Raw genomic sequence first — 56,750 nt, forward strand, 5'->3', positions numbered from 1 at the left:
AACCAGACATTCCATGACCCTCCGAATCATGGTCACCCATTGATTCAGAACTTTAGGAAATACGCAACTGTAATGCTAGGGTCAAAACCTAACCAACATCTTGATAATGAGATCATTGTGTGATTCCAATGGCCTATAGCCACGAGGAACACGATGTCTCAGCTTTTCTGGTTGTCGGACGAACAGTGGGCGCAGCTCGAACCGCACCTGCCCAAGAACCAGCCGGGTGCCCGGCGTGTGGATGACCGGCGGGTGATTTCGGGGATCATCCACGTGCTGCGGACCGGGTGTCGATGGTGCGACTGCCCGGCGGCGTATGGACCGTCGACAACCATCTACAACCGCTTCAACCGTTGGTCCCGCCGTCGTTTCTGGACGAGCCTGGTAGAGGCTTTGGCCGCGTCCGGAGCCGTCACGAAATCAATGGCGATCGACTCAACCTACGTGAAGGCTCACCGCTCTGCACATGGGGGAAGCCATATGACGGAAGGGCGGGGGCGAACGTTCAGGCGATCGGCAAGTCACGGGGCGGACAAACAACCAAAATCCACATCCTGACGGATACTCTCGGGCGACCTCATACGCTCGTGCTCACGGCCGGAAACGCATCCGATATGACTGGAGCAGATCTGTTGCTGCCCAGGATGCCCAGAGTCCGTTACCTCATCGCGGACAAAGGTTATGACGCAGACAGGCTCCGGAAGGCCTTGCGGCATCGCGGTACGGTTCCGGTGATCCCAGGGCGGACGAACCGAAAACGGAAGGTGGCCTATGACCGGAAGCGCTATGGTAATCGCCATCTCGTTGAGAACGCTTTCTGCCGCCTCAAGGATTTCAGGCGTGCCGCGACCCGCTACGACAAGCTTGCAGCCAATTTCCTCTCAGCCGTGGCTCTTGCAGCCGTCATCGCGTTCTGGATGTGATTGAATCTGGAGCCTAATCGATTAACAGATTGGATCGCTGCCTCGATGCTCGCTGCGTCATGAGGATTGAATTCGACAGTCCCCAAATCACCGTTTAGCTCATTCACAGCGCGGCGGGCTTCGGAGAGTTTCCTTTGTAGTTTATCAATCCCAACAATTTTGGTCATAAGAGTTCCTCTTGGCCCACTGCCGTAGAAGCGCAGCTAACGACTGCCCAGACATTGTCTGGACGTATTCGGTCCTGTGAGGCTCAAGAACCACGAGCGAAGCGTATTCGACATACAGGATGATGGGAGCCCTGCCGACTACGGGTAGGCCACACATCACTATGTGGGCGTGAAAGTTGTAGCGTCAACTATGGGTGATGTGGCCCAGGGGCATGATGGATGTCCTTACTTCGGCTTCCAGATCGCCTTGCCCGACCCCGGCAGCCCCAGCCGTGACCACATCTGGTCGACACGATCGACGACGTCCTGGTCCATGCGCAGCTCGGTGCCCCATTCGCGTTTGGTCTCAGGGGGCCATTTGTTGGTGGCGTCCAGGCCGATCTTCGATCCCAGGCCTGATTCGGGGCTGGCGAAATCGAGATAGTCGATCGGGGTGCCCTCGATCAGGGTGATGTCGCGGGCCGGGTCCATGCGGGTCGACAGGGCCCACATCACATCCTTCCAGTCGCGGGCGTTGATGTCGTCATCGACCACGATCACCCATTTGGTGTACATGAACTGACGCAGATATGACCACACCCCCATCATCACCCGCTTGGCATGGCCCGGATAGGCCTTGCGCATCGAGACCACGGCGATGCGATAGGAACAGCCCTCGGGCGGCAGCCAGAAATCGGTGATCTCGGGGAATTGCTGGCGGATCAGCGGGATGAAGACCTCGTTCAGGGCCTCGCCCAGCACGGATGGCTCGTCCGGTGGCCGGCCGGTGAAGGTCGACAGATAGATCGGCTTGCGGCGCATGGTGACGGCGGTCACCCGGAACACCGGGAACGGCTCGACATTGTTGTAATAGCCGGTGTGGTCGCCGTAAGGCCCCTCGTCGCCATACTCGTCCAGGCTGACCTCGCCCTCGATCACGATCTCGGCCGTGGCCGGCACCTTCAGCGGCTGGCTGACCGCATCGACCAGTTCTACCTTGCGGCCGCGCAGCAGCCCGGCGAACTGATATTCCGACAGCGTATCGGGCACCGGCGTCACGGCCGCCAGAATGGTGCCAGGGTCGGCGCCGATCACCGCGCAGGCCGGCAGCGGCTCGCGCTTGCTCTGCCCCCAGCGGCGATGATGCTGAGCGCCGCCGCGATGGCGCAGCCAGCGCATCAGCGTGCGATCGCGGCCCAGCACCTGCATCCGATAGATGCCAAGGTTATAGCCGTCGGTCTTGTCGCTGCCCGGCCCCTTCGTCACCACCAGCGGCCAGGTGATCAGCGGCGCCGGCTCCCCCGGCCAGCAGGTCTGCACCGGCAGGCGGGTCAGGTCGATATCGTCGCCGCGCCACACCACCTCCTGCACCGGCGCCCGCGACACGGTTTTCGGCCGCATCGCCATCACCGTCTTCATCAGCGGCAGCATGTCCAGCGCCTCACGCCAGCCGCCGGGCGGCTCGGGCTGGCGCAGGAAGGCCAGGGTCTCGCCCACGCCGCGCAACTGGTGCGGCTCGCGATCCATGCCCCAGGCCACCCGTTCCACTGTGCCGAACAGATTGACCAGCACCGGCATTTCCGCCACCCGGCCATCGGGCATCAGCGGCTGTTCGAACAGCACCGCCGGGCCGCCCTCGGCCAGCAGCCGGGTCTGAATCTCGGTCATCTCCAGCACGGTCGACACCGGCTCGCGCACCCGGACCAGACGGCCGGTGCTCTCAAGACGGGCGATGAAGTCGCGCAGGCTGTCATAGGGCATGGGCTGCGGGCTCGCTCGGGGTTGGATGGTGCTGGATGGGATGGCACTGTGCCGCACGGGCCGGCCGGGCCATCATGATCGCGGTCAGGTATCGGATACAGACATGGCGGAGACGGGCATGAAGACAAGGATCAAGGCAGTCTGGTCGCAACTGGACCTGATCGACCGGCAGTTGGTCAAGGTGGCGGCGGCGGTGCTGGTCATCCTGATCCTGCGCAACCATCTGCCGCCGACCATCGATATGGCGCCGGCCGGCTGGCTGCTGGCGCTGGCCCTGTTGCTGGCGCGGCCGGCGGCCAATCTCATCCGCCGAGGCCGCCGGGGAGCAGGCCCCCGCCAAGGGCATGACGGGCCAGAATGATCGTGGCCAGCAGCACCAGCCCCAGATCGCGGTTGGATTTGAACAGCCTGAGGCACATGGCCGGGTCGTCGATGTCGAGGCGGCGGACCTGCCACAGCAGATGCGAGCCGGTGAAGGCCATCGCCAGCACCCAGCCGACGCCGAAGCCGGCGCTGAGCCCGGCCGCCACCGTGAATAGCCAGAAGATGGCATAGAACACCGCCACCGCCGGCTTCGTGCGGCGGCCCAGGGCGAGGGCGGTGGATTTCACCCCCACCATCAGGTCGTCCTCGCGGTCCTGATGGGCATAGATGGTGTCATAGCCCAGCGTCCAAAAGATGCCGCCGGCATAGAGCAGCAGGCCGGGCAGCATGGTGGGCAGATCGTGGGCACCGCTGGCGGCCGCCCAGCCGACCAGAGCCGCCCAGTTGAAGGTGAGCCCCAGCCAGGCCTGCGGCCAATAGGTGATCCGCTTCATGAACGGATAGGGCACGATCAGCAGGACCGAGGCGAGGCCGATCACGATCGCCGGCACCGGCAGCATCAGCAGCACGACCAGCCCGATCAGCCCCTGCGGCACCAGGAACAGCAGCGCCTGACGCGGCGTCACCTGGCCGCTTGGGATCGGCCGGCCGCGGGTCCGCTCCACCCGGGCATCGTAATGCCGGTCGGCCAGATCGTTGATCGTGCAGCCGAAACCGCGCATGGCGATGGCGCCCACAAGGAACAGCACCATCAGCCCGATATCCGGCAGGCCGCCGGCCGGTGCCGCCAGCGCGATCGCCCACAGCCCCGGCAGCAGCAGCAGCCACCAGCCGATCGGCCGGTCCCAGCGGGCCAGCAGGGCGTAAGGCTTTACAGAACCGGGCAATATGCGCAGCAGCCCGCGATCGGCATGAATGTCGGTGTGGCCGGCCTCTGCCCTGGCTGCCGGTTCGGCCATGGCGCGCACTCCCTGGATGATCGGATCTGCCGTCGACCGGTGTAGCCCGGCGGATGCGATCTGCCAAGCGCTGCGTTGAAGCAGCCATGCGCGGCCGGCGCTTCAATCGGGGCTGCAAGGGCGGTATAGCTGGTGCGCTCATCAGACGGCTGCGGCCGTTCCCCGCGGGAGGGTTTATGGCCGACGCGCCCCGACTGTATATCGATGCCGACCGCTTCGCCGCACCCACGGCCGGGGCGCGGATCGTGCTGGACGACGATCAGGCGCATTACCTGCGCGCGGTGATGCGGCGCGAGGACGGTGCGGCGCTGGCGGTGTTCAATGGCCGGGATGGCGAATGGGCCGCACGGTTGGTGGCGATCGGCAAGCGCGGTGCCGCGGTCGATCTGGACCACCAGACCCGGGCACCGGCGCCGGAGCGGCGGCTGGAGCTGATCATGGCGCCGGTCAAGCGCGGCCCGGTGGAACTGGCGGTGGAAAAGGCGACCGAGCTGGGCGTCACCGCGATCCGTTTCGCCATCACCCGGCGAACGGTCGTCGACCGGCTGCGCCTGGACCGGCTGACGGCGATCGCGCGGGAAGCGGCCGAACAATGCGAACGCCTGAGCCTGCCGCTGATCGTCGAGGCGGCGCCGCTGGATGCCGTGCTGGATCGCGTGCAGAGTGAGGCATCGGCGGCAGCCGACGGGCCGCTGCCGGTGCTGTTCGGCGACGAGACCGGCGGGGGCGTGGCGCTCGCCATGGCCGCGGCCGGGCTTGCTGGCGCGCCGGTCGGCCTGCTTGTCGGCCCCGAGGGCGGCTTCGACCCGGCCGAGCTTGATCGGCTGCGGGCGCGGCCCCATGTGACCGCGATCGGTCTGGGGCCACGTGTGCTCCGGGCCGAGACCGCCGCGATCGCGGGGCTGGCCGTGCTTCAGGCGCTGGCACCCGAAGGTGGCGGTCCGCGATGCAGGCAGGCCGTGCCCTGATCGCGCGGCCCTGGCCGAACGATACCGACGTCTTGCAGACCTGAACCACCCGTTGCCCCGCCGGCCGGTCATCACGATCAGCGTGGCGGGCGCTCTCGCCCTCCGGCGACCCGCTGAGGTCGCCGGCCCGCTATCCGGAGGCCGCCCGTCCCATGCACACACTCATTCTGCCGCTTCTCGACGACATCATCGCCGCCCGCGCCGACAAGGTGACGGCGTGGTTCGATGCCCGGTTCGACGAGACCCCGGCACTGCCCTACAGCTCGGTCGATCTGCGCCATTCCGGCGTGAAGCTGGCACCGGTCGACACCAATCTGTTCTCGGCCGGGTTCAACAACATCTCGCGCGCGGCGCGCGGTCGCGCCGCCGACCGGTTCCGCACCCATCTGGCGCGCATCGCCCCTGAGGGCGGCCGACTGCTGCTGGTGCCCGAGAACCACACCCGCAACCTGCATTACCTGGAAAATGTCCGGGTGCTGGCCGAGATCATCGAGACCGCCGGCTGGGAGGTGCGTCTTGGCAGCCTGATGTATGATCTCGACGAGGCGATGGTGCTGGAAACCGCCACCGGCGCCGATATCCGGGTGGAACCGCTGCGCCGCGAGGGTGGGCGGATCGGCACCCTCGACGGCTTCGTGCCCGATGTGGTGCTGATGAACAACGACATGACCGCCGGTGCGCCCTCGATCCTCGTCGGGCTGGACCAGCCGGTGATCCCGCCTTTGGAGCTTGGCTGGTATCGCCGCCGCAAGAGCGGCCATTTCGCAGCTTATGGTCAGGTCGCCGACGCCTTCGCCGAGGAATTCGACATCGATCCCTGGCTGATCCAGGCGCTGTGGCACCAGTGCGGCCAGATCAATTTCCGCGAGAAGGCCGGGCTTGGCTGTGTGGCGCGCGGCGTCGACAAGGTCGTGCACCTGACCCGCGAGAAATATCGCCAGTATGGTATCGAGAGCGACCCCTATGTCTTCGTCAAGGCCGACAGCGGCACCTATGGCATGGGCGTGATGACCGCCAAGTCGGGCGAGGACATTCTTGAGATGAACAAGAAGACCCGCCACAAGATGAACGTCATCAAGGAAGGCGCGCTGAACACCGAGGTGATCGTTCAGGAAGGCGTGCCCACGGTCGACCTGATCGACGGCGAAAGCGCCGAGCCGGTGATCTATCTGGTCGATGGCCGCGCGGTCGGCGGCTTCTATCGGGTCAACAAGGGCCGTGGCGAGTATGACAGCCTGAACGCCATGGGCGCCTATTTTACCCAGATGTGCGACGAGGTGGAACCCCGCATCGAGCCCGCCAGTGGCGCCAATGACGCGCCATGCCCGTTCCGCGTCTTCGGCGTGGTCGGCGGTCTGGCGGCGCTGGCGGCGGCGCGTGAGCAGGTGATCTGACGGATTGAAGCGGGGGTCTGGTGCCCCCGCCCATATCCGCTCTGTCAGACCTGCCCGCTCTGTCAGATCTGATCCGGGCGTTCGGGAAAGGTGCCAAGGCTGAGGCGCGCATTCAGGCGCTGCGCCGCCGGTGCCGCGGCGAACCACGCTTCCGACCCGGCCAGGGCCTGCGCGATCCGGCCGGGACTGGCGCGCAGATGGCCGGCGATTTCGGCCGCCCGATACAATCCCGCCTGTGATGGCGCCGGCATCGGCCGTTTCTGGAGTGCCTGACGACTGATCGCCAGCCGTGCGGCCACCTCGGCCAGACTGACCAGATCGGGCTTCACCTCGCGCAGCCGGCTGCCGGTCGGCAGCGCCGGCAGAATCTGCGCCACGGTGGCCGCGATCACCGCCTCGCCGTCGCGGCCCCGACGGCGGAAGGCGAAGCCGATCATGCCGGGTGCGCCAAGACCCGCCACCGCATCATCGCAGCCGGCCTCGAAGACGGCATCAAGGATGTCGGCCTCAGGGGCGGCATCGGCCGGCAGCGAGAAGACCAGATCAAATTCGAAGACGGTGTCATCGGTCATGGCTCATGGCTCCGAGATCAAACAACCTTTGGCTTTTCGGATCAATTGACGGGCGTGATCCGCCGGCTGCCTTGGTGTACTCCACACCGACATCCTGCAGAATACGCCACCACGACAATCATTCGCCATATTGGCCGGGCACATCACATAGCCCCAGGCGTGAGCACTTCGCCCTTTTGCTGTATGGATCTGCCAACCTGATGCTTCAAGGACGCATAGAGCTGCTTCAATGTCCTTAATCGGGGTGATGTGGTCTGTTTGACATATGACGCCCATTTAAAAAGTTGTCAATAGACAACTTTCGTTGGATCCCGCCGGCCTGCCGCCAGGCATGCTTACGGGGCGATATATCATGCGCGGGTCATCGCGTAAGACGCTGGAATATCGTATGCTGCATCCATCATAACGCTCGGCGCCGGCTGCCGCGGATGTCCTCTAAAATGAAACACATATCCATTACATGTTTCATTGAAACAGATGTTGCGCCCCCATTTTCAACGGCCTAGCATCATCCCGGCACCTGTTCCCCGCCGCTCTCCTGCTCCGGATGATGACCCATGTCGGACCGACCCTCGCCCGTATCCGAAGCCCCGCTGCGCCGCAACCGCGCGACCTCTCATGTCCTGCACCGCCATACCGGCGATGTCCTGCCGGTGGCGGTGGGCGGCGAGGGGTGCTGGCTGATCGATGCCGAGGGGCGGCGATATCTGGATGCCTCCGGCGGTGCCGCGGTGTCGTGTCTGGGGCATGGCAACCGGCGGGTGCGCGACGCGATCATGGCCCAGCTCGACAAGGTTGCCTTCGCCCATACCGGCTTCTTCACCAACGAGCCGATGGAACGGCTGGCCGAGATGCTGGTCGAGGGCGCGCCAGAGGGCATCGGCCGGGCCTGTTTCGTCTCGGGCGGGTCCGAGGCGATCGAGAGCGCGCTGAAGATCGCCCGGCAATATGCGGTCGAGCGCGGCGATCTGGCACGCACACGGGTGATCGCGCGGCGCCAGAGCTATCATGGCAACACCCTCGGCGCCCTGTCGGCGACCGGCAATACCGGCCGGCGGCGGCCCTTCCTGCCCTGGGTGATCGATGATGTGGTGCATGTCTCACCCTGCTATGCCTGGCGGCATCGCGCGGCAGACGAAACCGACATCGCCTATGGTCAGCGGTTGGCGGCGGAATTCGAGCACCAGTTGCGGGTGCTGGGCCCTGAGACGGTGCTGGCCTTCGTGGCCGAGCCGGTGGTGGGGGCGACCCTTGGCGCGGTGCCGGCGGTCGAGGGGTATTTCAAGGCGATCCGTCAGATCTGCGACCGCCATGGCGTGCTGCTGATTCTGGACGAGGTGATGTGCGGCATGGGCCGTACCGGCTATCTGTATGCCTGTGAGGCCGATGGCGTGGCGCCCGACATGATCGCCATGGCCAAGGGTCTGGGGGCGGGTTATCAGCCGATCGGCGCGGTGCTGGTGTCGGATGCGATCGCCGATGTGGTGCTGCATGGCCGGCTGGGGCTGATGACCGGTCACACCTATATGGGCCATCCGGTTGCATGCGCCGCATCGCTGGCGGTGCAGGAGGTGATCCGCGACGACGGGTTGGTGGCGCGTGTGCGTGGCCTGGACGCGACGTTCGAGGGCTTGTTGCGCGACGGTCTGGGCGCGCGGCCCGAGGTCGGCGATATCCGTGGCCGCGGTTTCTTCCGCGGCATCGAACTGGTGGCCGACCGGGCGAGCAAGCGGCCGTTTCCCGCCACGGCCGGGCTGGCGAAGCGGATCAAGGCGGCGGCCTTCGATCTGGGCCTGATCTGCTATCCGGGCAATGGCACCGCCGATGGCATCGATGGCGATCATATCCTGCTGGCGCCGCCCTTCATCGCCACCGAGGACGAACTGGCCCTGGCGGTGGAGCGGCTGGGCCAGGCGATCGACCGGGCGATGGCCGATGCCGGCCTGCGCGCCGCATGACGGCCCCCGACGCCCCGGACCCTGAAGCCCGCGATCCCGACACTGTGCTGGCGCGGATCGCCGGTGCGCTGGATGATCTGAGCCCGCAACTGCGCCGGGCTGCCCGCCATCTGCTCGACCATCCCGACCGGGTGGCCGTGGTGTCGATGCGCCGGCTGGCCGACGAGGCCGGGGTGGTGCCGGCCAGCTTCGTGCGGCTGGCCGAGCGGCTGGGCTTTGCCGGTTTCACCGATCTGGCGGCGGTGTTCCGGGCGCGGCTGGTGGCGGCCGGCGCCGGCGGCTATGCCGATCGCGCGCGGCGCCTGCACCGGATTGCCGCCCCCGGAGAGCCGGCGGCGCTGATCGCCGGATATCTGGCCGCCGACCGCGCCAATCTTGATCGCACCCTGAGCGATGACAGGGTGCCGGCGCTGGCGGCCGCGGCAACCGCCCTGGCCGGTGCCCGCCGGGTGGTGGTGGTGGGGCAGCGCAAATGCCATGTGCTGGGCTTCTATCTGGCCTATGCGCTGGATCTGGTGCGGCCGGGGGTGGTGCTGGCCGGCGACGCGGCCGGCCTGCTGCCGGATGCGCTGCGCGGGCTGGGCGCCGGCGACGTGCTGGTGGCGGTGACCATCGCCCGCTATGCCCGCAGCACCCGCGACGCCGCGGTGTTCGCCGCCGGGGCCGGCGCCACGGTGATCGCCATCACCGACAGCCCCGATGCGCCGGTGGCGGCCTATGCCGGCCATGTGCTGACCATGGCCCATGACGGGCCGGGCGTGTTCCGCTCGTTGACCGGCGGGCTGGCGCTGTCTCAGGCCCTGGTCGGGCTGGTGGCGGTGGCGGGCGGCACGGCGGCCGATGATCGCGTGGCGGCGGCCGAAGCCCATCTCGATGGATTCCGCACATTTGTCGATGGCGGCGCGCAATGGCCGGTCGGCCGGCGGCGTATGCGGCGCAATGATCGTTCAACCGCAGGGCCTGCTGGAAATCAAGGGCAGACAAGCCCTGAATGATGATGGATGATCGGTCGACAGCACTGCCCCGGCTGTCGCCGGTGGCCGATCATCGCGCCCACTCCCGAATTGAAGAGGCAAGCCCAGGGATGACCGACGCACCCGCCGTGCCCCCGGCTGCGGAGCCGTCCAGCCCATCGACGCCGGCAGAGCCGGCGGCCGAACCGGTGTTGCTGGCCGTGGCGCCCAACGGTGCCCGGCGCGGCCATGGCGATCATCCACGTCTGCCGGTGGGGCCGGCCGAACTGGCGGATGTGGCGGTCCGGGCCGCCGATGCCGGTGCCGCGATGATCCATCTGCATGTGCGTGACGACAATGGCCGCCACAGCCTTAACCCCGACCGGTATCGTGCGGCGGTTGCGGCGGTCGAGGATGCGGTGGGTGACCGGCTGCTGATCCAGGCGACCAGCGAGGCGGCAGGCATCTATCGGGCGCCGGACCAGATTGCGGCGATGCGGGCGCTGATGCCGGGCTTCTGTTCGCTGGCTTTGCGGGAGTTCCTGCCGCCGATCGACAAGGGAGCCGCCGACCCTGTGGCTGAAGCCGCCTTGCAGGGATTGCTTGAGGATCTGGGCGCGGCCGGCTGTGGCTGGCAATGGATTCTGTACGACGCGGCCGATGTCTATCGTCTGGCGCGACTGCGCGACCGGGGTGTGCTGCCGGCGATGGGCGGGGCGCTGGCCCTGGCGGGCGGCGCCGCACCAGTGCTGTATGTTCTGGGACGCTATGCCCCCGGCGGTGGCCGGGTGGGCGAACTGGTCGGCTATCTGGCCGCCCAGTCGGATACCGGCTTCGATGACCCGTGGATGGTGTGCGCCTTCGGTGCCGCCGAGCTTGCGGCAACCGGCGCCGCGGTGGCACTGGGCGGACATGCCCGGCTGGGGTTCGAGAACAACATGAACCTGAAGAATGGCCGGACGGCGCCCGACAATGCGGCGCTGATCACCCAGGCTGTGGCGGTGGCCGATGCCCTGGGCCGGCCGCTGGCCGATGCCGCGGCGGCACGCCGCATCTTCGGCCTGGCCTGAACCGGGCCAGCCTGAATCTGGTCTGGCCTGAATCCGGCCATGGCCGGATCGCACCTTGCCCATCGTCATCGGGTCGGGCTGCGTGTATCAGGGGATAACAGTGACTTATGAAAGGGAGAGCGATGTTTGTTCGTAAATCAGCCCTCGCGGCCAGTGTTCTTGCCGGTGGCATGGCGTTGGGCGGCGGCCAGGCCCTGGCTGCCACCGACATCCTGATCGGCGGCGGCGCCGTTACCGGTGTCTATTATCAGGTGGCGTTGCAGGCCTGCGCGATCATCAACAAGCAGGCGGCCGACAAGCTGAACTGCGTCGGCCGCCCGGCGCTGGGTTCGGTGTTCAACGTCAATGCCGTCAGCCGTGGCCTGCTCGATTTCGGCGTGGCCCAGTCCGACGCCAATTACAACGCCTGGAACGGCGCCGCCGACTGGGACGGCAAGAAGGTCGAGAACCTGCGCAGCGTGTTCTCGGTGCATCCCGAAACCGTGCTGCTGGTGACCCGCAAGGACACCGGCATCAAGTCGGTCGACGACCTGAAGGGCAAGTCGGTCAATATCGGCAACCCCGGCTCGGGTCAGCGCGGTAACGCCATGGACGTGCTGGAGATGTATGGCCTGGACCCTGAGAAGGATCTGAACGCCCAGGGCTTGCAGCAGGGCGAGGCCTCGCGCGCGCTGGTCGACCAGAAGGTCGATGCCTTCTTCTACACCGTCGGCAATCCGTCGGCGGCGATCGAGGATCCGGCGAATTCGACCCAGATCGATCTGGTCGACATCAACTCGGATGCGATCAAGAAGTTCGTCGAGGAGCGGCCCTATTACGTGATGACCACCATCCCCGCCGGCACCTATCGCGGTGTCGACGAGCCGACCGAGACCTATGCGGTCAAGGCGACGATGGTGACCAGCTCGGATGTGTCGGAAGAGACGGTCTACAACTTCGTGAAGACCTTCTTCGACAATTTCGATGCCTTCAAGGCGTCGAACGCGGCGTTCAAGGATCTTGATCCCAAGTCGATGCTCGACGGTCTGACCGCGCCGCTGCATCCTGGTGCCGAGACGTACTTCAAGGAAAAGGGCTGGATGTAATCGCCAGCCCGGCAGGCGTGCGGCCCGGTGGGGGACCGGGCCGCACGCCTGCCATTCGTTCTGAACCACGGACTTGATGACCAAGGGCGAGAGGGGGGGCCGATGGCCACATCCGGAGCGGGAGGGCGCAAGACGCCCGCAGGCGGCATGTCAGGGGCAGGCCCGGCACAGGATCCGGATCTCGACGTCGGCGACACCGCCGCGGCAGAGGCGCTGGTCGCCCAGGTCGAGGCCGGTGCCCGCCACCCGGACAGCCGGATGATGCGCTGGCTGATCGTGGCGGTCTGCCTGGGCTGGTCGGCGTTCCAGTTGTACATCGCCTATGTGCCCTTCGACCAGTTCCTGGCCCGGGTGTTTCACCTGACCTTCGCCCTGGTGCTGACCTTCCTGTGCTACCCCGCCTATCGCGATCCCCATGGCCGGCTGGCGAAGCTTCTGGAGCCCCTGTCCGGCGGCCCCGGCTCCGCCACCCGCAAGGTGCCGTTCTATGATCTGGTGCTGCTGGCGGCCTCGATGGTGGCCGTGCTGTACCTGTGGTGGGATTACCAGAACATCGTGATGCGCGCCGGTCTGCCGCTGGAACGCGATGTCTGGTTCGGTATCGCCGCGATCGTGCTGCTGTTGGAAGCGGCGCGGCGCACATTGGGGCCGGCGCTGGCGATCCTTGCCATCGTCTTCCTGATCTATTGCGTCGTCGGGCCCTGGATGCCGGGCATCATCCGCCATCAGGGCGTGCCGCTCGATTTCCTGATGACCGACATGTATCTCAGCGACACCGGCATCTTCGGGGTGCCGATCGGGGTGTCGGTCAGCTTCGTGTTCCTGTTCGTGCTGTTCGGTGCCCTGCTCGACCGGGCCGGGGCCGGCAAGTACTTCATCGACGTGGCGTTCTCGCTGCTGGGCCATCTGCGCGGCGGTCCCGCCAAGGCCGCCGTGGTGGCATCGGGCCTGACCGGACTGGTCTCGGGTTCGTCGATCGCCAACACCGTCACCACCGGCACCTTCACCATTCCGCTGATGAAGAAGGTGGGGCTGCCGGCCTACAAGGCCGGCGCGGTCGAAGTCGCGGCCTCGACCAACGGCCAGCTGATGCCGCCGGTGATGGGGGCCGCCGCCTTCATCATGGCCGAAATCCTGGGCATTCCCTATCTGGACGTGGTGCGTGCGGCCCTGATCCCGGCGGTGATCTCGTATCTGGCGCTGGTCTATGTGGTGCATCTGGAAGCCTGCAAGCTGGACCTGAAGCCGGTACCGAAATCGGAGCTGCCGCGCTTCCGCCAGACCTTCGTCGCCGGTATCCACTTTCTGGTGCCGGTGGTGGTGCTGGTCTATTACCTGGTGGTGCTGCAGCGCTCGGCGACCCTGTCGGTGCTGCTGGCGATCGAGGCAATGGCGGTGATCATGCTGATCCAGCGGCCGATCATCGCCTGGCTGACCCGCGACCGCGACCAGCCGGTGGGGCCGCAACTGCGCGACGGCTTTATCCAGGGCCTGGACGACATCTTCCAGGGCCTGGTGATGGGCGCGCGCAACATGGTGTCGGTGGGCGTGGCCACGGCCGCGGCCGGCATCATCGTCGGTGCCGTCACCATCACCGGCCTTGTCGGCCGGTTCGTGACGCTGATCGACGTGATCAGCTTCGGCAATATCTATCTGATGCTGGTGCTGACGGCGATCACCTCGATCATCCTGGGCATGGGGCTGCCGACCACCGCCAACTACATCATCATGGCCACGCTGACCGCGCCGGTGATCGTGCAGCTGGGCGGCGATGCCGGGCTGGTGTTCCCGCTGATTGCGGCGCATCTGTTCGTGTTCTATTTCGGCATCCTGGCCGACGACACGCCCCCGGTGGGGTTGGCTGCCTATGCGGCGGCGGCGATCGCCAAGGCCGATCCGATCAAGACCGGCATTCAGGGCTTCACCTATGATATGCGGACCGCGATCCTGCCGTTCATCTTCCTGTTCAACACCGATCTGCTGATGGTGTCGGGGGTGGATGACGCGGGCCGGGCGATCTGGATCGACGACCCGATCCATCTGATCTGGATCTCGATCTGCGCGCTGGCGGCGATGTTCGCCTTTGCAGCCGGTGTGCAGGGCTGGTTCGGCCGGGCCTGCCTGTGGTGGGAGCGTCTGGCGCTGTTCGCCATCGCCTTCCTGATGTTCCGGCCGGGCTTCGTGGCACCCTATATCCCGGTGCTGGACCGGCTGGCGGTGCAGGCGATCGCGCTGGGGCTGTTCGTGCTGTTCTATCTCTATCAACGGCGCACGGCCGGTCCGACCCGGCCGGCGAAACTGATACCGGGGCGTTGATCCGGTCAGCCGCGGGTCCAGCCCGGTCGACAATGAAAACCCCCGCCGGTGATGCCACCGGCGGGGGTTTTCCGTCGATCGGTGACGGTCACGGCTCAGGCGGCGGCGATTTCCGTGCCGCCGACGGTCAGGCCGTCGATGCGCAGGGTCGGCTGACCCACGCCGACCGGCACCCACTGGCCGTCCTTGCCGCAGGAGCCGATGCCGGCATCCATCGCCATGTCGTTGCCGATCATCGACACCCGCTTCAGCACATCGGGGCCGTTGCCGATCAGGGTGGCGCCCTTCACCGGCCGGGTGATCCTGCCATCCTCGATCAGATAGGCGACCGAGGCCGAGAAGGTGAACTTGCCCGAGGTGATGTCGACCTGACCGCCGCCGAATTCCTTGGCATAGAGCCCGCGCTTCACCGAGCCCAGGATTTCGGCCGGATCCTTGTCACCGCCCAGCATATAGGTGTTGGTCATCCGCGGCAGCGGCTGGTGGGCATAGCTTTCGCGGCGGCCATTGCCGGTGGCGGTGGTGCCCATCAGGCGGGCATTCATCCGGTCCTGCATATAGCCCTTCAGGATACCGTCCTCGATCAGCACGGTGCGCGACGAGGGTGTGCCCTCATCGTCGATGGTGATCGATCCGCGCCGGCCCGCGATGGTGCCGTCATCGACCACGGTCACGCCGGGGGCGGCCACCCGCTCGCCGATCAGGCCCGAGAAGGCCGACAGCTTGCGGCGGTTGAAATCGCCTTCCAGCCCGTGGCCGATGGCCTCGTGCAGCAGGATGCCGGGCCAGCCCGGGCCCAGCACCACGGTCATCTCGCCGGCGGGGGCGGGGGCCGCTTCCAGGTTCACCAGCGCCTGGGCGAGGGCGTCTTCAACCAGCGCCTGCCAGCGTTCGGGTGCGACCCAGGTGGTATAGCCGGCGCGGCCGCCGGCGCCGGCTGAACCGCTTTCCTGGCGGTCGCCCTCGCCGACCAGCAGCGAGACCCCGATGCGCACCAGCGGCCGCACGTCGCGCGCGGAACTGCCATCGGGCCTCAGGATCTCGACCACCTGCCAGTTGGCTGACAATGTGGCGCTGACCTGACGCACCCGGTTGTCGCGTGCGCGTGCCCAGGCATCGATTTCCGCCAGCAGCGCCACCTTGTCGGCGAAAGGCATCACGTCCAGCGGGTTGCCGGGCTGGTAGAGGGCCGGGCCCGGCTTTGCCGGCGCTAGGTCGAGCGTGCCGCCATGACCGTGCAGCACCGCACCGACGGTTTCGGCGGCGCGATCCAGCGCCGCGTCGTCGATCTGGCTGGCATGGGCATAGGCGACGGTATCGCCGGCGACGGCGCGCATGCCGAAACCCTGGACGGTGTCGAAACTGGCCGAGCGCAGATGGCCGTCGTCGAAGCCCAGCACTTCGGACTGACGGTATTCAAGGAACAGTTCACCATCATCGGCCCCGCGCAGCGCGTCGGCGACCCGGCGTTCGAGCCGGCTGCGATCCAGCGCACCCGAGGCGAAGAAGGGATCGGCGGGGGCGGCGGTTGCGTGATCGGGCATGGTGGCGCCTTCATGTCTGAGGAGCGGGGCAGGGGGCGGAGCCCGTGGCCGGTCGGCCGGCCGGTGGTGGACCGGCTGCGGCTGGTGCCGCGGACCGCGGATCCAGTGTGACACGGTGCCCCTGCGGCATTCCATCGCAATGGAAGCTGCACAGGGACTGATCATGGTATATATAGCGGGCGACGGGCAGTTATAAGGACCGCCGGATCGCGGCCGGCAGCCATTCTGCCGGTCGGGCCGGATACGGGTCCGACGGCCCGGAACGGTAGCCTGCGACCCGCGTTCAAGGCACATGCGACGAGTTGTCGCATTCTTGGATCATGCGGGTCGTTCCAGCCTAAAGGCAGCAAGACCGCGGGGTTCCGGCCGTGGTCGGGCCGCGGCAGACGCGTCTGCGCACGGCTTGTGAGCCGCAGGGTCGTGGTGTAGGTTTGGCCGCGTCGTGCGGCAAAATGTCCCGCACGGGCGACGTGAGGACGTGGTCGAACGCCGTCCGGCAAAGAAGACGGGCGGAGCCATTCCGCAGGGGGAAGGCCGAGAATGAGGTCGAAATTTCATATTCTTTCGCTGTTCGCGGCGGTGGCTGCCCTGATCGGGACCGCCAGCGCGGCGTTCGCCGACGGACGGGCAGAGCCTTGGCAGCTGAACTTTCAGGCGCCGGCAACGCCTGTGATGGAACAGGTCGTCAATCTGCACGACATCCTGCTCTATATCTCCTTTGCCGTGTCGATCTTCGTGCTGGCGCTGCTGATCGTCGTGGTCCTGCGCTTTAACCGGAAGTCGAATCCCACCCCATCCAAGCGCTCGCATCACACGATGCTTGAAGTCGCCTGGACGGTAGCGCCGATCCTGATCCTGGTGGTCATCGCCATTCCCTCGTTCCGTCTGATCTATTTCGAGGACAAGGTGGAAGAGGCGGACCTCACCATCAAGGCGGTCGGCCATCAGTGGTACTGGTCTTACGAGTACCCCGATAACGGCAATTTCGGCTTTGTCAGCAACATGATCGAAGAGGCCGACCTGCCTGAGGGCGGTCATCGCCTGCTGGAAGTCGACAACCGCGTGGTCGTGCCGGTGGGCCAGACCGTGCGTCTGCTGATCACCAGCGAGGACGTGCTGCACAGCTTCGCGATGCCGTCCTTCGGTGTGAAGATGGATGCCGTGCCGGGTCGCCTCAACGAAACCTGGTTCCGCGTGGAAAAGCCGGGCGTGTATTACGGTCAATGCTCTGAAATCTGCGGCATCCGCCACGGTTTCATGCCGATCGTGATCGAAGCCCGCGCCGAGGGCGAGTTCAATAACTGGGTGACCGAAGCTCAGGGCAAGTTCGCCCGTGTCGACCAGGGCGGCGACGTCCGGGTCGCGCTGGCGAGCCGGTAACGCTCCGCGTCATCTGACAACAAGAGGGATTGGTCATGGCACACGCGGGCGCACACGACGCTCACGGCGCGCACCATCCGACGGGCTGGAAGCGGTGGGTCTTCTCGACCAACCACAAGGACATCGGCGTGATGTACCTTGTGTTCGCGGTGATCGCGGGCCTGATCGGCGGTTTCTTCTCGATGCTGATCCGCGCGGAGCTGCAAACTCCGGGCGATCAGATCTTCGGCGGCGACTATCAGTTCTATAACGTGGTCATCACCGCGCATGGCCTGATCATGATCTTCTTCGTGGTCATGCCCGCGCTGATCGGCGGCTTCGGCAATTTCTTCGTGCCGCTGATGATCGGGGCGCCGGACATGGCGTTCCCGCGGATGAACAACATCTCGTTCTGGCTGCTGCCGCCGTCCTTCGCCCTGCTGATCAGCTCGGCCTTCGTCGATGGCGGTGCCGGCACCGGCTGGACGATCTATCCGCCCTTGTCGGGCAGCGTCTCCCATGGCGGGGCCGCGGTCGATATGGCGATCTTCTCGCTGCATCTGTCGGGTGCCGCGTCGATCCTGGGCGCGATCAACTTCATCGTCACCATCCTGAACATGCGCGCGCCGGGCATGACCCTGCACAAGATGCCGCTGTTCGCGTGGTCGATGCTGGTCACCGCCTTTCTGCTGGTGCTGTCGCTGCCGGTTCTGGCCGGCGCCATCACCATGCTGCTGACCGACCGCAATTTCGGCACCGCCTTCTTCGACCCGGCCAAGGGTGGCGACCCGATCCTGTTCCAGCATCTGTTCTGGTTCTTCGGTCACCCTGAAGTCTACATCATGATCCTGCCGGGCTTCGGCATCATCAGCCACGTGATCTCCACCTTCGCCCGCAAGCCGATCTTCGGCTATCTGGGCATGGCCTATGCCATGGTCGCGATCGGCGTGGTCGGCTTCGTGGTGTGGGCGCATCATATGTTCACTGTCGGTCTCGACGTGGACACCCGCGCCTATTTCACGGCGGCCACGATGGTCATCGCGGTTCCCACCGGCATCAAGATCTTCTCGTGGATCGCCACCGCCTGGGGCGGCTCCATCGAGTTCAAGACCCCGATGCTGTTCGCCATGGGCTTCATCTTCCTGTTCACGGTTGGCGGCGTCACCGGCGTGGTGCTGTCGAATGCCGGCGTCGACACCGTGCTGCACGACACCTATTACGTGGTGGCCCATTTCCACTACGTGCTGTCGCTGGGCGCGCTGTTCGCGATCTTCGCGGGCTTCTATTACTGGATCGGCAAGATGTCGGGCCGCCAGTATCCTGAGACCCTGGGCAAGATCCACTTCTGGCTGACCTTCATCGGTGTGAACCTCACCTTCTTCCCGATGCACTTCCTGGGCCTGGCCGGCATGCCGCGCCGTATCCCGGACTATCCGGATGTGTATGCGGGCTGGAACCATGTGGCCTCGATGGGGGCTTACATCTCGGGCTTCGCCGCACTGTTCTTCGTCTTCGTGGTGTTCCGCACCCTGACGGCGGGCCAGAAATGCGCCGACAGCCCGTGGGGCGAGGGTGCCACCACCCTTGAATGGACGGTGACATCGCCGCCGCCCTTCCACACCTTCGAGGACGGCCTGCCGCGGGTGAAATAAGCCCGCCTGTGCCAGACCCGGCTTGTCCGGTCCGCAGATGGCAGCCCATGCCGCCTGCGGACCGGAGCCGTCCCACTTGGGCGCCCGTCGGGCCAGCGCCGGGGCCGTGACCACATCGCCTTGGTTGGCGGGCTCGCGGCTCCTGCTCTGTTCCGAGGCCCTTCGCATCGTCCCGACCGTCGGGACGTCGGCGACGCAAGCTTGTCCCCCGCGTCGCGTCCTGATCATCCGAGGCCAAAGCTCGTGACCGATACCGTCTACAGCTCCAGCGCGTCTTCCGCCGGGCATGCCGCCCCGCAAACGGTGGATCCGGGTGTCGACGACTTCATCGCCCTGTTGAAGCCGCGGGTGATGTCGCTGGTGGTGTTCACAGGCGCTGTGGGCATCTTCCTTGCGCCGGGGCAGTTGCACCCGGTGCTGGCCTTCGTGGCGCTGCTGTGCATCGCGGTCGGGGCCGGCGCCTCGGGTGCCATCAACATGTGGTACGACCGCGATATCGACGCGGTGATGACCCGCACCGCCGACCGCCCGATCCCGGCGGGCCGGATGGAGCCTGAAACCGCGCTCGCCTTCGGTGTGACCCTGGCGGTGGCCTCGGTGGTGGTGATGGGGCTGGCGGTGAACCCGGTGGCGGGGGCGCTTCTGGCGTTGACCATCGGCTTCTATATCTTCATCTACACCATGTGGCTGAAGCGTTCGACGCCGCAGAACATCGTGATCGGCGGCGCCGCCGGTGCCTTCCCGCCGATGGTGGGCTGGGCCGCTGTCTCGGGTGATGTCTCGCTGGGCGGGCTGGTGCTGTTCGCGCTGATCTTCATGTGGACCCCGCCGCATTTCTGGGCGCTGGCGCTGTATCGCGATGGCGACTATGCCCGCGCCGGCGTGCCGATGCTGCCGGTGGTGGCCGGCCGGCGCGAGACCAAGAAGCAGATCCTGATCTATACCGTGGCCCTGTTGCCGCTGTCGGTGACGCCCTGGCTGATCGGCATGGCCAGCGTCTGGTATGCGGTCGCGGCCGGCGGGCTCAGCCTGATGTTCCTGGGGCACGCGCTGCGCGTGGCGCGAAGCGAGGGTGATGCGGCGCCCAAGGCGATGTTCCGGTTCTCGATCCTGTATCTGTTCGCCCAGTTCGCCCTGATGGTTGCCGACAAGGCGCTGGGCCTTGGGGTGTGGTCATGAGCAAGGCCGCCAAGCCGCCTGTGGCCGGGGTGACGCCACCGATGACGTCGGATGAATACGATCCGCAGCGCGCGATCGTGACCGGTCACACCGACCCGGGATCGCCCGAGGCGCAGGCGCGGATGAAACGCATGCGCCAGCGCAACTGGGCCTTGTTCATCCTGCTATGGGCGATGGTGGCGCTGTTCTTCGCCATCACCATCGCGAAAATGAGTTGAGCGGAAGCCGGGGCAGAAGATGACCGACCGCGATCCGGAGATGGGAAAAAAGGCCACCGCCAGCGATGGCGACCGCCGGCTGCGCCGCGCGAAGCGACGCACCCTGGCTGGCGTATTCGTCATGCTGGGCGGCATGAGCGTTCTGACCGCCTATTCCTCGACCATCTACAACCTGTTCTGTCAGGTCACCGGCTATGGCGGCACCACCCAGATTTCGGGTGGCGGCGACGTGCCGGTGCTCGACCGCGAAATGACCGTGCGGTTCAACGCCGACACCGCCCGCGGCATGCCCTGGGGCTTCTTTCCTGAGCAGCGCGAGGTGGTGGTGAAGGTGGGGGAACGCCGGCTGGCCTTCTACAAGGCGGTGAACAACAGCGACCGGCCGGTTCTGGGGCAGGCGGCATACAATGTCACGCCGCAGAAAATGGGCCTGTATTTCGACAAGATCGACTGCTTCTGCTTCACCGAGCAGCTGCTAATGCCGGGGCAGTCGGTCGATATGCCGGTCAGCTTCTATATCGACCCCAAGATGGCCGATGACCGGAATGTCGAGGAGGTGCGGACGGTGACGCTGTCCTATACTTTCTTCGATCTGGGCGAGGACGGGCTGCAGAGCTATCTGGAGCGCACCGGCCAGACCCTCGACAAGCTTGCGGCGGCGGCGGGGACTGTGTCCGCCGACACCGCGCGGAGCCGGGAGAGCGGCCGTCCCGCCGGCGGCTGATGCTTACCGGCCCCTAGGGATGGAAACGCACGCGCGCCGCGCCGGTTCTGCTGGCGCGGGCATGGAACTGCCCCTGACCGGGATGGACCCGGACTGCGGGTCAATGGTTATGGTTCGCCCGCGCCGGGCAGAGACGGACGGACCGCGTCCGCGCATACCGGCCGACAAGAGGTCATGCGGCAGCGGCCTTGAGGAGAGTGAAGATGAGCGAAGCACACGCTGCGCACACCAAAGTGCACGAGTACCATCTGGTCGATCCGAGCCCGTGGCCCTTCCTCGGCGCCATGTCCGGACTGATCCTCGCCTCTGGCGGCGTCATGTACATGCACGGCAATTCGATCGGCGGCATCGTGCTGACGATCGGCTTCCTGGCGGTGCTGGGTGTCATGGCCGGCTGGTGGCGGGACGTGATCAAGGAGTCGGTGCATGAGAAGGCCCATACCGGCGTGGTCCAGATCGGGCTGCGCATGGGCATGGTGCTGTTCATCGCCTCGGAGGTGATGTTCTTCGTCGCCTTCTTCTGGGCCTATTTCAACGCCTCGCTGTTCCCGACCGAGGCTGTCGGCGGTGTCTGGCCGCCAGAGGGCATCGAGACCTTCGACCCCTGGCATCTGCCGCTGATGAACACCACCATCCTGTTGCTGTCGGGCACCACGCTGACCTGGGCGCATCATGCGCTGCGCGATGGCGACAACCGCACCACCGTGCAGATGCTGGCGGTCACCGTCGGCCTCGGCCTGTTCTTCTCGTGCGTGCAGGCCTATGAATACAGCCATGCCGCCTTCGCCTTCACCGATGGCGTCTATGCCTCGACCTTCTACATGGCGACCGGCTTCCACGGCTTCCACGTCATCGTCGGCACCATCTTTCTGGCGGTTTGCCTGCGGCGCGCGATGCTGAACCAGTTCAGCGCCACTAAGCATATCGGCTTCGAGGCGGCGGCCTGGTACTGGCACTTCGTCGACGTGGTGTGGCTGTTCCTGTTCGTCTCGATCTATGTCTGGGGCCAGTAATGCCTGACCGGCCCGAGGGTCCGGCATGGCCGGCGGTGTCGCCGCTGGCCGCCGGCCTTGGGTGCCGTTGTCCACGCTGCGGCGAGGGGCGCCTGTTCAGGGGGCTTCTCGCCGTTCGCGCGTCCTGCGACCGCTGCGGGCTGGACCTGCAATCGGTGGCGAGTGACGACGGCCCCGCCGCTTTCGTGATCCTGATCGTGGGCTTCATCCTGATGGCGCTGGTGCTGTGGGTGGAGCTGACCTGGGCGCCGCCGATGTGGCTGCACCTGCTGCTGTGGCTGCCGCTGACGGTGGTGCTGTCGGTGGGGCTGCTGCGACCGATGAAAGCCTGGATGATCGCCCAGCAATACCGCCATCGCGTGGCCGGGCTCGGCCGCGAGGACGACGATACCGAGGACTGACCCGCCCCCATGTCGACCAAACGACCCACCATCGCCCGGCGCAATGCCGCCGCCAAGCGCCAGGCCGCGGCGAAGCGCCACACGCGTGAGCAGCGCCCGGCCCAGGGGCAGGCCACTCTGCCTCCGAAGGGCGCCGCGCCGCAGAAAGCCGGCGGCGCGGCCAAGGCCGGGGCGTCCGCGAAGGCCGGGGCATCCGCGAAGACCGGGGCGCCCGCGAATGGCGGCGGTGCCGGGCACGGCGGCATCCGCCGCAAGGACGGACCGCTGCTGCTGGTGCTGGTGATCATCGCTGTTGCGATCATGGCCGGGCTCGGCGTGTGGCAGGTGCAGCGCCTGGCCTGGAAGACCGATCTGATCGAGACCCGCCAGGCACAGCTTGCAGCAGACCCGGTGCCGCTGCCGGTGTTCGCCGACGATGCGACGCCCGAGGCCTTGCAGGCCTGGGCATTCCGGCGGGTGGAGATGACCGGGCGGTTCCTGCACGACAAGGAACTGTATCAGGCGGCGAAATCGCTGAACGGCAATAGCGGCTATCACATCCTGACGCCGTTCGAGCGCACCGACCTTCCCGGCGGCACCGAACAGACCGTGCTGGTCAGCCGCGGCTGGGTGCCGCTGGACAACAAGACGCCGGAAACCCGTGCGGCCGGCCAGATCGAGGGCATCACCCGGGTTACCGGTATCGCCCGGGTTCCGGCAACCGCCTGGATCGTGCCCGACAATCGGCCGAGCGAGAATTTCTGGTTTACGATCGACCTGAAGCTGATGGGTGATTTCGTCGACCACAAGCTGGCGCCGATCTATGTCGAGGCCGATGACACCCCGGTGCCGGGCGATCTGCCGCGCGGTGGCCAGACCCGGTCCGAGATGCCCAATGATCATCTGCAATACGCGATCACCTGGTTTGCCCTCGCCCTGTCGCTGATCGTGATCTATGTCGTCTATCGCAGGCGGCGCTGACCTCTGCGCGCCTGCCTGCCGACGCTCCGCTTAACCAAGTCCACGGCCCCGTGATGAAGACCTCGAACCGCCGCTTCCGTGCCCTGACCGGCATCGCCATCTTCGCGACCTTCTGCCTGATCGTGCTGGGGGCCGTGATCCGTGCCACCAATTCAGGGCTGTCCTGCCCCGACTGGCCGGTGTGCTATGGCTTCTGGGTGCCGACGCCGGCCAAGCTCGCGACGATCCCCAATGTCGACTACACCTATCTTCAGGTAATGTATGAATGGGTGCATCGCTTCATCGCCGGCGTGATCGTGGGGCCGCTGGTGCTGGTGCTGGCGATCTGGGCGCTGACGATGCGGCGAGAGAACCTGCGCCCCGGCCTGTTCGGCATCGCGGCCCTGGCGCTGCTGCTGGTGCAGGGCCTGCTTGGCGGGCTGACGGTGCTGGACCGTAATTCGCCCTGGAGCGTGGCGGTCCATCTGGGTAATGCCCAGCTGGTGCTGGCGATGCTGATCGCCATGTATGTCAGCGCTGGCCGGCCGGCACAGAGCGCGCTGGTCTGGACCGAGCCGGTGCCGCGCGCGGCACGGCTGCTGGTGCTGCTGGTGGCGGCACTGGCGCTCTCCACCATCGCATCCGGCGCGATGATGGCCAAGAACGGCGCCTCGCTGGCCTGTTCCACCTGGCCGCTCTGCGATGGCGAGGTGATCCCGCCGCTGGATGATCCGTTGGTGGCGCTGCACTTCACCCATCGGGTGCTGGCCGGCACCACCGCGCTGTCGATCCTGGCGCTGTTCCTGTGGGCGCGGTCGATGCGCGGCCGCGCGCCGGGCTTCTCTCGCGATATGCACCGCACCGTCGGGCTGGTGGCGCTTCAGGTCTGCATGGGGGCTGCGGTGATCATGCTGCATGTGCCGGTCTGGACGGCGGCCACCCATCAGGCGATGGGGGTTCTGGTGCTGGCCTCGCTGGTGGTGACCGCGCTGCATGCAGCATTCGGGCCTGAGACCGGCGTGCCCCGCCCGCATCCCAAGGCCATGGCCCACCATCAGGCATCGGCCTGACCCACCGCCGTCTTCCCATCTCCATCAGGCCCATCTCCAATCAGGCCCACCTCCAATCAGGGACACCGGATCATGTCCGCCATGGCCGAACTCGAACGTCGCTTCCGTCGCCTGTCGCATATCGAGGGCGCCGAGGGCGTGCTCGGCTGGGATTGGGCTGTCAACATGCCCAAGGGTGGCGCCGCCGCGCGATCCGCGCAGATGGCGACCCTGGCCGAGATCGGCCATGGTCTGCTGACCGCCCCCGACCTGCCGGCCTTGTTCGACGATGCGGCGACCGAGCTTGACGACACCACGCCCGATACCGACGATGTGGCCGATCATATCGGCTGGCAGAGGGCCAATCTGGCCGAGATGCGCGGCCGGCACGCCCATGCCACGGCGCTACCCGCCGATCTCGTGGTGCGGCAGGCCGAGGCGTCGTCGGCCTGCGAGATGATCTGGCGTGAGGCCCGGGCCGCGAATGACTTCGCCCGGTTCGCGCCGGCGCTGGACCATGTGCTGTCGCTGGCACGCGAGGTGGCGGCGGCCAAGGGGGCCGCCCTTGGCCTGTCACCCTATGCGGCCTTGCTGGATGCCTATGATCCGGGCCGCAACCCTGAGGATATCGACCGGATCTTCACCCGGCTCGAGGCCGAATTGCCGGTGATCCGCGAGGCGGCGCTGGCGGCACAGGCGGCCCGGCCCCAGCCGGTGCGGCCGCATGGGCCGTTTCCGGTGACGGCGCAGCGCACACTGGGCATCCGGCTGATGACCATGGCCGGCTTCCCCTTCGATCACGGCCGGCTGGATGTCAGCCATCACCCGTTCTCGGGCGGGGTGCCCGACGATCTGCGTATCACCACCCGTTACGACGAGGCCGATTTCGCCGAAAGCGCCATGGCGGTGCTGCACGAGACCGGCCATGCGCTTTATGAACATGGCCTGCCCAAAGCCTGGCGCGACCAGCCGGTGGGGCTGGCGCGCGGCATGACCCTGCATGAAAGCCAGTCGCTGCTGATCGAGATGCAGGCCAGCCGCAGCCGGCCGTTCATGACCGCTTTTGCCGAATGCGCACGTCTGGCCTTTGGTGCCGATGCCGACGATCCGGCCTATGGGGCGGACAATCTGCATGCGCTGATGGTGCGGGTGAAGCCGGGGCTGATCCGGGTGACCGCCGACGAGGTGACCTATCCCGGCCATGTGATCCTGCGCTATCGGCTTGAGCGCGCGATGATCGCCGGCGATCTGGCGGTGACCGATCTGCCCGGCGCCTGGGCCGAGGGCATGGCCCGGCTGGTGGGCGTGGTGCCCGATACCGACCGTGACGGCTGCATGCAGGATATCCACTGGCCGACGGGATCCTTCGGCTATTTCCCGACCTATTCGCTGGGGGCGATGGCGGCGGCGCAGTTGTTCCAGGCGGCGCGCCGGGCGTTGCCGGACCTGGATGACGACCTGTCACGGGGCGATTTCGCCGGGCTGCTGGGCTGGCTGCGCGCCAATGTCCACAGCCAGGGCTGCCGCTGGTCGGCTGACGAGCTGATCCTGCGCGCCACCGGCGCGCCACTCGGCGCCGATGATTTCCTGGCCCATCTGCGCCAGCGTTATCTGGGGGGGGCCGCCGCCTGATCCGCCGGTGCCAAGGCGCATTGATCGCCGCCGCCACCCCGGCTAGGCTCTGGGCCGATACTGTGGTGGCAGCCCCTACCCAACCGGATACGTCCCACCGGATACCCCCGCCTGCGAGGCGCCCTGCAAGCAAGGATCGTCGTCCGTGCACTATATCAGCACCCGTGGCCGCGCGCCGCGGCTCGATTTCAGTGAGGTTCTGCTCGACGGCCTGGGCCGCGATGGCGGCCTGTACCTGCCTGAGACCTGGCCGCAGATCGATGCCGACACCCTGCGGCGCTGGCGCGGTCTGAGCTATGCCGATCTCGCCAAGCGGATCATGCGGCTGTTTGTGGGCACGACCATCGCCGCCGCCGATCTGGACCGGATGATCGACGACACCTATCGCGGTTTCGATCATCGCGCGGTGGCGCCGCTGAAGCAGCTTGGACCCGATGAATGGGTGATGGAGCTGTTCCACGGCCCGACACTCGCCTTCAAGGATTTCGCCCTGCAATTGCTGGGCCGGCTGTTCGATCATGTGCTCGACCGCAGCGATCGCCGCGGCGTGATTCTGGGCGCCACCTCGGGCGATACCGGGTCGGCTGCGATCGAGGCCTGCCGCGATCGGGCGCGGCTGGACGTGTTCATCCTGCATCCGCTGGGCCGGACATCCGAGGTCCAGCGCCGGCAGATGACCACGGTGCTGTCGCCCAACATCCACAACATCGCCATCCAGGGCACGTTCGACGATGCCCAGGACATGGTGAAGGCGGCCTTCGGCGACGAAGGCTTCCGCGACACCGTGGGGCTGACCGCGATCAACTCGATCAACTGGGCGCGGATCGCGGCCCAGGTGGTCTATTATTTTCACGCCGGGCTGGCGCTGGGGGCGCCCGACCGGCCGATCGCCTTCTCGGTGCCGACCGGCAATTTCGGCGATGTCTATGCCGGCTATATCGCCGCCCGCATGGGCCTGCCGGTGGCGAAGCTGATCGTCGCCACCAATGAGAACGACATCCTGGCGCGATTCTTCCGCGATGGCGATTATTCCAGCGCCGGGGTGCGGCCGACACTCAGCCCGTCGATGGACATCCAGGTGGCGAGCAATTTCGAACGGCTGCTGTTCGATCTGAAGGGGCGTGACGGCGAGGCCACGGCCGCGGCGATCGCCACCTTCCGCGCCACCGGCCGGCTGCCGGTGACGCCGGCCGAGGTGGCCGAGGCGCAGGCGCTGTTCGATGCCGGCGCCGCCGACGACACCCGCACACTCAGCACCATCCGCACCGTGTTTGGCGAAACTGGCGAGATCCTGGACCCGCACACGGCGGTTGGTGTCGCGGTTGGCCGCGACCGCAAGCCTGCTGGCGTGCCGGTGGTGGTGCTGTCGACGGCCCATCCGGCCAAATTCCCCGATGCGGTGGAACGCGCGATCGGCCGCCGGCCGGCGCTGCCCGAACGCATGGCAGACCTGATGGAGCGGCCGGAGCGTTTCGAGACGCTGGAGGCTGACGTTTCGGGCCTGAAGTCCCATATCATGTCGCACCGCCGCAATGTCTGACGCCATGTCCGACGGCCGGCGGCCTCTTCGATCCGAGCGATCACCACAGGAGCACCAGACCCCATCATGAGCCTCGACGGTTCCAGCATCCGCGTCACCACCCTGCCCAACGGCATGCGTGTCGCCACCGACAGCATGTCCCATGTCGAGACGGTGACCGTGGGGGTGTGGGTGCATGCCGGAACCCGGCACGAGCCCGCCGAGATCAACGGCGTCTCGCATCTGCTGGAGCACATGGCCTTCAAGGGCACCGACCGGCGCACCGCCCAAGGCCTGGCCGAAGAGGTCGAGGCGGTGGGTGGCTATATGAACGCCTATACCTCACGCGAGCAGACGGTCTATTACCTGAAGCTGATGGCCGATGATCTGGCGCTGGGCGTCGATGTGCTGGCCGATATCCTGCAGCATTCGGTGTTCGACCCCGACGAGTTGGAACGCGAACGCTCGGTGGTGGTGCAGGAGATCCTGTCGGCCGATGACATGCCCGAGGATGTGGTGTTCGATCATTTCCAGGCCGCCGCCTATCCCGATCAGGGGCTGGGCCGGCCGATTCTGGGGCCGGTGGAGATCGTCCGCACCATGCCGCGTCAGGCGATCGCCGGCTATATGCGCCGGCAATATGCCGCCGATCGCATGGTTCTGGCGGCGGCCGGCAAGGTCGATCACGACCGGCTGGTCGATCTGGCGACCCGGTTCTTCAATGCCCTGCCGCAGTCGGAACCGCGCCTGACCGATCCGGCGGCCTATGTCGGCGGCGATCACCGGCGGCGTAAGGATCATCTGGGGCAGGTGCATCTGACCCTGGGCTTCCCCGGCATCGGCTATAATCACGACGATTATCATGCATCCCAGATGCTGGCGACCCTGCTTGGCGGGGGCATGTCGTCGCGGCTGTTCCAGGAGGTCCGCGAGAAGCGGGGCCTGTGCTACAACGTCTATGCCTTCGCGAGCCCGTTCGAGGATCATGGCCTGTTCGGCATCTATGTCGCGGCGGCTGAGGACGAGATCGGCGAGGCGATGCCGGTGATCGTGGATGAAACCCTGTCGGTGGCCGAGCGGGTGGGCGACGAGGAACTGCGCCGGTCGTTCGCCCAGTTGAAGGCCGGATTGCTGATGGGGCTTGAGAGCACCACCGCGCGGGCCGAGCGTCTGGCCCAGTCGCTGATCATCTATGGCCGGGCCCAGTCGGTGCGCGCGGCGGTGGCGGAGCTTGAGGCGGTGACGCCGGCGCAGGTCTCGGCGCTGGCGGCGCGGCTGCTGGGGGCCGGCGCGCCGACCTTGGCGGCGCTGGGGCCGATCGCGCGGGTGCAGGATTATCAGGATCTGTTGCGGCGGTTCAGCTGACCGGCGGTTCGAGAGCCGGCGGTTCGACGGCCGGCGGCAGATGGCCAGGCGGGAGATGACCCACGAGATGACCTCCGACACGGATATCAGCGGAGAGATCGCCCAGGTGATCGACGCCGAGGGGCTGGTCTGCCCCTGGCCGGTGCTGCGGTTGAAAAAGGCGCTGAATGCGCTCAGGGCCGGTGCGGTGGTCGAGATCGTCGCCACGGATCCCGCCTCCTATATCGACATTCCGGGCTTTTGCGACACCGGCGGTCATGATTTGCTGTTGCAGCGTCGCGATGGCAACCGGTTTATCTATCGTGTCCGCAAGGGCGCGCATGCCTGATCGACCAGCCGGTGGGCGACAGGGGACCAGTGGAGGCGGATCCACCTGAGATGTGGCCTTTTCCATCGATGGATGGCGGCGACCGGCCGCGGATCGTGACCCCGCGCGTGATCATGCGCCCGGCGCGCCTGGCCGATTACCAGGCCTGGGCGGATGTGCGCGGCACGTCGCGGGATTTTCTGGAGCGGTGGGAACCGTCCTGGGGCAATGATCCGCTCAGCCGCAGCAGCTATCGCCGCCGTGTCGGCCATTATCGGATGATCGCCCGGCGCGGGGTGGGGCTGGCCTTCCACATCTTCGCCCGCGATCGCGATGTCGCCTCGGCCCAGAACGGATTGATCGGCGGGCTGACGCTCAACAACATCCGCTATGGCGTGGTCCAGTCGTGCAATGTCGGCTATTGGCTGGCCGAACCGCATGCCCGTCAGGGCTATATGACCGAGGCGCTGGGCGGTGCCGCCGATTTCGTGTTCACCACGCTGGGCCTGCACCGGCTGGAAGCCGCCTGCCTGCCGGAAAACCACCGCAGCATCGGTCTGCTGGAAAAGCTGGGCTTCGAGGCGGAAGGCCGTGCCCGCGAATATCTGCTGATCAACGGCCGCTGGACCGACCACCGCCTGTTCGGCCTGATCGCCACCGACTGGCGCCGCAACCGCCCCGTGCCGGCGGCGACGATCGACGCGGGCTGACCTCGCCTATCGGCCGGCATCTCTGCTACCCTTACGCTCAACCATCCGGCGATCGCGGCCCGGATCGATGACGATGAAGGGAGCCTGGTGATGACCCCCGACGATCGACGTGATGATGGCCCCGGGGCCGCCCGCTCAGACCGTAGGCCGGTCATCGTCTATCCGCGCGACGCCTTGCCCCGCCCGGATATGGCGGCGCTTCAGGCCGCACGCACGGGCATGGTCAAGATCGATGAGCTGATCGTGCCGCCGCGCGATGGCCGGGCCTTCCGGGTGCCCCGCGGTCATGTCTTCCGCATCGTCAGCATCGATGGCCCGCAGGTCGGCGACCTCAATCTCTGGAACGCCCACGACCTGTCCGAGCGCTTCTTCAGCGGCAAGACCCGGGCGCTGCACGCAACGCATGTCACCACCGGCGACCGGCTGTGGAGTTCGCTGCCCTCGCTCCGGCCGATGGCGACGATCAGTCACGACACGCTCGGCTGGTATGGCTGGGACGAGGATGGCGGCGGCATCCACGACGTGATCGGCACCCGCTGCGATCCCTATACCAACCGCCTGCTGTCTGGCGGCGACTATCACCAGTGCTGTCATTCGAACCTGTGCCGGGCCTTGTCGGCGGCAACCGGCCTGACGCCGCGCGCGGCGGAGCCCCATGTCCACGATGTGCTCAACGTCTTCATGTGCACCGGCTTCACCCGCGACAGCCATCAGTATTTCATGAAGGCCAGCCCGGTCCGGCCGGGGGATTTTCTGGAACTGTTCGCCGAAATCGATCTGCTGGCGGCGCTGTCCGCCTGTCCGGGCGGCGATTGCAGCGCCACTCATTCCAGCGACACGGCGCCCTGTTTCCCGCTCAAGGTCGAGATCTTCCGCCCCGCGCCGGGTGTGCTGGACGGCTGGTCCTGGCCCGCGCCCAACGGCTATTCCGGGCTCTGACCGCAGGCGTCAGTGGGTGCCGGTCACGCCCTGAGCCAGCCTTCGAGCCTGGTGGCATCCGGCAGGCCGCCCGCATGGACGAGCTTGCCGTCAACCGAGATGCCAGGCGTGGACATGACGCCGGCCATGGCGATGGATTTTGCATCGGTGATCTTTTCCACAGCGACCTCGATGCCGATCTTTGCTGCTGCCGCCTTGACCATGGCTTCGGTGGCGTCACAGCGCTTGCAGCCGGGACCGTAGACTTTGACGGTCTTCATGGGTGTGTCCTTGTGGATGTCAGAAGATGAGGTTGAAGAGGAAGCCGACGGCAAGAATGCCGCCTGCCACAACGCCGATGAAGACGGCGATCAGGCGCAGGGTCAGCACCTGCTTGAGGATGACCATCTCCGGCAGGCTGAGGGCAATGACGCTCATCATGAAGGCGAGGACAGTGCCAAGTGCGGCACCCTTGCCCAATAGCGCCTCGACGATGGGGATCACGCCCGCGGCATTGGTGTACATCGGGATCCCCATGGCCACCGCCACCGGGACGGACCACCAGGCGTCCGCCCCCATGATGCGCACCATCAGATCCTCGGGCACATAGCCGTGGATCAGCGCGCCCATGCCGATGCCAAGGATGATCCAGATCCAGACCTTGCCGAAAATTTCGCGCACCGCCGCGATGCCGAGGCGATAGCGGCCTGCCATCGTCAGGCGTTCATCGTCGACACCAACGGGGGCATCGGCGCCCGAGTGTATGTCGCGCACCCAATCCTGAAGCCAGCCTTCCAGCCGGAGCTTGCCGATGATGAAGCCTGCCACGATGGCAATCCCGAGCCCGAACGCCAGATAGGTCGCCGCCACCTGCCACCCTACGAGACCGAAGAGCAGCACCAGTGCCACCTCGTTCACCATCGGCGCGGCGATCAGGAATGAAAAGGTCACGCCAAGCGGCACGCCCGCCGACACGAAACCGATGAACAGCGGAACAGCCGAACAGGAGCAGAAGGGCGTCACGACGCCCAGACTGGCCGACAGCACATTGCCGACCCCTTCACGCTTGCCTGACAAGAGAGCACGGGTCTTTTCCGGGGAAAACCAGCTGCGCACCACGCCCATCGCGAAGACGATGAGCGTGAGCAACATCATGACCTTGGGCACATCGTAGAAGAAGAAGGCGATTGCGTCGCCAGTGTGGCTATGCCGGTCGACCGGAAACAGGGCGGTGACCCACTCCGAAAACGGGATCAATTGACGGTAGATCACATACCAGGCCGCGACAAAGCCGATGACGGCAATGTGCCAGATCCAGTCCGGGCGAGGCTGCCGCGACATCTCGACATCGGCATGCATGGTCATGCGGCTTTCCTTGTCGATGAGGTCTCCGCGGTCAGCACCGCATCGACGATGTCGAGACTTCCGGGGCGTGGTCCGGCTTGCGGCGATAGCGCGCGCCGTGTTCGTCACGCCTGTTCTTCAGGACATCCGGCAATGCCGAATAGCTTGTGCGGGCCGGCGCATATGCACATTGATCCGGATCAAATCTGGCACTCCGACAGGCCTCGCCTGCCGCACCGGCTATCGCGGATTGGTCAGCCGGTCTTTGACGCCGCCTTTACGCCCGCCCGCCGCCATCGCCATCGCGGCTTTACGGGTGGTTGCGGGATGCTGCTCGTCATCCGGGGGATGGCTGCCGCCGTCCCCCGCCGATGAACCGGAGTGGCGGAGATGATGGATATTCTGATGCTGGGGCTGGGAACCGCGCTGTTCGGGCTGGCGGCCCTGACCGCGCTTGGGCTGGCGCGGTTATGACCGCCGCCAGCATGGGCGCCGGTCTGGCGATGGCCGGTCTGGCGATGGTCGATCTGGTCGGGCTGGTGCTGGGCGGGGCGGTCGTGGCGGCACTTGCGGTGTATCTGGTGGTGGTTCTGGTCCATCCCGACCGCTGACCCGACCGCCTGGCGGCGCCCTGAGAGGCGCCGGAGATGAGGTTTTTCATCCATGACATCGATGGATCTGGCACGGATCGCGATCTATCTGGCGATCGTGACCGGGCTTGCCGTGCTTCTGGGCCGGTGGCTGGTGGTGGTGGCGGGGCCGCGGGCTGCGGCCGCGCGGATACCGCTGATCGGCGCGGCCGAGGCCGGCATTCTCGGGCTGGCCGGCGTGGGCCCGGGGCGCGAGACCGGCTGGCTCGGCTATGCGCTGGCGGTGATCGCCTTCAATTATGCGGGCTTCCTGCTGCTGTACGGGGTGCTCAGGCTGCAGCATCTGCTGCCCTGGAACCCGCTCGACATCGGGCCGATGGCACCGGCGGTGGCGTTCAACACCGCGATCAGCTTTGTCACCAACACCAACTGGCAGGCCTATTCCGGCGAGGCGGAGCTGACCGGCTTCGCCCAGGCGGTGGGGCTCGGCACCCAGAACTTCCTGTCGGCGGCAACCGGTATCGCGGTGATGGTGGCGCTGGCCCGGGGCTTTGCCCGCGCCGAGGCCACGACGCTTGGCGACTTCACCACCGACCTCACCCGCATCACCCTGCGGCTGCTGCTGCCGCTGGCGGTGATCGTGACGGTGTTGCTGGTGCTTCAGGGGGTTCCGCAGGTGATGCAGGGGGTGCTGCACAGCATCGGCCTGGATAGCGGCGCCCAGACCATCCCGCTTGGTCCCGTCGCGTCGCAGGTGGCGATCAAGCAGCTCGGCACCAATGGCGGCGGCTTCTATGGCGTCAATTCCGCCCATCCGCTGGAAAACCCGACCATCTGGTCGAACCTGATCGAGATGGTGGCGATCCTGGCGCTGCCGGCGGCGATGCCGCTGGCCTTCGGCCGGCTGATCGGCGATCCCCGCCAGGGTCGGGCGCTGTTTCTGGCGATGCTGATCCCGTTCATGGTGATGGTGGGACTGATCGCCTGGGCGGAGCTTGCCGGCAACCCCATCCATCAGGCGCTCGGCGTCGACCCGGCGATGGGCAACATGGAAGGCAAGGAGGTCCGCTTCGGCGCGGTCGACAGCGGCATCTGGGCCGCTGCCACCACCGCGGCGTCGAACGGCTCGGTCAATGCCATGCATGACAGCTTCACCCCGCTCGGCGGCATGGTGGCCATGCTCGGCATGCTGCTGGGCGAGGTGATCTTCGGCGGTGTCGGCAGCGGCTTGTACGGGCTGATCCTGTTCGCGGTGATCGCCGTCTTCGCGGCCGGGCTGATGGTGGGCCGCACGCCTGAATATCTGGGCAAGAAGATCGAGGCCCGCGAGATGACCCTGGCCATGCTGGCGCTGATCGGGCTGGCGGTGGCGATGCTGGTGCCGGCAGCCCTGACCGCGGTGCTGCCGGTGGCCGCGGCCGCCGTGCAGGAGACGGGGCCGCATGGCCTGTCGGAGATCCTCTATGCCTATGGCTCGGCCGCCGGCAATAACGGCTCGGCCTTCGCGGGCTTCGGCGCCGCCCAGACCTTTCATGCCATCGCCATCGGCGTGTCGATGATGATCGGCCGCTATCTGCCGGTGCTGGTGGTGCTGGCGATTGCCGGCAGCCTGGCCGCCAAGAAGCGGCTGCCCGCCAGTGCCGGCACTCTGCCGACCCATGGGCCGCTGTTCATCGGCCTGCTGATCGCTGTTGTGCTGATCATCGGCGGGCTCACCTATTTCCCGGCGCTGGCGCTGGGTCCGGTTGCCGAGCATCTGGCGATGCTCGCCGGGCGATTGTCGTAACGGAAAGATGGGCCGATGAGGACGTCCGAAGATATCCGCCTGACCGACCCGGCGCTGCTGGGCCGTGCCGTGGCGCTGGCCTTCGCCAAATTCCACCCCCGCAGCCTTGCGACCAACCCGGTGACGCTGACCACCGCCGCGGTCTCGGTGGTGGCGACCATCCTGGCCGCGATCGAGATCGGACGCGGCGGGCCGCACGGGCTGGTGCTGGGCCAGATCTGCCTGTGGCTGTGGGCGACGGTGCTGTTCGGCAACATCGCCGAAGCCCTGGCCGAAGGCCGCGGCCGGGCGCGCGCCGACAGCCTGCGCGCCACCCAGTCCGAAACCCGTGCCCGCCTGCTCACCGGGCCGGCGGTGCCGCCATCGGGCCGCACCCATGAATGGCGCGAGGTTTCATCACGTGACCTTGGCGTCGATGATCTGGTGCTGGTGCGGGTGGGCGATCTGGTGCCCGCCGATGGTGAGGTGGTGGCCGGGATCGCCTCGATCGACGAGAGCGCGATCACCGGGGAAAGCGCGCCGGTGATCCGCGAAAGCGGCGGCGACCGGTCGGCCGTCACCGGTGGCACCCGGGTGGTGTCGGATCAGATCGTGATGCGGGTGACCCGCCAGCCGGGCGACAGCTTCCTTGACCGGATGATCGGTCTGGTCGAGGGCGCGCGCCGGCGCAAGACCCCGAACGAGATCGCGCTGACCATTCTGCTGGTGTCGCTGACCCTGATCTTCCTGCTGGTGGTGGTGGCGCTGGAAGCCTTTGCCAGCTGGTCGGGCACGCTGATCCCGGTCGGCTTTCTGATCGCCCTGCTGGTGACGCTGATCCCGACCACGATCAGCGCTCTGCTGTCGGCGATCGGCATTGCCGGCATGGACCGGCTGGTGCGCGCCGGCGTGATCGCCCGGTCGGGCCGCGCCGTGGAAGCGGCGGGCGATGTCGACGTGCTGCTGCTGGACAAGACCGGCACCATCACCTTCGGCAACCGCATGGCCGACGCCTTCCTGCCGGCGCCGGGCGTGTCGGAGAGGGCGCTGGCCGAGACGGCGGCCCTGGCGAGCCTGGGCGACGAGACCCCGGAAGGCCGCTCGATCCTGGATCTGGCGACGCGCCGCTTCGGCTTCGCGGCCGATCGCGATGGCGAGGGGCGCGCCTTGGGCGTGTCGCGCATGGTGCCGTTCTCGGCCCAGACCCGCATATCGGGCGTCGACCTTGCCGATGGCCGGGTGATCCGCAAAGGCGCTGCCGATGCGATTCTGCGTCATGTGCCGGGCGGCGCGCCGGCGGCGCTGGCCCAGGCGGTGGATCAGGTGGCGCGCGGCGGCGGCACGCCGCTGGTGGTGACCGATGGTGACCGGCCCCTGGGGGTGATCCACCTGAAGGACATCATCAAGCCGGGCATCCGCGAGCGCTTTGCCGAACTGCGCCGCATGGGCATCCGCACGGTGATGGTGACCGGCGACAACCCGCTCACAGCGGCCGCGATCGCCGCCGAGGCGGGCGTGGACGACGTGCTGGCCGAGGCCACCCCCGAACGCAAGCTGGAACTGATCCGCGCCGAGCAGGCCGAAGGCCGGATGGTCGCCATGTGCGGCGACGGCACCAACGACGCGCCGGCGCTGGCTCAGGCCGATGTCGGCGTGGCGATGAACGAGGGCACGGCCGCCGCCAAGGAGGCCGCCAATCTGATCGACCTCGACAGCGACCCGACCAAGCTGATCGAGGTGGTGATGGTGGGCAAGCAGTTGCTGGTCAGCCGTGGCGCGCTCACCACGTTTTCGATCGCCAATGACGTGGCCAAATATTTCGCCATCGTGCCGGCGCTGTTCGCAGGGGTTTATCCGGCGCTGGGGGCGCTCGACATCATGGATCTGGCAAGCCCTGAAAGCGCGATCCTGTCGGCGGTGATCTTCAATGCCCTGGTGATCCTGGCGCTGGTGCCGCTGGCGCTGCGCGGGGTGGCGGCGCGCGCCGCATCGGCGGCGGCTCTGCTGCGGCGCAATCTGCTGATTTATGGTCTGGGCGGGCTGGTGGCGCCGTTCATCGGCATCAAGCTGATCGATCTTGCCATAACCGGCCTCGGGCTGGTCTGAGGGGATAAGGACATGAAGACCATGATCCGTAGCATCCGCCGCGCGGCGGTGCCGCTGCTGGTGTTCTCGGGGCTGCTGGGCCTCGCCTATCCGCTGGCGATGACCGGGGTTGCGGCCGTGGTGGCACCCGATGCCGCCGGTGGCCGGCCGGTCGTCGACGATCAGGGCCGGGTGATCGGCGCGGCGCTGGTCGGGCAGCGCTTTACCGGGCCGGGCTATATCCATGGCCGGCCATCGGCTACCGATTATGGCGCGCTGCCTGGCGGCGCCTCCAATCTCGGGCCGAGCTCGGCCGTGCTGGCCGACGACGTCGCGGCGCGGGTGCGGGCGCTGCGCCAGGATGGCGGCGCGGCACCGGCCGCCGGGCTGCCCGCCGATCTGGTCACCGCATCGGGCTCGGGGCTCGATCCCGACATCTCGCTTGCGGCGGCGCGGATGCAGGTGGCGCGGGTGGCCGCCGCCCGCGGGCTGGAACCGGCCGTGGTCGCCCGGCTGGTCGAGGCCCATGTGACGCCGCCGGTCCTGGGCGTGCTGGGCGAGGCGCGGGTGAACGTTCTGGCCCTGAACATGGCGCTGGACGCGGCATCGCCAGCCAAGGCACGCTCGGCACCATGAGCCACGATCCCGAGGCCGCCCGCCCGGCCCCCGATGCCTTGATCGATGAAGCCGGCCGCGCACGTCGCGGCCGGCTGAAGGTGTTTCTGGGCGCCGCCCCCGGCGTGGGCAAGACCTATGCGATGCTGGAGGAGGCGCAGCGCCGCCGGGGCGAGGGCGTGGACGTGGTGGTGGCGGTGGTCGAGGGTCATGGCCGGGCCGAGACCGAGGCGCTGGTGCGCGGGCTGGAGGTGGTGCCGCGACGGATGATCAGCCATCGCGGCCGGCCGTTCAGCGAAATGGATCTGGATGCGGTGCTGGCGCGGCGCCCGGCCCTGGCGCTGGTCGACGAATTCGCCCACACCAACATCCCCGGATCACGCCACGAGAAGCGCTATCAGGATGTCCGCGAACTGATCGATGCCGGCATCGACGTGCTGACCACCCTGAACATCCAGCATCTCGACAGCCTGAACGACATCGTCCAGCGCATCACCCGCATCCGGGTGCGCGAGACCCTGCCCGATGACGTGCTGGCCATGGCCGATGAGATCGAGTTGATCGACCTGCCGCCTGATGACCTGATCCGGCGGCTGCGCGACGGCAAGGTCTATCTGGGCGATCAGGCGCGCCGGGCGGTGGCGCATTTCTTCAGCCGGGGCAATCTCACCGCCCTGCGTGAACTGGCGCTGCGCGCGGCGGCCGAGCGGGTCGATGACGAGATGATCCGCTATATGCGCGCCCATGCCGTGCCGGGGCCATGGCCGGCGCGCGAGCGGTTGATGGTCTGCGTGGGCCCGGGGGCCGAGGCTGAGAGCGTGGTGCGCGCCGCCCGCCGCATGGCCGACCGCTCGCGCATGCCGTGGATCGCGGTCCATGTGGAAACCAGCCACGCCCATGGCGAGGACACCGACGACGCCGCGCGCGACCGCGCCAATCGCGCGCTGCGGCTTGCCGAGCGGCTGGGCGCCGAGGTGGCGGTGCTGCCGCGCCCGGCCCACAGCCGGCGCATGGTCGAGGATCTGCTGGCGCTGGCGCGCGACCGCAATGTCTCGCGCATCCTGGTCGGGCGGGCGGCGGGCCGGTCGGGGATCGGCCGGCGGGTCCGGCAATGGTTGCACGGCGGCGGGCTGGGTGCTGCCCTGCTGCGGCGGGCCGCCGGGTTCGATCTGACGGTGATCGCGGCCGGCCCCGGCCCGGATGCCGGCGATGACCGTGACGACCGGCTGCAGGCAACGGCACCACCCGCCAGCTTCGGGCCGCAGGAGCTGGGGCTGGTGGGTATGGCGGTCGGCGGCGCGGTGGCGGTGGCGGCGCTGGTCGAGACCGTGCTGCCCCTGCCCAATCTGTCGCTGGTGTTCCTGATCGCGGTGCTGGTGGTGGCGATCCGGGGCGGGTTGTGGCCGTCGATTGCGGCCAGCATCGCCAGTTTCGTGGCCTATAACTTCTTCTTCACCGCCCCTTATCACACGCTGGCGATGTCGCGCACCGAGGACATCCTGACCATCGTGTTCTTCCTGATCGCGGCCACCCTGACCGGCAATCTGGCCGGGCGGCTGCGCGAGCGGGTGCAGGCCGAGGGGCAGGCCGCGCGGCGGGTGGGCAATCTGTACGACTTCGCCCGCAAGGCCGCCGGCGCGGCCAATATCGACGATGTCGCCTGGGCGGTGGTGTCGCATGTCGCCCGCACCCTGCAATGCGATGCGGTGCTGCTGCTGCCCGACGCGGAGGCCGAGGGCGGCTTGCGCATTGGCGCGGGCTTTCCGCCTGAAGACCGGTTGACCTCGGCCAACCGTGCCGCCGCCGAATGGGCCTGGCGCCATGGCCGGCCGGCGGGCTGGTCGTCGGACACGCTGCCGGCATCCGACTGGCTGTTCGTGCCGATGCAGGCGGCCCGCGGGCCCGTGGGGCTGGTGGGGGTGTCGTTCAGCGGTGGCCAGCGGCCACGATCGCTGCGCCCCGATCAGCGCCAGTTGCTGGAGGCGGTGGTGGATCAGGCGGCGCTGGCGGTGGACCGCACCAATCTGGCGGCGGATATCGAGGCCGAGAAGCTGAAGGGCGAAACCGACGCCCTGCGCGCGGCGCTGCTGTCGTCGATCAGCCATGATCTGCGCACGCCGCTGGTGTCGATCATCGGTGCCGCATCCAGCCTGAAGACGCTGGGCAGCGCCCTGACCCCGGCCGAGCGTGGCGACCTGGCCGATACCGTGCATGACGAGGCCCGCCGCCTGGATGCCTATGTCCAGAACCTGCTGGACATGACGCGGCTGGGCCATGGTGCGCTGGAACCGCGCCGCGACTGGGTGGATCTGGCCGATCTGGTCGGTCGGGTGCGCCAGCGGCTGCGTCGGCTGCCTGATGCGCGGCGGCTGGAGGCCCGGATCGCCCCCGATCTGCCGCTGCTGCATGTCGACGGCGCGCTGATCGAACAGGTGCTGGTCAATCTGGTCGACAATGCGATCAAATATGGCGGGCCGGACGGGGCGATCACAATCCGGGCCGGGCTCGTTGCGGCCGCCGGCGGCGCGCCGGTCGACATCGGGCGGGCCGACATCAGGCCGATCGACATCAGGCCGATCGAAATCAGAGTCGAGGATGACGGGCCGGGCATTCCGCCGGCCGATCGCGAGGCGGTGTTCGACATGTTCCACCGGGTGCGGGCGGGCGATGCCCAGCCGGCCGGAACCGGGCTGGGGCTGGCGATCTGCCGTGGCTTTGTCGAGGCGCATGGCGGCCGGATCACCGCCGGCCCCGCAACCGCCGATGGTCGGGGGACCGCGATCACCATCCGCCTGCCGGCGCCGGCGCCGCCCGCGCCGCCGCCTGACGAGGGCGAGGACAAGGGCGAGGGCGAAGCCGGCGATCACCCCGATGGCGCAGATCCGGAGACGACCACATGACCGGCCCCCGTATCCTGGTCGTCGACGACGAGCCGCAGATCCGGCGCTTCCTGACCATCGCGCTGGGCGCCGGCGGCTTTACGGTGATCGAGGCCGCGACCGCGCAAGCGGCGATCGAGGCGGCGGCCCTGCAATCGCCGGCGCTGGTGGTGCTGGATCTGGGCCTGCCTGATGCCGACGGGTTGAGCGTGATCACCGCGATCCGCGACTGGTCGGCGGTGCCGATCCTGGTGCTGTCGGTGCGTGCCGACGAGGCGGAGAAAGTGGCGGCGCTGGATCGTGGCGCCGATGATTACGTCACCAAGCCATTCGGCATTGCCGAGTTGACCGCCCGGATCCGCGCCGCCCTGCGCGCGCGCGGCCAGTCGGGAACACAGCGGATCGGCGACGGCCCGCAGGCCGAAGCCGAACCGCTGATCCGGATCGGCCGGATCACCATCGATCAGCCGGCCCATCTGGTGACGCTGGATGGCCAGCCGGTGAAGCTCAGCCGCCGCGAATACGATCTGCTGTGCACGCTGGCACGCAATCGCGGCCGGATGATGACCCATGGCCAGTTGTTGCGCGCGGTGTGGGGGCCGGCGCATGAGGCCGATACCCATTACCTCAGGATCTATGTCGGTCATCTGCGCCAGAAACTGGGTGACGACCCGTCCGATCCGCGGCTGATCATCAACGAACCCGGCGTCGGTTACCGGCTGGATGGGGGTTGATACCATCAACCCCCTCTGGCCGTTGCGACCGTCGTTTCAGGCGCTCACAGACCCTTCGCGCGGCCGATATCTTCCAGCGCCGCCAGCCAGTGATGGTAATAGGTGGCGCCGGTATCCGGGTCGCCGCCAAGCTGGGCGGTGACGATGCGGGCCGAAATGGTCGCGGCCCATTCGCTCCAGGTGAACAAACCCGCCTGATTCAGCGCCACGGCCAGCGCGAAGGCCTGCGCTTCCCAGGGTTCGCGGAACACCGGACCGTCGGCATCGGCGGGCTGGCCCATCAGGATCGGCCGGCGGGCGGCGGGGGGTTGATGCTCCGGACCGGTCAGCGCGGCCGGGGGCGGGCAGGGGGCGCTATGGGCGGTATTGTCGGGGGTGCCGGGTTCAGTTGGAAGGGCGGCGCCGGCGGGCACGACGGTGATCGGGCGCGGCATTGTCCGGCCGGACGGGCCGGGCGTGGTGGTGCTGGTCATGCGGCCGGCTCCAGATGATCATCCCAGAGATCGGCATGGACGCAATCCCTGGGATGCGCCGTTTCGCCCCACAGGTCGCGGGCCGCGAAGCGCACGGCATAGCAGGCCTGGGGCTGCTCGCCGGCACCCGAGGCGCCGGTATCGGGGAAGACGAAACCGCCATGCAGCCGGACGATTTCGCCAACCCGGCCACGGACATAGCGCGGTGCCCGGGTATGGGCCGGAGTGTTGATGTCGCGCACCCGCACCCGGTCGCCGATCGTGAAGCGGGGCGGGCGGGCATCGGCGCGTCGCGCCGAGGAACCGCGCGCCAGAATCGCGGCGGCGGCATCAGGTCCGGGGGCCGGCTTCAGGTCGGCGGGCAGGGCCGGTGCTGCCGGATCCGGCTGCCCCGTTTCAAGTTCAGCGCTGGTTGCCAGCCCGTGGCGGCGTATCAGCGTTTCCAGCCCGCGGGTCCAGATCTCGTAATAGCTGCTGGTCAGATAGACCGGCGGCGGCAGGCTTTCCCGGGCATGGCGGGCCTCGTCGATCGACCAGCGGCCCAGGAAGCCCACCGCCAGCGTCACCGCCAGCGCCCGGGCTTCCCAGGCTGCGTGAAACATCGGCTCGTCGGCTTCGATGCCGATCGGGCCGAAGCCCATCATGCCGCCCAGATCCTGTGCACCGTTCATGGCATCAACCCTCCGCCATGGCCGGCGCGCCCGCCTGTGGCGCGATCCGCGACACCCCGATCATCGCGTCGCGGGTGACGATGCCGGCCAGTTGATCCTCGGTCCAGTCATCGGTGCCGGCGGGGCGTTCCGGCAGCACCAGATAGCGCAGCTCCGCCGTGCTGTCCCAGACCCTGACCTCGACGTCGTCGCCGAGCGTGCAGCCGAATTCGGCCAGCACCCCGCGCGGGTCCAGAACGGCGCGCGAGCGATAGGGTGCCGATTTGTACCAGACCGGCGGCAGCCCCAGCACCGTCCACGGATAGCAGGAGCACAGCGTGCACACGACCATGTTGTGCACCTGGCCTGTGTTCTCCAGCGCCACCATATCCTCGCCCTGGCGGCCGGTATAGCCAAGCTCGGCGATGGCGGCGGTGGCATCGGCCAGCAGCCGCGCCTTGTAGGCCGGGTCGGTCCAGGCGCGGGCGACGACGCGGGCGCCGTTGCGCGGACCGACCCTGGTCTCGTAGGTGTCGATGATCAGATCCAGCGTCGCCGGATCGACCAGCCCCTTGGCCACCGCCAGCGCCTCGATCGCCTTCACCCGCGCCGCCATCGGCGAGGGCGGCGCGGTGTGGGCGTCTCCATGCACATGGCCGTGGTCATGGCTGTGGTCGTGGCCATGGTCGTGATGGTGATCATCATGGTCATGATCATGACCGGTCATCGGGCACCTCTCTGGCGGCGGCTGCAACAGTTGGATCAATCGACGGTAGGCCGCTCCGGTATGCGGTGCAAGTCGCCGCTCGCGATCATCGGCGGTGTCCGGGTGACAAGGCCGCTGTCGACCTCGGCCATCGCCATGCCAAGCCAGGCGGCGACCCGGTCGATATCCGGCCGGTCGGCCGCCGCCTCGCCCCGGATCAGCCAATAGGCATCGGGCCAGGGCACGGCGGTGGCGAATAGCCGCGCCAGCCGGCCGGCGGCGATATCGGCGGCAACCAGCCGGGTCGGGGCAAGCGCCACGCCGTGGCCGGCAATGGCGGCGCCCAGCAGGTGGTCGTGATCGCCCAGCACCGGCCCGCGCGGCGGCGTGGCGCGGGCGATGCCGGCGCTGCGGAACCAGCTTGTCCAGGCATCTTCCGGGCCGCGCAGCAGCCGATAGCGGGTCAGGGCCTCAGGGGCCGCAGGCCGGCCCACCCGGGCCAGATAGACCGGGGCGGCCACCGGCACCAGCATGTCACCGGCCAGCCGGTCGACCCCGTCGACCCCGCGTGGCCGGGCGCCGATCCGCACGATCAGGTCGGGCGGCACGGCATCGCTGTCGGGGCCGCCGGCGCCTTCCATCATCAGATGCGGCTCGATGCCCGGCACCGCGGCTTCCAGTTCGTCCAGGCGGGGCAGCAGCCAGCGGGTGGCGAAAACCGCGGGCACGGCGATCCGCACCGGTTCCGACGGCACGCCCTCCAACTCGCCCAGACCCCGGGCCAGCAGGTCGAACATCTCACGCGATGTGGCGAACAGCCGCCGGCCATGCTCGGTCAGCACCACCTTGCGGTGCAGCCGGCGGAACAGCCTCACCCCCAGCCGGTCTTCCAGATCCCGGATGCGGTGGCTGATCGCGCCGTCAGTGAGGTGCAATTCCTCGGCGGCGCGGGCGAAACTCTGATGGCGGGCGGCGGCCTCGAAGGCGTGAAGGGCACCCAGGGGCGGCAGGCGACGACGTGACATGACCAGAACACTCCGGTTATTGGCGTCGACCGGCGGGCATCTGCGGGGCCGGGATGCGGTGCGGCACGGCGGGTGGCGTCAGCCGATCTGGCGGGCATGCCAAGGATCGGCCGGCTGGCCTCGTGCGCACCATCCGTGGCCGGTCCCCTATGTCCGGTGAAGCGGCAGTCAAAGGCCGTTCAACGGATGCAGGAACCAGCGGCCCGCGGCGAATGCCGGGTCGATGGCGGTCTGTGATGACGGTCGGAGGTGGGGCGCTGAACCGGCCCCGCCGATCAGGCGGCGAGGGGTATGGCGTCGAGACGGACGGACCGCGGCGGCGGGACGGCGCCGGCCGTGGCGGTCGGGGTGGCGGCGCGGTGTCGGTGCATCGCGGCACCACCCGGGCGCTTACCAGCGGCCTCGGCCTTGTCGCCTTTGCCGCTGCGACCGTCGAGGTCGGCCTGGCGGCGCGAAATCGAGCCACCGTCGGCGTGGTCGGCCTGCCAGCCGCCAAACCAGTTCTGATTGAACCGGTCGTCGGTCTGCCAATTGCGATAGCGGCCCTGATGGCGGGCGGCCTGCACGGTCGTCACGGTCACGACGGCCAGGGTGGTGCCGGCGGCGATGCGGGTCGCGGCGGTCACGGTGGCAGTGGTGGTGCGAACGGTCGAGGCGGCGGCGATCAGGGCGGACATATCGGCGATCTCCGGTATCGGCACGGCGGGCGGGACGAAGCGTCCGGTCCGGCGTGCAACTGGATGCGTGGTGAGTGTGTGCGAAAATGTCGCGGCTTGCCAACCCCCTATCGTGTCGGCGGCGGCCGAACTATCGGTCCTGACAGCATTTTTTTCAGCCAGTGTGTCGTCATGCGGTTGTGCCGTCCGGGGCCTCGCCACCTGATAGCGTGGCGCTGTCCGGACGGGCGCTGTCCGAACGGCTGGCCGTGGGGTGGGCCGCGATCAGCGCCGCCGCCATCCGCTCGGCCTTGTCGATCACCAGCATGGCGGCAACCGGCGGGCAACTGCGCACGGCGGCTGTGCGCCACATCGCCAGCCAGCGATCGAAATGGGCGGCCGTCAGTTCGGGCATCTCGGCATGCGTGCGCATAGGGTTGCCCTTATAGGTGCCATCATGCAGCAGAACTGAGCGCCAGAAGGCGGCCACACGCGCGATATGCGCCGGCCAATCCGCCTCGTCGACCCGCCGGAACACCGGACCGAGCAGCGCATCCTCGCGCGCTGCGTCGTAGAAATGCCCGACCAGCCGGTCGATTGTCGGTGCATCGACCGGCTGGTGCGCGGGGTGGCGCCGGGCAGGGCGGGGTGGCGATACATGTTGCATCATCATAACGTTCCGAAGTGGACACTGTTGTCATGTGCCGGATGATTGATCTATCGTCTCAGTAGTGGGTGACGACAGGGAATACACGTGCCATGTGCCGCCAACCCCATACAGACCAGGCAGCTTCGGCGATCCGGCGGCCGCGCAGGCATGGCCGCCGCTGGAGCTATATGCTGCCGCTGGGGCTGTTTCTGGCCGTGATGCTGATGACCCTGGCCGGCCTGGACGATCCGGTCGGGCTGAAGGCGGCGAGCGCGCAGCGGTCGCAGGATCTGGTGCTGCGGGTCGCGCGCCCCTTCATGACGGTGCCACGGCCGGACGGAACGGGTTCCCGGATCATCGGTCAGAAGGACGTGGTTGTCATCGCCGTCGATGCCGACCCTGATGGCGTGCGGCTGAACGTGGATGGCTGGCCGACCTCCTGGCCGCTGACCTATGACGAATGGACGGTGTTGCTGACTGGTCTGGCAGGCTTCCGGCCGCGCGCGATCTTCATCGATGCCTATTTCACCGTCGACATGGAGGCGCGCTTCGCCCGCCTGCCGTATGGCCGGGTCAGCTCGGCGATGCGGCGCTTCGCCGATACGGCGGCGCGGCTGTGTCCGCCGGCATCGGCTGGTGAGGTGGTCTATCCGATCCCGGTCTCGGTCGGCTGTCCGGTGGTCGGGGAGCGGAGCGAACAGGCCCTGCCCTCGGCCGCGATCGTCGATCTGTTCCGGGGCGCCGATGTCATCGGCCCCACCGGTGCCTCGACCATCACCGGGCCGGGCCGGATCGGCGTTCCGGCGGTGCCGATCAGCTTTCCCGATGGTCCGGGCCTGCCGTTGAGGCGCAGCGCCGCCGGCGCCGCCACGGCCGGCGGCGGTTGCTGGGGCCCGCCGGCGGAACCGCTGCTGGATCGCCCCTGCGGCCAGCCGGTCCAGGATACGGGGCATAGCATCTGGGACCGTGCGCCCTTGGGTCTGCATGATCTGGGGCCGGCCGCCTGGGGCTATGTCCATCATCGCTGCGGCGCGCTGACACGCGCCTCAGCACGCACCGATTGCCGGCGGCAGGTGGTTGGGGCCATGGGCTGGGACGATCCCGGCCGGGCGGCGCCGATCCAGGTGACCTGGCCGCTGTATATGGACCAGAGCGCCACCATCCAGACCGTCGGCAGACGGTCCGATCCGGCATCGGGTGCCTGCGTTGCCCTGCCATCGTCGAGCCTGCCGGTCGATTACCGGCTGGTGCGGCGCTATCACGGCGGGGCGGGCGGGAAGAGGACCGCACACACGGCTCTCGGCAGCCTGTTCAAGCTGCCGACGGTGCGGACCCCCACCCTGACAGCGGCGCCTATGCCGCCCTCGCGCGGCGTGGCGCCCGTCATGGGCGGGGCGTGCCGATGGAGATCCGCGACGCGATCGCCATCGCGGCGGATGCGGTGACACCGGACTGGGGGCCGCGTCGGACGCCGGCGCCGCCGGCCTGGCCGATGACATGGATCGACAAGGCCGTCGCGGGCTATCGGACGGTCGATACGCTGTTCACGCCAGCCAGCCGGATGGCGGGCAGGCCCCGGATTCCGCCGCGGGTGGTCGAGCCGTCCGATCCCGCCCGGCAATTGCTCTGCCCCGGCATTCCCGGCATCCGGCTGGGCGATCTGGTGGCGTTCACGGCCTTCGGCGGCGCCACGCCCGACGTGACCGGCGACCTCCGGCGGATGATCGAGGACCGGGTGGTGATGATCGGCCGGGCCACCGCTTCGGCCGATCTGCATGCGATCGATGACATGGTCGCAATGCCGGGGGTGTATGTCCACGCGGCCGCCCTGCGCAGCCTGATCGATGACGGTGCGCGCTATCTGCGGGTGCTGAAGCCGGAATGGCGCTGGCCGGCCACGGCCACCGATGTCTGCGCCATCCCGGGTCGCGGCTATGAGGTGCTGCTGGGCTGCCTGTCGTTGTATTTCGGCTTCCGGATCTATCGTGGCCGCCGGGCGGGCGACACGCTGGCGATGCGGATGATCAAGCACAGTCTGGCCTGGGTGGTCATGGCCGGGCTGGCTGCCCTGTCGGTCTGGCTGCTGATGGCGGTCTGCCGCGAGGCACCGCTCAACTGGATCGGCGTCGTCTCGGTCAGCGGACTGACCGCAGGCTATTTCATCCGCCGGGAATGGCACCAGCTCACCAGACCCGATCCGGAGGACGCGTGACCCGGTCGGATGGCAGGAGTGGTACCGGAAAGATCGGGGTCTGAACACGATCGAGATCTGAAACAGGGAGGGGAGGCCCGTGATGATCAAGTCAGTCACTCTTGCAGCCACGATCGTGGCCGCACTGCTGCCGCAGATGCCGGCGATGGCAAGCCGGCAATGCGCCGATCCGATGCGGATCACCGATGTGCTGGCGCCGACCACGACGGTGCGCGTCGCCGGCACCACCGACAGCGAACGCATCACCCGCGAGGATCTGCTGGCCGCGTCGATCGATCTGTTCATCATCAAGGTGGATGATGACTATGTCACCGTCTCCCCCGACGGACGGAATTACCTGGAGATCCCGCGCGCCGACGTTCAATTGTCGCAGAACGTCCGGCAGATGGATGGCAGCGGGCCGCAACGGTCGACCGGCAGCCAGGGGCTGGGCCTGTGCAATGCGGGAGGTGCGGGATGATGGCGCCACGCATTGCCTGCCGGATCACCGCCCTGGCCGCCGCCTGCTGGCTGCTGGCCGGGTGCACGGAGGAGGTCAAGAAGGCTGTCGGTGGCGCGATGTCCGATGTCCGCGCGATGGTGACCGGCGAGCCGTCGCTCGCCCGCTTCGACGGCCGCTATATCGACAGCGACGAGGTCACCGCGCTGATGCCGCGGGCGACTGCGGCTCAGCCGCTCGATTTCGCCTATGCGCCGACCCCTGACCAGATTTCCTATACCTCGCTCTATGGTCCAGGCCAGCGCAGCCGACGCGTGCAGGGCACGCTGGATGTCGAGGCGGCGACCAGTTTTCCCGACGTGCAGACCTATCTTCAGGACCGGGTCGATCTGCTCTTGCAGGGCTGGCCCGCGGAGCATCGGCCGGCGGTCGAGGTGGTGTTGAGTGCCAGCACCAACAGCGAGCCCTCAGCCATGCCCGGCCGGCGGCTGGTGGTGCCGATGGGGCTGCTGCTCGATCAGGCGCGTGCCACGGATCCCATCGTCACCGCCATGCTGGCGCATGAACTGGGCCATATCCTGCTGTCGCATAATGACGGCGACTCGAACCGCGACCGCACCGTCGCCAGCCTGACGACGCTTGGTGACATGGCGGCCTTCGTCGGTGGTGGCCGGGCCGAGGCCGTCGCGGGTTCGATGGTGGGTCAGCGGCAGTCATCCGCGCGCGATGGACGATCTGTCGAGGCGGATGAAAAGCGCCTGCGGCGGCCGTCGGGCATCTATCGCCAGTATGTCGACCGGGTGATCGGCAGCACCTGGAATCAGGCCGAGGAATTGCAGGCCGATCTGCTGGCGCAGGATCTTCTGGCGGCCCTGCCGCCGGGCGGCCCGCATGCCGGCGACATGGTGGCCATGCTCTCAGGGCTCGCGGTTGAAAAACAGGATCTGGAAGCGGCCGCGGCTGATGCCGCGGCGGCCCAGATCCGCCAGAGCGGCACCGAGATGGCAGAGGTCGGGGCGGTCGACAAGGCGGCGACGACCGACATGTTCGGCGACATCGCCATGTCGGTCGGCAAGTCGGTGTTCCTTTTCTTCACCGATGATCATCCGCCGATCGAGGCGCGCAGGGAGCTGGCTGTGGACTATTCACAGCGGCTGGCATCCCTGCGGGGGGACGCGGCCGCATCGGGTGGCGCGCGCGCCCTGCTGACAAAGAAGACCGAGGATAAACGGCCCGATCCGCTGGCCCGGCTTCTGGCGCGCAAGGACATCCAGCGCGAGATGAGACTCTACACCCGTGCCTTCGGGTTGATGCCCAGCCTGTCGGGCGCATCGGATGCGGATGCCGATGTCGATTATCGTGGCTTCCTGAAGGCTCTGGGGCGCATCGACCGGGTGCGTGATCCGTTCCTGCTGACCATCGCCGGGCAGGCCCATGTCGCCACCGGCAACAACCGTGCGGCGCGCCAGGCCTATGAACGGGCGGTGGCGATGCCTCAGGCGGGGTTGATGCCGTTCGAATCCCTGGCCCGTCTGGATCTGATCGAGCGCCGGCCTCAGGCGGCGCTGGACCGGATCGCCGAAGGCGAGGCCCGGGCCAAATATCCGCCCCGGCTGCTGCCCTTGCGGATCGCGGCGCTGCGCGATGCCGAACAGCCCTTCGACGAGCCCCTGCAGCGCTGCATGAGTGTCTATCTGCCGGATATCCGGTTCATCTGCCGGGCGGCGGCGGGTGAAAATGTGTCGGAAGAGGATCTGAAGACGGAGCCGACGGTCGCCGGCGACATCATCAACAGCCTGTCCGCGGGCCGGTAGACCGTTCCAACTGACCGCCGGTGCGGGGGGGTGCCATTCGGCGCGGCGCAACACGGAAACACTTGCCGTGTGCGGTGCCGCGCCCTCATCCTGTGGGCGGCCCGGTGGTTGCGTCGCGATATGGCGCCGGACGGGCCGGCTTTCTGCCACAACGGAGCAGTCCATGGCGCCTGACGATACCCCGCCTCGTGATCCCGCAGCACCACGCCACCCGTCCCGGCGGGGCCTGCTGCGCATCGGACTGGGCGGGGTGGCGGCAGCAACGACCCTGCTTGCCGGCTGCCAGCCGCGCTTCCGGCCGGGGCCGGTGGCGGTGATGCCGCCGGCCCCTGAGCCGGTACCTGACGTGGCGGCGACGCCCGAGGTCGTGGCGGGGCCGTATTTCGCCGATCGGGCGGTGCTGTTCAAGCTGGAGCGCACGCTGGTCTTCTATGGCGGCGAACACGAGGTGGCGCGCTATTCGGTGGCGATCGGCCGTGGCGGTGCCGGGCCCAAGCGCCGCGAGGGCGATGCGCTGACCCCTGAGGGCCGATATCACATGATGCCGCCGGGCCGGCCGTCGGGTGATGGCTTCCGCTGGTTCATCCCGATCGACTATCCCAATGCCGAGGATCGCGAGCGTGCCCGGCAGTTGGGGCAGCAGGTGCCGCTTGGCGGCGCCATCGGTCTGCACGGCACCGGCGATACGCCCTGGACATCGATCCATGCCCGCGGCGACCGTAGCTGGACCCTGGGCTGTCTGGCGGTGACCAATCAGGAGATCGACGAGATCCGCGAGATGATTTCCTATAACGGCCGCATGCCGTTCCCGATCGAGATGCGCGGCTGACCGGGCGGATGGCGATGATGACTGCCGAGCCCGAACAGCCGTGGCGGCGGGTGGGCCGGGGCGCCGCCGCGACCCTGGCGGCGGCGCTGCTGCTGTCGGCCTGCGCCGGTGGCATGCCGGGCGCCGATGCGCCGCGCGCGGCGCCGCTAGCCTGCGCGCCTCAGCCGCCGGCCGGCGCCATGGTGCCGGCGATGGTGGCGGCGGCCGAGGCCGAATGGCGGGCCTTCGGCCAGCCGGTGGTCGATTTCCGCGGCGGCGCACCGTCGCTCAATCCGGCCGGGCTTGACGAGACCGACAGCCGGGTGCGCGCCCGGCTGCAGCTCTACTGGCGCGCGGCGGCGGATGATCACGGCCTGAAGATGGGGGCATCCGACGTGCCCGAACTGTCGCCGTGGTCGGCGGCGTTCATTTCCTATGTCGCCTGTGCCGCCGGGGTGTCGCCGGCCGATCTGCCGCCGGCCTCGCGGCATCTGGATTATGTCGACCATGTGATCTTCCGGGCGATCCGCACGCCCGACGACCCGACCGCCCGCTTCGTGCCGGCGGAACCCATGGCCACCGCCCTGCGGCCCGGTGATCTGCTGTGCGCCGATCGCGGCCGCAGCGATGGCGCGCCCGAACTCGACCGCTGGGAGGATCGCGCCGCCGAGGTGATCGCCGCCCGGCAGAGCGGCTGGGACACCCGGCCCCGCGGCATGCATTGCGATCTGGTGGTGCGGGTGGCGCCGGGCACCATTGCCGCCATCGGCGGCAATGTCCGCGACCGGGTGGCGATGAGCCTGTTTCCCGCCGACCCGCTGGGCCGACCGGTGCCGGTGACGGGCACGCCGCACTGGTTCGTGACCCTGGCCGCCATCGACCGGTGACGGCCGAACCGGATTTCATGGAACCGTCATCAGCCTGTCGTTGAATCATTCGTTATTTCGGGTATTGTCGAAACATGGAAGCCGTTGCCGCCACCCGGATGTTTCAGGCGCTCGCCAACGAGACCCGCCTCGCCGTGTTCCGCCTGCTGATGCGCGCGGAGCCCGACGGGCTGGCCGCGGGTGCGATCGCGGTCTGTCTGGGGGTCGTGCCCTCGACGCTCTCAGCTCATCTGAAAGAGCTTGAGCGGGCAGGGCTGGTGACCGTTGAACGCCAGGGCCGGCAGTTGATCTATCGGGCCGAAACCGGCGGGGCGCGGGCATTGATCGGTTTCCTGATCGCCGATTGCTGTGGCGGCCACCCTGATGTCTGCGCGGATTTGCAGGTGGGGGCCGCATGCGGTCCGCTCGCGGCACCAGCCGCACCCCGTCTGCCGATCGAGGCTCAGATGACCGACACCCCCCAGCCTGCCGCCGCCGCCCAGCCCGCTGCGACCCTGGATCGCGGCCGTGTCTACAACGTGCTGTTCCTGTGCACCGGCAATGCCGTGCGCAGCATCATGGCCGAAGCGCTGTTGAACCATCTGGGTCGCGGCCGCTTCCGCGCCTTCAGCGCCGGCAGCAACCCGGCTGGCCAGCCCGATCCGCTGGCGCTGACGCTGCTGGAGCGGTCACGCATTCCCACCGAGGGCCTGCGTTCGAAGAATTGGGACGAATACCAGGCCGAGGGTGCGCCGAAATTCGATTTCGTCTTCACCGTCTGCGACCATGCCCGCGAGACCTGCCCGGTCTGGCCGGGCCAGCCGATGACCGCCCATTGGGGCGTGCCCGACCCGGCCGATGCGTCCGGCACCCCGGCCGAGCGGGTGCTGGCGGTGGCTGAAGCCTTCCGCATGCTCAACACCCGGATCGGCATCTTCGCCAATCTGTCGATCACGGCGTTGGACCGGCTGGCCCTGCAGAAGAGCATCGATGATATCGGCCGCACGGCGGCCGCCTGAGGCCAGCCGCCTGCAACCAGACACCTGAAACCGACGGAGACCAGCCCCATGACCCGCGTTGCGATCAACGGCTTCGGCCGCATCGGCCGTCTGGTCGCCCGCGGGCTGCTGAGCGGCGATCACGGGGCGGCACGCGCTGCCGACCTCGATCTGGTGATGATCAACGATCCGCATTGCCCGGCCGCGACCGCCGCCCATCTGCTGGAATTCGACAGTGTCCATGGTCGGATGCGGGCCGATATCAGCGCGGCCGCGACCAGCATGACCGTCAATGGCAGCCGGATCGCGGTCACGGAGGCCGCGACCCCGGATGCCTGCGACTGGGCGGCGGCGGGCATCGATCTGGTCATCGAGGCATCGGGCCGGTTCAAGGACCGGGCGAGCCTCGACGGCCATATCACCGCCGGCGCCCGCGCCGTGCTGGTGGCGGCGCCGGTCAAGGCCGGTGCGCTCAATCTGGTGGTGGGGGTGAATGACCACCTGCTGGGCGACTGGATGGGGCAGGAGCCGACGCCGGTGGTGACGGCGGCGTCCTGCACGACCAATTGCCTGGCACCGGTGGTGAAGGTGCTGCACGAGGCGATCGGCATCCGCCATGGCAGCATCACCACCGTCCACGACGTCACCAATACCCAGACCCTGATCGATGCGCCGCACAAGGATCTGCGCCGCGCGCGCTCGGCGCTCACCTCGCTGATCCCGACCAGCACCGGCTCGGCGACCGCGATCGGCCTGATCTTTCCCGATCTTCAGGGTCGGCTCGACGGCATCGCCGTGCGGGTGCCGCTGCTCAACGCCTCGCTCACCGATGCGGTGTTCGAAATGGCGCGCGAGACCTCGGTGACCGAGGTGAACGATCTGTTCGCGGCCGCCGCATCCAGGTCGCTCGCCGGCATCCTCGGCTTCGAGATGCGGCCGCTGGTGTCGGTGGATTATCGCGGCGACACCCGCTCGGCGATCGTCGACGGGCTGTCGACCCGGGTCATCGCCGGCACCCAGGTGAAGATCTATGCCTGGTATGACAATGAGATGGGCTATGCGACCCGGATGATCGATCTGGCGGCGCGGATGGCCGGGCATATGCAGGTGTCGGCGACATGACCGCCGCCGCGCGCGCGGGTGTCCGGGCCTATGCCGCCGTCACCGGCGCCTATTGGGGCTTCACGCTGACCGACGGCGCGCTGCGCATGCTGGTGCTGCTGCATTTCAACGCCCTCGGCTACAGCCCGGTCGAACTCGCCCTGCTGTTCGTGCTCTATGAAGCCTGTGGCGTGGTCACCAATCTGGTCGGTGGCTGGGTCGCCACGCGGTTCGGCCTGCGGGCCACGCTGTGGTCGGGGCTGGCGCTTCAGATCGGCGCGCTGCTGATGCTGGCGTCGCTCGATCCGGCCTGGGGGCGTGAGGCCGGGGTGATCTGGGCGGTGCTGGCGCAAGGATTGGCCGGCATCGCCAAGGATCTGACCAAGATGAGCGCCAAGAGCGCGATCAAGGCCGTGGTCCCGGATGATCCCGCATCCGGCGGCGGGTTGTTGTTCCGTTGGGTGGCGCTGCTCACCGGGTCGAAGAACGCGCTGAAGGGCGTGGGCTTCTTCCTGGGCGGCGCCCTGCTGGGCGGGCTGGGCTTTCAGGGCGGGTTGGTCGTGATGGCGGCGGGTCTTGGCGTGGTGCTTATGGCGGCGCTCGTCGCCGTGCCCGCGGGGCTGGGCGGACGGGCGCGCAAGGCGCCGTTCCGTGGCATCTTCGCCCGCAATCCGGCGGTCAACCTGCTGTCGGCGGCCCGGCTGTTCCTGTTCGGGGCCCGCGATGTCTGGTTCGTGGTCGGGCTGCCGGTGTTCCTGCATGACGGGTTGGGCTGGAGCTTCGCGCGTACCGGCGGCTTCATGGCGGTCTGGACCATCGGCTATGGCATCGTTCAGGCGTCGGCGCCGGCGCTGGTTCGTCGGCGTGGGGCGCCGGTCGCAGGCGATCCGGCTGTGGGTGATCCCGTGGCCCGCGATGCCGCACGGATCTGGGCGGCGGTGCTTGCCGTGATTCCGGCGGCGATGGCGGCGGCACTTGCCGGCGATCCCACGCTGGACATGGCGGCCTGGATCGTGGTTGGCGGGCTGCTGGCCTTCGGCGTGGTGTTCGCGATCAATTCGGCCGTGCATTCCTATCTGATTCTGGCCTATGCGGAAGGCGACCGGATCGCGCTGAATGTCGGCTTCTATTACATGGCCAATGCCATGGGACGGCTGGTGGGCACGCTGGCCTCGGGGCTGCTGTTCGCGGCCGGCGGTCTGGCCTTGTGTCTGGCGGGCTCGGCGGTGATGGTAGCACTCTCCTTTCTGATCGCGCTGGCGCTGCCGGTGCCGCCCGCCGCCGATCCCACGGCACCGCTTCAGGATCTGCCCGAATGACCGACCATACGCCCGCCATGTCGCCGATCAGCCGCTTCGAACGCCACCTGACCCTGTGGGTGGCGCTGGCGATCGCGGCCGGCATCGCGCTTGGTGCGGCGTTCCCGCAGGCGACAGGCGCGCTGGCCGGGGCCGAGATCGCGCGGATCAACCTGCCGGTCGCGGTACTGGTCTGGGCGATGATCTTCCCGATGATGCTGGGCATCGCGCCGCGCGCGGTGCTGGATGCCGGCCGCCGCCCCGCCGGGCTGGTGCTGACCCTGGTGGTCAACTGGCTGATCAAGCCCTTCACCATGGCGGCGCTCGGCATCCTGTTCTTCGAGCATGTGTTCGCGGATCTGGTCGATCCGCAGGATGCCCGGGCCTATATCGCCGGCATGATCCTGCTGGGGGTGGCGCCATGCACGGCGATGGTCTTCGTCTGGTCGCGGCTGGTGGATGGCGATGGCGCCTTCACCCTGGCGCAGGTGGGCATCAATGACCTGGTGATGATCCTGGCCTTCGCGCCGCTGGCCGCCCTGCTGCTGGGCGTGGCCGAGGTGTTCGTGCCCTGGGACACGCTGCTGCTGTCGGTGCTGCTGTTCGTGGTGATCCCGTTCGCGGCCGCCATGCTGGTGCGGGCGCGGATGCTGCGGTCAGGCGGTGGCGGACAGCGCGCGCTCGACGATCTGTCGCACCGGCTGAAGCCCTGGGGTGCGGGCGCGCTGATCCTGACCGTGGCCCTGTTGTTCGCGTTTCAGGGCCAGCGGGTGCTGGACCGGCCGTTGGGCGTGGTGCTGGTGGCGGTGCCGCTGCTGGTGCAATCCTATGGCATCTTCGCCCTGGCCTATCTGGCGGCGCGGGTGATGAAGCTGCCGTTCTCGGTGGCGGCGCCGGCGGCGCTGATCGGCACCTCGAATTTCTTCGAACTGGCGGTGGCGGTGGCGATCGGCCTGTTCGGCATCGACAGCGGCGCCGTGCTCGCAACCGTGGTCGGCGTTCTGGTCGAGGTGCCGGTGATGCTGTCGCTGGTGGCCTTCGCCCGCCGCACCCGGCACTGGTTTCCGGCCGCGACGGCCTGATCCATGCTCTGATCCCTGGTGCGCGCCGCCAGGACTGGCCGCGACCACGGGGTTTGCGGTATACCGATGGGACACCCCGGCTTCATCACATCGGATCGGCTGTCCCCATGCGTCGCACCACCCGTTTTCGCGCCTTGGTTGAGGCGCCCGAGATTCTGGAAATGCCCGGTGTCCAGGATGCGCTGACCGCACGGATCGCGGCCGAGGCCGGTTTCGAGGCCATCACCTGCGGTGGCTATGCCTCGACCGCCGCCCTGATCGGCGAGCCCGACACCTCGCAATTGTCGATGCGTGAACTGGCCGATCACTATGCCCGGATCTGCGATGCGGTGGACGTGCCGGTATTCGCCGATGCCGATACCGGCTTCGGCAATGTCACCAATGTCCGCCGGGCGGTGCGCGCCTATGAACAGGCGGGGGTCGCGGGGCTGTTCATCGAGGATCAGGTGTTTCCCAAGCGCTGCGGCCATATGGCCGGCAAGGCGGTGGTGCCGGTCCAGGACATGGTCGCCAAGCTTCAGGCGGCGCTGGATGCGCGACGCGACGGCGATCTGGTGATCATGGCCCGCACCGATGCGCTGGCGACCGAGGGGCTGGATGCGGCCATCGATCGCGCCTGTCTCTATCGCGAACTGGGTGCCGACATGGTGTTCGTCGAGGCGCCGGAGACGGTGGAGCAGATGCGCCGGATCTGCGCCGCGGTGAAGGCGCCGCTGCTGGCCAACAACATCGAGGGCGGCATGACCCCCATGCTGACCGCGGCCGAGTTGCACGAGATCGGCTATGCCGTGGTCACCCATCCGGTGGCGCTGACCTATGCGGTGGCCCGGGCGGCGCGCGACCTGTTCGCCACCCTGCGCCGCGACGGCATCACCACCGGCTTCGCCGACCGGATGCTCGATTTCAAGGGCTTCAACGACCTGGTCGGTCTGCCCGATGTCAGGGCGCGGGAACAGGCCTATCTGGATCAGGCCGCCCGCGTCATGGCGTCGCGGCCCGCGGT

General features: G+C 67.9%; 53 protein-coding genes (1 of these 53 running past the window's edge). 41 read left to right on the top strand and 12 right to left on the bottom strand.

Annotated features, from left to right (window positions below; translation table 11 throughout):
* Window positions 1–153 precede the first annotated feature (153 nt).
* Window positions 154–923, top strand: a protein-coding gene (locus tag IEW15_RS14325) for an IS5 family transposase (RefSeq protein WP_372402283.1) whose coding sequence is annotated in 2 segments (ribosomal slippage) — window positions 154–505 and window positions 505–923 — 771 coding nt in all. Because the reading frame shifts where the segments join, the coding sequence is not laid out codon by codon here.
* Between the two features lie 392 nt (window positions 924–1,315).
* Here the strand turns inward: IEW15_RS14325 and IEW15_RS14330 are convergent.
* Entirely contained in the window at window positions 1,316–2,830 is a 1,515-nt protein-coding gene (locus tag IEW15_RS14330; protein ID WP_188579082.1) for a UbiD family decarboxylase, read from the bottom strand.
* A 118-nt stretch (window positions 2,831–2,948) separates the two neighbouring features.
* Here IEW15_RS14330 and IEW15_RS14335 point away from each other — a divergent pair, with 118 nt between their 5' ends.
* On the top strand, window positions 2,949–3,191 hold the full coding sequence (locus tag IEW15_RS14335) for a hypothetical protein (RefSeq protein ID WP_188579084.1): 243 nt from the start codon (window positions 2,949–2,951) through the stop codon (window positions 3,189–3,191).
* Here the strand turns inward: IEW15_RS14335 and ubiA are convergent.
* The gene (ubiA, locus tag IEW15_RS14340) at window positions 3,133–4,113 is read right to left on the bottom strand and encodes a 4-hydroxybenzoate octaprenyltransferase (RefSeq protein WP_188579085.1); all 981 of its coding nucleotides are present in this window, start codon (window positions 4,111–4,113) and stop codon (window positions 3,133–3,135) included. The two genes, IEW15_RS14335 and ubiA, sit on opposite strands and share 59 nt — an antisense overlap.
* A 176-nt stretch (window positions 4,114–4,289) precedes the next feature.
* Here ubiA and IEW15_RS14345 point away from each other — a divergent pair, with 176 nt between their 5' ends.
* Both IEW15_RS14345 and gshA read left to right on the top strand, forming a co-directional pair.
* Window positions 4,290–5,081 carry a 16S rRNA (uracil(1498)-N(3))-methyltransferase gene (locus IEW15_RS14345; RefSeq protein ID WP_188579086.1) on the top strand — a complete coding sequence of 264 codons (792 nt, stop codon included), beginning with the start codon at window positions 4,290–4,292 and terminating at the stop codon, window positions 5,079–5,081.
* A gap of 152 nt (window positions 5,082–5,233) precedes the next feature.
* Window positions 5,234–6,475, top strand: coding sequence for a glutamate--cysteine ligase (gshA, locus tag IEW15_RS14350; RefSeq protein WP_188579088.1), 1,242 nt, complete (start codon window positions 5,234–5,236; stop codon window positions 6,473–6,475).
* Window positions 6,476–6,537: 62 nt separating this feature from the next.
* On the opposite strand, the gene IEW15_RS14355 is transcribed toward gshA, so the two are convergent.
* Window positions 6,538–7,047, bottom strand: coding sequence for a hypothetical protein (locus IEW15_RS14355; RefSeq protein ID WP_188579090.1), 510 nt, complete (start codon window positions 7,045–7,047; stop codon window positions 6,538–6,540).
* A 557-nt stretch (window positions 7,048–7,604) separates the two neighbouring features.
* Here IEW15_RS14355 and IEW15_RS14360 point away from each other — a divergent pair.
* The 5 genes from IEW15_RS14360 to IEW15_RS14380 all read left to right on the top strand — a co-directional run bounded on the left by IEW15_RS14360 (window position 7,605) and on the right by IEW15_RS14380 (window position 14,429).
* On the top strand, window positions 7,605–9,005 hold the full coding sequence (locus IEW15_RS14360) for an aspartate aminotransferase family protein (protein ID WP_188579092.1): 1,401 nt from the start codon (window positions 7,605–7,607) through the stop codon (window positions 9,003–9,005).
* Window positions 9,002–10,000, top strand: coding sequence for a MurR/RpiR family transcriptional regulator (locus IEW15_RS14365; RefSeq protein WP_188579094.1), 999 nt, complete (start codon window positions 9,002–9,004; stop codon window positions 9,998–10,000). Before IEW15_RS14360 ends, IEW15_RS14365 begins: the two co-directional genes overlap by 4 nt.
* Window positions 10,001–10,089: 89 nt before the next feature.
* Window positions 10,090–11,028 carry a BKACE family enzyme gene (locus IEW15_RS14370; RefSeq protein ID WP_188579096.1) on the top strand — a complete coding sequence of 313 codons (939 nt, stop codon included), beginning with the start codon at window positions 10,090–10,092 and terminating at the stop codon, window positions 11,026–11,028.
* A gap of 122 nt (window positions 11,029–11,150) precedes the next feature.
* Window positions 11,151–12,113, top strand: a complete 963-nt coding sequence (locus tag IEW15_RS14375; RefSeq protein WP_188579097.1) for a TAXI family TRAP transporter solute-binding subunit — start codon at window positions 11,151–11,153, stop codon at window positions 12,111–12,113.
* A gap of 102 nt (window positions 12,114–12,215) precedes the next feature.
* Complete coding sequence (locus tag IEW15_RS14380; RefSeq protein ID WP_229708115.1) at window positions 12,216–14,429, top strand: TRAP transporter permease; 2,214 nt, start codon at window positions 12,216–12,218, stop codon at window positions 14,427–14,429.
* Between the two features lie 95 nt (window positions 14,430–14,524).
* On the opposite strand, the gene tldD is transcribed toward IEW15_RS14380, so the two are convergent.
* Window positions 14,525–15,973, bottom strand: a complete 1,449-nt coding sequence (tldD, locus tag IEW15_RS14385; protein WP_188579099.1) for a metalloprotease TldD — start codon at window positions 15,971–15,973, stop codon at window positions 14,525–14,527.
* A gap of 579 nt (window positions 15,974–16,552) precedes the next feature.
* On the opposite strand from tldD, the gene coxB reads away from it, so the two are divergent.
* The 15 genes from coxB (at window position 16,553) to IEW15_RS14460 (ending at window position 30,979) form a co-directional block, all read left to right on the top strand.
* A complete protein-coding gene (coxB, locus tag IEW15_RS14390; protein ID WP_229708116.1) occupies window positions 16,553–17,353 on the top strand; it encodes a cytochrome c oxidase subunit II in 801 nt (266 codons plus the stop codon).
* A 35-nt stretch (window positions 17,354–17,388) separates the two neighbouring features.
* Complete coding sequence (gene ctaD, locus IEW15_RS14395; RefSeq protein ID WP_188579103.1) at window positions 17,389–18,984, top strand: cytochrome c oxidase subunit I; 1,596 nt, start codon at window positions 17,389–17,391, stop codon at window positions 18,982–18,984.
* Window positions 18,985–19,227: 243 nt separating this feature from the next.
* A complete protein-coding gene (cyoE, locus tag IEW15_RS14400; RefSeq protein WP_188579105.1) occupies window positions 19,228–20,163 on the top strand; it encodes a heme o synthase in 936 nt (311 codons plus the stop codon).
* Window positions 20,160–20,381, top strand: a complete 222-nt coding sequence (locus IEW15_RS14405) for a hypothetical protein (RefSeq protein ID WP_188579193.1) — start codon at window positions 20,160–20,162, stop codon at window positions 20,379–20,381. Before cyoE ends, IEW15_RS14405 begins: the two co-directional genes overlap by 4 nt.
* Before the next feature lie 19 nt (window positions 20,382–20,400).
* The gene (locus IEW15_RS14410) at window positions 20,401–21,105 is read left to right on the top strand and encodes a cytochrome c oxidase assembly protein (RefSeq protein ID WP_229708117.1); all 705 of its coding nucleotides are present in this window, start codon (window positions 20,401–20,403) and stop codon (window positions 21,103–21,105) included.
* A gap of 203 nt (window positions 21,106–21,308) precedes the next feature.
* Complete coding sequence (locus tag IEW15_RS14415) at window positions 21,309–22,118, top strand: cytochrome c oxidase subunit 3 (RefSeq protein ID WP_188579108.1); 810 nt, start codon at window positions 21,309–21,311, stop codon at window positions 22,116–22,118.
* Window positions 22,118–22,519 carry a DUF983 domain-containing protein gene (locus IEW15_RS26370; RefSeq protein WP_188579110.1) on the top strand — a complete coding sequence of 134 codons (402 nt, stop codon included), beginning with the start codon at window positions 22,118–22,120 and terminating at the stop codon, window positions 22,517–22,519. The genes IEW15_RS14415 and IEW15_RS26370 overlap by 1 nt, the downstream gene beginning before the upstream one ends.
* 9 nt (window positions 22,520–22,528) lie before the next feature.
* Window positions 22,529–23,479 (top strand): SURF1 family protein, encoded by a 951-nt coding sequence (locus IEW15_RS14425; RefSeq protein ID WP_188579112.1) that lies wholly within the window; start codon window positions 22,529–22,531, stop codon window positions 23,477–23,479.
* Window positions 23,480–23,532: 53 nt separating this feature from the next.
* A complete protein-coding gene (locus IEW15_RS14430; protein WP_188579114.1) occupies window positions 23,533–24,528 on the top strand; it encodes a COX15/CtaA family protein in 996 nt (331 codons plus the stop codon).
* 72 nt (window positions 24,529–24,600) lie between these two features.
* Entirely contained in the window at window positions 24,601–26,139 is a 1,539-nt protein-coding gene (locus IEW15_RS14435) for a carboxypeptidase M32 (RefSeq protein WP_188579116.1), read from the top strand.
* Window positions 26,140–26,284: 145 nt separating this feature from the next.
* A complete protein-coding gene (gene thrC / locus IEW15_RS14440) occupies window positions 26,285–27,679 on the top strand; it encodes a threonine synthase (protein WP_188579118.1) in 1,395 nt (464 codons plus the stop codon).
* Between the two features lie 66 nt (window positions 27,680–27,745).
* Window positions 27,746–29,023 (top strand): M16 family metallopeptidase, encoded by a 1,278-nt coding sequence (locus IEW15_RS14445; RefSeq protein ID WP_188579120.1) that lies wholly within the window; start codon window positions 27,746–27,748, stop codon window positions 29,021–29,023.
* Between the two features lie 67 nt (window positions 29,024–29,090).
* Window positions 29,091–29,351, top strand: a complete 261-nt coding sequence (locus tag IEW15_RS14450) for a sulfurtransferase TusA family protein (RefSeq protein ID WP_188579123.1) — start codon at window positions 29,091–29,093, stop codon at window positions 29,349–29,351.
* 50 nt (window positions 29,352–29,401) lie between these two features.
* Window positions 29,402–30,040 carry a GNAT family N-acetyltransferase gene (locus IEW15_RS14455; RefSeq protein WP_229708119.1) on the top strand — a complete coding sequence of 213 codons (639 nt, stop codon included), beginning with the start codon at window positions 29,402–29,404 and terminating at the stop codon, window positions 30,038–30,040.
* Between the two features lie 90 nt (window positions 30,041–30,130).
* Window positions 30,131–30,979 carry an urea carboxylase-associated family protein gene (locus tag IEW15_RS14460; protein WP_188579125.1) on the top strand — a complete coding sequence of 283 codons (849 nt, stop codon included), beginning with the start codon at window positions 30,131–30,133 and terminating at the stop codon, window positions 30,977–30,979.
* Window positions 30,980–31,002: 23 nt separating this feature from the next.
* Here IEW15_RS14460 and IEW15_RS14465 read toward each other — a convergent pair whose 3' ends face one another.
* Entirely contained in the window at window positions 31,003–31,239 is a 237-nt protein-coding gene (locus tag IEW15_RS14465) for a thioredoxin family protein (RefSeq protein WP_188579126.1), read from the bottom strand.
* A 19-nt stretch (window positions 31,240–31,258) separates the two neighbouring features.
* A complete protein-coding gene (locus tag IEW15_RS14470) occupies window positions 31,259–32,317 on the bottom strand; it encodes a permease (RefSeq protein ID WP_188579186.1) in 1,059 nt (352 codons plus the stop codon).
* Between the two features lie 455 nt (window positions 32,318–32,772).
* Here IEW15_RS14470 and IEW15_RS14475 point away from each other — a divergent pair, with 455 nt between their 5' ends.
* The 6 genes from IEW15_RS14475 to IEW15_RS14500 are packed head-to-tail and all read left to right on the top strand — an operon-like array spanning window position 32,773 to window position 40,970.
* Window positions 32,773–32,913, top strand: coding sequence for a potassium-transporting ATPase subunit F (locus tag IEW15_RS14475; RefSeq protein ID WP_188579127.1), 141 nt, complete (start codon window positions 32,773–32,775; stop codon window positions 32,911–32,913).
* Between the two features lie 52 nt (window positions 32,914–32,965).
* Window positions 32,966–34,678, top strand: coding sequence for a potassium-transporting ATPase subunit KdpA (gene kdpA, locus IEW15_RS14480; protein ID WP_188579129.1), 1,713 nt, complete (start codon window positions 32,966–32,968; stop codon window positions 34,676–34,678).
* 15 nt (window positions 34,679–34,693) lie between these two features.
* A complete protein-coding gene (gene kdpB / locus IEW15_RS14485; protein WP_188579132.1) occupies window positions 34,694–36,763 on the top strand; it encodes a potassium-transporting ATPase subunit KdpB in 2,070 nt (689 codons plus the stop codon).
* 21 nt (window positions 36,764–36,784) lie between these two features.
* Window positions 36,785–37,378 carry a potassium-transporting ATPase subunit KdpC gene (kdpC, locus tag IEW15_RS14490; protein ID WP_188579134.1) on the top strand — a complete coding sequence of 198 codons (594 nt, stop codon included), beginning with the start codon at window positions 36,785–36,787 and terminating at the stop codon, window positions 37,376–37,378.
* Window positions 37,375–40,257 carry a sensor histidine kinase gene (locus IEW15_RS14495; protein WP_188579135.1) on the top strand — a complete coding sequence of 961 codons (2,883 nt, stop codon included), beginning with the start codon at window positions 37,375–37,377 and terminating at the stop codon, window positions 40,255–40,257. The genes kdpC and IEW15_RS14495 overlap by 4 nt, the downstream gene beginning before the upstream one ends.
* Window positions 40,254–40,970 (top strand): response regulator, encoded by a 717-nt coding sequence (locus IEW15_RS14500; RefSeq protein ID WP_188579137.1) that lies wholly within the window; start codon window positions 40,254–40,256, stop codon window positions 40,968–40,970. The genes IEW15_RS14495 and IEW15_RS14500 overlap by 4 nt, the downstream gene beginning before the upstream one ends.
* A gap of 44 nt (window positions 40,971–41,014) precedes the next feature.
* Here IEW15_RS14500 and IEW15_RS26765 read toward each other — a convergent pair whose 3' ends face one another.
* The 6 genes from IEW15_RS26765 to IEW15_RS14530 form a co-directional block, all read right to left on the bottom strand.
* Complete coding sequence (locus tag IEW15_RS26765) at window positions 41,015–41,443, bottom strand: nitrile hydratase accessory protein (protein ID WP_268237165.1); 429 nt, start codon at window positions 41,441–41,443, stop codon at window positions 41,015–41,017.
* Entirely contained in the window at window positions 41,440–42,114 is a 675-nt protein-coding gene (gene nthB / locus IEW15_RS14510; RefSeq protein ID WP_188579139.1) for a nitrile hydratase subunit beta, read from the bottom strand. Before nthB ends, IEW15_RS26765 begins: the two co-directional genes overlap by 4 nt.
* A 4-nt stretch (window positions 42,115–42,118) precedes the next feature.
* Window positions 42,119–42,820 (bottom strand): nitrile hydratase subunit alpha, encoded by a 702-nt coding sequence (gene nthA / locus IEW15_RS14515; RefSeq protein WP_188579141.1) that lies wholly within the window; start codon window positions 42,818–42,820, stop codon window positions 42,119–42,121.
* Window positions 42,821–42,855: 35 nt separating this feature from the next.
* On the bottom strand, window positions 42,856–43,824 hold the full coding sequence (locus IEW15_RS14520; protein WP_188579143.1) for a LysR family transcriptional regulator: 969 nt from the start codon (window positions 43,822–43,824) through the stop codon (window positions 42,856–42,858).
* A gap of 275 nt (window positions 43,825–44,099) precedes the next feature.
* A complete protein-coding gene (locus IEW15_RS14525; protein WP_188579145.1) occupies window positions 44,100–44,501 on the bottom strand; it encodes a hypothetical protein in 402 nt (133 codons plus the stop codon).
* A 169-nt stretch (window positions 44,502–44,670) separates the two neighbouring features.
* The gene (locus IEW15_RS14530) at window positions 44,671–45,150 is read right to left on the bottom strand and encodes a group III truncated hemoglobin (RefSeq protein WP_188579147.1); all 480 of its coding nucleotides are present in this window, start codon (window positions 45,148–45,150) and stop codon (window positions 44,671–44,673) included.
* An 89-nt stretch (window positions 45,151–45,239) separates the two neighbouring features.
* Here IEW15_RS14530 and IEW15_RS14535 point away from each other — a divergent pair, with 89 nt between their 5' ends.
* From IEW15_RS14535 to IEW15_RS14585, 11 genes are all read left to right on the top strand, one after another.
* Entirely contained in the window at window positions 45,240–46,574 is a 1,335-nt protein-coding gene (locus IEW15_RS14535) for a hypothetical protein (protein ID WP_188579149.1), read from the top strand.
* Window positions 46,532–47,341 (top strand): CHASE2 domain-containing protein, encoded by an 810-nt coding sequence (locus tag IEW15_RS14540; RefSeq protein ID WP_188579151.1) that lies wholly within the window; start codon window positions 46,532–46,534, stop codon window positions 47,339–47,341. Before IEW15_RS14535 ends, IEW15_RS14540 begins: the two co-directional genes overlap by 43 nt.
* An 82-nt stretch (window positions 47,342–47,423) precedes the next feature.
* Window positions 47,424–47,801 carry a hypothetical protein gene (locus IEW15_RS14545; RefSeq protein ID WP_188579153.1) on the top strand — a complete coding sequence of 126 codons (378 nt, stop codon included), beginning with the start codon at window positions 47,424–47,426 and terminating at the stop codon, window positions 47,799–47,801.
* Window positions 47,798–49,594 (top strand): M48 family metalloprotease, encoded by a 1,797-nt coding sequence (locus IEW15_RS14550; protein ID WP_188579155.1) that lies wholly within the window; start codon window positions 47,798–47,800, stop codon window positions 49,592–49,594. Before IEW15_RS14545 ends, IEW15_RS14550 begins: the two co-directional genes overlap by 4 nt.
* A 163-nt stretch (window positions 49,595–49,757) precedes the next feature.
* Window positions 49,758–50,423, top strand: a complete 666-nt coding sequence (locus IEW15_RS14555; RefSeq protein WP_188579157.1) for a L,D-transpeptidase family protein — start codon at window positions 49,758–49,760, stop codon at window positions 50,421–50,423.
* Between the two features lie 8 nt (window positions 50,424–50,431).
* Window positions 50,432–51,289, top strand: coding sequence for a DUF2272 domain-containing protein (locus IEW15_RS14560; protein WP_188579159.1), 858 nt, complete (start codon window positions 50,432–50,434; stop codon window positions 51,287–51,289).
* Between the two features lie 74 nt (window positions 51,290–51,363).
* Window positions 51,364–52,287: a metalloregulator ArsR/SmtB family transcription factor gene (locus tag IEW15_RS14565; RefSeq protein WP_188579161.1), complete on the top strand. Its 924-nt coding sequence runs from the start codon at window positions 51,364–51,366 to the stop codon at window positions 52,285–52,287.
* Window positions 52,288–52,335: 48 nt separating this feature from the next.
* The gene (locus IEW15_RS14570; protein ID WP_188579163.1) at window positions 52,336–53,388 is read left to right on the top strand and encodes an ArsJ-associated glyceraldehyde-3-phosphate dehydrogenase; all 1,053 of its coding nucleotides are present in this window, start codon (window positions 52,336–52,338) and stop codon (window positions 53,386–53,388) included.
* Window positions 53,385–54,686, top strand: a complete 1,302-nt coding sequence (arsJ, locus tag IEW15_RS14575) for an organoarsenical effux MFS transporter ArsJ (protein WP_188579165.1) — start codon at window positions 53,385–53,387, stop codon at window positions 54,684–54,686. The genes IEW15_RS14570 and arsJ overlap by 4 nt, the downstream gene beginning before the upstream one ends.
* On the top strand, window positions 54,683–55,747 hold the full coding sequence (arsB, locus tag IEW15_RS14580) for an ACR3 family arsenite efflux transporter (protein WP_188579167.1): 1,065 nt from the start codon (window positions 54,683–54,685) through the stop codon (window positions 55,745–55,747). Before arsJ ends, arsB begins: the two co-directional genes overlap by 4 nt.
* Window positions 55,748–55,854: 107 nt before the next feature.
* Window positions 55,855–56,750, top strand: the 5' portion of a protein-coding gene (locus IEW15_RS14585; protein ID WP_188579169.1) for an isocitrate lyase/PEP mutase family protein. 4 nt of this gene lie beyond the right edge of the window; 896 of the gene's 900 nt are visible here — the first part of the coding sequence; it begins with the start codon at window positions 55,855–55,857; its stop codon lies off the right edge, out of view.

The sequence above is a fragment of the Tistrella bauzanensis genome (assembly GCF_014636235.1).
GTDB classification, from domain to species: Bacteria; Pseudomonadota; Alphaproteobacteria; order Tistrellales; family Tistrellaceae; genus Tistrella; species Tistrella bauzanensis.

Bases quoted from the DNA above. Each gene is read 5' to 3' on its own strand.
- kdpA (WP_188579129.1), top strand. From the start codon at position 32,966: ATGACATCGATGGATCTGGCACGGATCGCGATCTATCTGGCGATCGTG.
- IEW15_RS14550 (WP_188579155.1), top strand. From the start codon at position 47,798: ATGATGGCGCCACGCATTGCCTGCCGGATCACCGCCCTGGCCGCCGCC.
- IEW15_RS14565 (WP_188579161.1), top strand. From the start codon at position 51,364: ATGGAAGCCGTTGCCGCCACCCGGATGTTTCAGGCGCTCGCCAACGAG.
- arsB (WP_188579167.1), top strand. From the start codon at position 54,683: ATGACCGACCATACGCCCGCCATGTCGCCGATCAGCCGCTTCGAACGC.
- IEW15_RS14445 (WP_188579120.1), top strand. From the start codon at position 27,746: ATGAGCCTCGACGGTTCCAGCATCCGCGTCACCACCCTGCCCAACGGC.
- IEW15_RS14465 (WP_188579126.1), bottom strand. From the start codon at position 31,239: ATGAAGACCGTCAAAGTCTACGGTCCCGGCTGCAAGCGCTGTGACGCC.
- IEW15_RS26765 (WP_268237165.1), bottom strand. From the start codon at position 41,443: ATGACCAGCACCACCACGCCCGGCCCGTCCGGCCGGACAATGCCGCGC.
- IEW15_RS14330 (WP_188579082.1), bottom strand. From the start codon at position 2,830: ATGCCCTATGACAGCCTGCGCGACTTCATCGCCCGTCTTGAGAGCACC.
- gshA (WP_188579088.1), top strand. From the start codon at position 5,234: ATGCACACACTCATTCTGCCGCTTCTCGACGACATCATCGCCGCCCGC.
- IEW15_RS14380 (WP_229708115.1), top strand. From the start codon at position 12,216: ATGGCCACATCCGGAGCGGGAGGGCGCAAGACGCCCGCAGGCGGCATG.
- IEW15_RS14530 (WP_188579147.1), bottom strand. From the start codon at position 45,150: ATGATGCAACATGTATCGCCACCCCGCCCTGCCCGGCGCCACCCCGCG.
- IEW15_RS14335 (WP_188579084.1), top strand. From the start codon at position 2,949: ATGAAGACAAGGATCAAGGCAGTCTGGTCGCAACTGGACCTGATCGAC.
- ubiA (WP_188579085.1), bottom strand. From the start codon at position 4,113: ATGGCCGAACCGGCAGCCAGGGCAGAGGCCGGCCACACCGACATTCAT.
- IEW15_RS14560 (WP_188579159.1), top strand. From the start codon at position 50,432: ATGGCGATGATGACTGCCGAGCCCGAACAGCCGTGGCGGCGGGTGGGC.
- IEW15_RS14430 (WP_188579114.1), top strand. From the start codon at position 23,533: ATGAAGACCTCGAACCGCCGCTTCCGTGCCCTGACCGGCATCGCCATC.
- IEW15_RS14475 (WP_188579127.1), top strand. From the start codon at position 32,773: ATGACCGCCGCCAGCATGGGCGCCGGTCTGGCGATGGCCGGTCTGGCG.
- IEW15_RS14460 (WP_188579125.1), top strand. From the start codon at position 30,131: ATGACCCCCGACGATCGACGTGATGATGGCCCCGGGGCCGCCCGCTCA.
- IEW15_RS14545 (WP_188579153.1), top strand. From the start codon at position 47,424: ATGATCAAGTCAGTCACTCTTGCAGCCACGATCGTGGCCGCACTGCTG.
- IEW15_RS14345 (WP_188579086.1), top strand. From the start codon at position 4,290: ATGGCCGACGCGCCCCGACTGTATATCGATGCCGACCGCTTCGCCGCA.
- IEW15_RS14535 (WP_188579149.1), top strand. From the start codon at position 45,240: ATGTGCCGCCAACCCCATACAGACCAGGCAGCTTCGGCGATCCGGCGG.
- tldD (WP_188579099.1), bottom strand. From the start codon at position 15,973: ATGCCCGATCACGCAACCGCCGCCCCCGCCGATCCCTTCTTCGCCTCG.
- IEW15_RS14415 (WP_188579108.1), top strand. From the start codon at position 21,309: ATGAGCGAAGCACACGCTGCGCACACCAAAGTGCACGAGTACCATCTG.
- nthB (WP_188579139.1), bottom strand. From the start codon at position 42,114: ATGAACGGTGCACAGGATCTGGGCGGCATGATGGGCTTCGGCCCGATC.
- arsJ (WP_188579165.1), top strand. From the start codon at position 53,385: ATGACCGCCGCCGCGCGCGCGGGTGTCCGGGCCTATGCCGCCGTCACC.
- nthA (WP_188579141.1), bottom strand. From the start codon at position 42,820: ATGACCGGTCATGATCATGACCATGATGATCACCATCACGACCATGGC.
- IEW15_RS14375 (WP_188579097.1), top strand. From the start codon at position 11,151: ATGTTTGTTCGTAAATCAGCCCTCGCGGCCAGTGTTCTTGCCGGTGGC.
- IEW15_RS14540 (WP_188579151.1), top strand. From the start codon at position 46,532: ATGGAGATCCGCGACGCGATCGCCATCGCGGCGGATGCGGTGACACCG.
- IEW15_RS14365 (WP_188579094.1), top strand. From the start codon at position 9,002: ATGACGGCCCCCGACGCCCCGGACCCTGAAGCCCGCGATCCCGACACT.
- kdpB (WP_188579132.1), top strand. From the start codon at position 34,694: ATGAGGACGTCCGAAGATATCCGCCTGACCGACCCGGCGCTGCTGGGC.
- IEW15_RS14520 (WP_188579143.1), bottom strand. From the start codon at position 43,824: ATGTCACGTCGTCGCCTGCCGCCCCTGGGTGCCCTTCACGCCTTCGAG.
- IEW15_RS14555 (WP_188579157.1), top strand. From the start codon at position 49,758: ATGGCGCCTGACGATACCCCGCCTCGTGATCCCGCAGCACCACGCCAC.
- IEW15_RS14500 (WP_188579137.1), top strand. From the start codon at position 40,254: ATGACCGGCCCCCGTATCCTGGTCGTCGACGACGAGCCGCAGATCCGG.
- kdpC (WP_188579134.1), top strand. From the start codon at position 36,785: ATGATCCGTAGCATCCGCCGCGCGGCGGTGCCGCTGCTGGTGTTCTCG.
- IEW15_RS14410 (WP_229708117.1), top strand. From the start codon at position 20,401: ATGACCGACCGCGATCCGGAGATGGGAAAAAAGGCCACCGCCAGCGAT.
- IEW15_RS26370 (WP_188579110.1), top strand. From the start codon at position 22,118: ATGCCTGACCGGCCCGAGGGTCCGGCATGGCCGGCGGTGTCGCCGCTG.
- IEW15_RS14435 (WP_188579116.1), top strand. From the start codon at position 24,601: ATGTCCGCCATGGCCGAACTCGAACGTCGCTTCCGTCGCCTGTCGCAT.
- IEW15_RS14495 (WP_188579135.1), top strand. From the start codon at position 37,375: ATGAGCCACGATCCCGAGGCCGCCCGCCCGGCCCCCGATGCCTTGATC.
- IEW15_RS14470 (WP_188579186.1), bottom strand. From the start codon at position 32,317: ATGCATGCCGATGTCGAGATGTCGCGGCAGCCTCGCCCGGACTGGATC.
- IEW15_RS14425 (WP_188579112.1), top strand. From the start codon at position 22,529: ATGTCGACCAAACGACCCACCATCGCCCGGCGCAATGCCGCCGCCAAG.
- IEW15_RS14570 (WP_188579163.1), top strand. From the start codon at position 52,336: ATGACCCGCGTTGCGATCAACGGCTTCGGCCGCATCGGCCGTCTGGTC.
- IEW15_RS14355 (WP_188579090.1), bottom strand. From the start codon at position 7,047: ATGACCGATGACACCGTCTTCGAATTTGATCTGGTCTTCTCGCTGCCG.
- IEW15_RS14455 (WP_229708119.1), top strand. From the start codon at position 29,402: ATGTGGCCTTTTCCATCGATGGATGGCGGCGACCGGCCGCGGATCGTG.
- IEW15_RS14525 (WP_188579145.1), bottom strand. From the start codon at position 44,501: ATGTCCGCCCTGATCGCCGCCGCCTCGACCGTTCGCACCACCACTGCC.
- ctaD (WP_188579103.1), top strand. From the start codon at position 17,389: ATGGCACACGCGGGCGCACACGACGCTCACGGCGCGCACCATCCGACG.
- IEW15_RS14370 (WP_188579096.1), top strand. From the start codon at position 10,090: ATGACCGACGCACCCGCCGTGCCCCCGGCTGCGGAGCCGTCCAGCCCA.
- IEW15_RS14360 (WP_188579092.1), top strand. From the start codon at position 7,605: ATGTCGGACCGACCCTCGCCCGTATCCGAAGCCCCGCTGCGCCGCAAC.
- IEW15_RS14450 (WP_188579123.1), top strand. From the start codon at position 29,091: ATGACCTCCGACACGGATATCAGCGGAGAGATCGCCCAGGTGATCGAC.
- IEW15_RS14405 (WP_188579193.1), top strand. From the start codon at position 20,160: ATGAGCAAGGCCGCCAAGCCGCCTGTGGCCGGGGTGACGCCACCGATG.